Genomic DNA, 57,671 nt, shown 5'->3' with positions numbered 1-57,671 from the left:
CCGATCATTATCTTCGCGACCGCGGCCAGACCGGCCGGCTGAAATAGGAGCGTCCATGTCTTACGATCAGAAGCGCGTCGTCGACGCCATCAGGGCCTTCGAGGCCGGCGAAATCGTCGTCGTCATGGACGACAATGACCGCGAAAACGAGGGCGACCTGATCGTTGCCGCCGTGCACACCACGCCGGAGAAGATGGCTTTCATCGTGCGTCACACCTCCGGCATCGTCTGTGCGCCGATGCCGAAGGAAGAGGCCAAGCGCCTCAACCTCAACGCCATGGTGGCCGAGAACGATTCTGCCCATACGACCGCCTTCACCGTCTCAGTCGACTTCAAGCACGGCACGACGACCGGCATCTCGGCCGACGACCGGACGCTGACGGTGCGCAACCTCGCCAATCCGAATGTTGGCGCCGCCGATTTCGTCCGCCCCGGCCACATCTTCCCGCTGGTGTCGCGCGAAGGCGGCGTGCTGATGCGCTCCGGCCATACCGAAGCGGCCGTCGATCTCTGCCGGCTCGCCGGCCTGCCGCCGATCGGCGTCATCTCCGAACTCGTCAATGACGACGGCACCGTCACCCGCGGTCCGCAGGTGGTCGAATTCGCCGAAAAGCACGGGCTGAAGCTCGTCTCCGTCGCCGATCTCATCGCCTATCGCCAGCGCAAGGAAACGCTGATCGAACAGGGGGCGAGCTTCGATATCGACACGCCGTTCGGCAAGGCAAAAGCCCACACCTATGCCCTGCCCTGGGATCCGATGCAGCATCTGGCCGTCGTCTTCGGCGACATCCGCGACGGCGTCGATATCCCGGTGCGCCTGCATCCGGAAAACGTCGCCGAGGATCTCTTCGGCAGGAATAGCCCGGTCGATTTCTACATGCAGAAGATTGCCGAGGAAGGCCGCGGCGTCATCGTCTATCTGCGCGAGGGCTCCGTCGGCGTCGGCCACACCGACAACGGCCGCAAGGCCCGCAGCCAGGGCCGCGAAGCCCATGCCGAAGCCCAGTCGCGCGAGAGCGAATGGCTGGAAATCGGCCTCGGCGCACAAATCCTCAAGGACCTCGGCGTCAGCTCGATCAAGCTCTTGACCAGCCGCGAGCGGCACTATGTCGGCCTGGAAGGTTTCGGCATCAAGATCAGCAAGACGGAGATCTGCTGAGCACTATTCCCTTCTCCCCAGCGGGGTCCGAAGGACGCTGCCGCCGGGCGGATAAAAAGGAATGAGGCGCCGTCGCGAACCTCTTCTCCCCAGCGGGGAGAAGTGCCGGAGCGATAGCGAGGCGATGAGGGGGTGAGCGGCGAAGCCGCGAATGCACGGAGCGTAAGCGAAGGGCAACAATGAGTGGTGTGCCGCGTAGCCCCCTCATCCGACCCTTCGGGCCACCTTCTCCCCGCTGGGGAGAAGGGACTACCCTCTCCACCCCTCCAGAAGCACCACCTTCTCCACTCCCGCAAACCGCGCCACCCGATCCAGCTCGGCCTCCAGCCTCTCCAGCCGCCCGGCCGAAGGTTTCACACCCGGTTCCAGCCAGAGCCGCCTGACGTCGAGCGTCGATTTCTTCCGGTCCGCCTTCATGTCGATGCGGCCGATCAGCCGGTCGCCTTCGAGCAGCGGGAAGACGTAATAGCCATATTCGCGCTTCGCCTCGGGCACGAACACCTCGATACGGTAGAAGAAGCCGAACAGGCGTTCGGTGCGGTTGCGGTCGCGGATCATCGGGTCGAAGGGGCTGAGCACGCGGATACGCGGCGGCGCGCCGGGATAGCTGTCGAGCGTCGAGAGGAAATCGGCAAAGGCCCAGGATGGCCGCGGCTTGGCGCCGAGCGCCGGCTCGATCAGCACTTCGGTCAGTTCGTCGCGATGGGCCGATACCCATGCCTTGGCCTCATCGGGAGAGACCAGGTTCCAAAAGGCTGCGATTTCGCCGTGAGTGGCAAACCCGAGGCGGGTAAGCGCGCTGCGGCAGGCCCAGTCGACAAAGTCTTCGCGGCTCACCTCAGCCTCGCGGAATTCGGCCGGGATGACGCGCTCGGTGAGATCATAGATCTTCTGGAAATTCGAGCGGCCGGCGATGGCCAGCTTGCCGATGTGCCAGAAATATTCGAGCGCCGTCTTGTTCGGATGCCAGTTCCACCAACCACCGGAGACGTGACCATCGGCCTTGACGTCGCGCGCCAGCATCGCGCCATCGCGCCGCACGCGCTCATAGGTCTCCTCGAAGGCCGCCTCGAAGCCCCCCCCGCGCCACTTGCGCCAGCGCTCGATCAAGACCTTCTCCTGGTGGCGGAACTTGTGCTTCCAATAGACGAAGAAGGCGCTCGGCAGGATGGAGGCATCGTGAGTCCAGTGCTCGAACAGCGCACGTTCCTTTTCGAGCAGCGCTTTCAGATGCTCACGCCGATAGGTTTGGTTGCGGGAAAACAGAATCTGATGATGCGCCCGCTCCACCGTCTGAATGCTGTCGACCTGGACGAAGCCGAGATCGTGGATCAGCTGCAGCAGGCCTGCCTTGGTCAAGGCGCGGTTCGGCGGCGCGCTCAACCCCTGCTTGGCGAGGAAGACACGGCGGGCATCGGGATTGGAAAGCAGATTCGTCATGGTCGCATCATAATCCGGAAAATCTTCCTAGCCACCCGATTATCCGCCCAAATGTCGACATCGCGATTTGCGCTTTCATCATCCTTGCTTCCCCGTATAGAAGCACTGCTGTCGGGTTGGCGCCAATGGCTGCCCCTCACCCTAACCCTCTCCCCGTAAACGGGGGCGAGGGGACGTGCCCTGCGAGAGGCCTGCGGGGAACCGAGAGGGCGCGGCATGGTCCCTTCCGCCCCGTTTACGGGGAGAAGGTGCCGGCAGGCGGATGAGGGGCCGGCATCGGCAACCCCTCCGGTAGAAAATGCGAGGGAGTTGGTTTGGATATTCGTTTCGAAAGTGCAGGGGTGAATTTCGGCGCGCGGGTGGCGCTGGAGCCGCTGACGCTCGGCATCAGCGGCAAACGCGTCGGCGTCATCGGGCTCAACGGCTCGGGCAAGACCACCTTTGCGCGGCTGATCAACGGGCTGACGAAGCCGACCACCGGCCGCGTCATCGTCAACGGCCGCGACATGGCCGACGAGAAGACCGCTGCGGCCGATGTCGGCTTCATCTTCCAGTCGCCGCAGAACCAGATCATCCTGCCGATCGTCAAGGACGACATCGCCTTCGGGTTGAAGCGGCGCGGCTTCAGCAAGACGGAAATCGAGGCGAGGGTCGCGGGCGTGCTTGCCCGCTTCGGCGCCGAGGCGCTCGCCGATCGGCGGGCGCACGAGCTTTCCGGCGGCGAGCTGCAGCTGGCCGCCCTTTGTTCGGTGCTGGCGACCGGCCCTGGCATTCTCATCCTCGACGAGCCGACCAACCAGCTCGACCTGAAGAACCGGGCGCTGGTGGAAAGGATCATCGCCGGACTGCCCGAGAGCGCCATCGTCATCACCCACGACCTCGAGCTGATCGCCGGTTTCGAGCGGGTGCTTGTGTTTCACGAAGGGCGGCTTGCCGCCGATGCGCCGGCGGCCGAGGCGGTCGCGCGCTACCGGGAGATCGCCGCCTGATGCAGACGCTCTATGTCGAAGGCAACAGCCCGATGCACCGGCTCTCGCCGCGGGTGAAGCTGTTGTCGCTGACGGCCTTCGCCATCCTGCTGTTCATCACCGATAATCTCCTGCTGCTCTCGGGCGCCGTGCTGGTGACGGCGGTTCTCTACGGCACGATCGGGCTGCCGCCTGGCGATGCGTTGCGGCGGCTGCGGCCGATCTTCGTGACAATTGCCGTCGTCGCCCTCTTCAACTTCGTCTTCAATCCCTGGCAGGCGGCGCTCGTGCCCCTGCTGCGGCTGACGGCGCTGATGTTGCTCGCCGCCGCCGTGACGGCGACGACGTCGATTACCGAATTCATCGACGAGGTGACGGCGCTTGCCCGGCCGCTCGAACGCACCGGCCGGGTGCAGGCAGACGATATCGGGCTGGCTCTCGGGTTGGTGCTGCGTTTCGTGCCTGACATCGTCGATCGTTACCGGGCAATCCGCGAGGCGCATCGGGCGCGTGGGCTGAAGGTCAGGCCGACGAGCCTGCTTGCGCCGCTGATCATCCTGACGCTCAAGGATGCGGATAATGTCGCTGCCGCGATTGACGCGCGCGGCATTCGGCGGCATGGGAGTTAAGGATCTATTAATTCGGAGTTCATGATGAGCACCCGCGACCTCGTTCTTGCCGCCCTCTTTGCCGCGATCATCGTGGCGCTCGGCCTGTTGCCGCCGATTTCGCTCGGCTTCATTCCGGTGCCGATCACCGCCCAGTCGCTCGGCGTCATGATGGCAGGCGTCGTGCTCGGCGCCCGGCGCGGCGCGATTGCCGTGCTGATCGTCCTGCTCTTGGTCGCAATCGGCCTGCCGGTGCTCTCCGGCGGTCGCGGCGGCCTTGCGATCTTCGCTTCGCCGACGGCCGGCTTCCTCGTCGGCTGGATCTTCGGCGCCTTCGTCACCGGCTATCTGAGCGAGCGGCTGGTCGACGACAAGCAGTCCGGCCTGGTGCAGACGGTGAGCTTCTTCCTCGCCGCCATGATCGGCGGCGTCGTCGTCCTCTATGCTTTCGGCATCACCTATCTCGCGACCGCAGCCGGCATGGGCTTCCCGAAAGCCTTCCTCGGCTCGATGGCCTTCATTCCTGGCGACGTGATCAAGGCCTTCGTCGCCGCCCTCCTCGGCCGCGCCGTCATGGTCGGCTATCCCCTGCTGCCGGCGCGCGCCTGAGCGCCTCGAGCTGAAATAACATGCGATGGCCGTCTTCACCCGAAGGCGGCCATTTGCGTTGCGGCACGCTGGGACCGCTCGCCTGCGGCGCAAGCGCTGCGTCTTCATGCTGATTGGGTGAGGAAGGAAGCCTTGCTGGGAGCGAGGCGCGGCCTGGAACGCAGGCAACAAAAAACCGCCTTGAGGCGGTCGGGCATTCTATCGATTACAGTTTGATCTAGTCTCCTCCACCTCCGTCGCCGCCGCCGTCACAGCCGCCGTCTCCCGAGACGTCGAACCAGCCTCCTCCGCCACCGGAGCTTTTTGACCTGAACTTGCCACTTCCAACGAGCAGGGCAAATATCAGGGCGCCGTACGCAATGATGAAGGCATTCGATAAAAATGTGATCAATCAGTCTCCTTTCGTTCGCTTCAGGAAAGCTTGTTTCCTGATAAAAACTATAGGCTATTTTTCGATTTCCGCAATAGCTTCAATATGAAGCTTTTATGACATCCAGGTCCGGCCTGAACAAGCGGCTGACACGTGGCACCATTTGCGGGGTGAGTCCCTTCACCGCATCAGCAGCGACACCAGGCCGACCCGGGAATTGACGCCGAGCTTCGAATAGATGTTTCTGAGGTGTGTCCTGACCGTCTCGTAGCTGATGTCGTCGGCGACCGCCACTTCTCTCGGCGACTGGCCCGATGCGATGCTCGAGGCGATCCGGATTTCGGTGGCGGTCAGCTTATAAAGCTGCATCAGCAAATCGCGCCGCTCGTTGAGCGGCGTCGCCACGATCGGCTCGACAATCACCCCCACGGTCGGCCCTTCCAGAAACTCTGTGAACGCATCGGAGTGCAGCCGGACAAGGGTGATGCGATAGTTATCCTGTTCCCTGCCCTTGACGATCGCCGAGTGCGGTTGGGTCTGCACGCCGTTTCTGGAAGTCAGGAATTCAAGCACCGCCGCTGATTTCGCGCATTCAAGCGCGAGGGTGCCGTCGGCGGCGATCCGCACAGGCAAGCCGGCGGCCAACAAGGCCTCTGCGCTTTTGTTCCAACGACGGGCTTTCCGTTGCTCCGTGACATAAATCAATCCGATGCCGATGCTGTCGAACAGAGCCTGCGTTGCCTGCTCGTGCGGCGCGAAGAGATCGCGCTTGCGGATGAAGTCGAAGGCTCTCTTCAGATGCGGAGCGAGCTGCGTGTAGAGCTTGGCCGCCTCGCTATTGAGATCGGGGTCGGCGGAAGTTGTGCAGGCCGAAAGGATGAAGGTGCGGTTTTCCTCGCGAATGATCGAGACGCCGACGCTCGTCTCGCATCCGGTCTGCCGCTTCAGCCAGTCATTGTAAAACTCCGATTTGACCAGCTCCTCGCGCGGAACGATCTCGTCGCCACACAAGCCCTGGCCGACGGGCACGAGATCCAATCTCGGAATCCAGGGATTGACCGAGGCGAAGTGACTCATGAACTGATCAATCTCGGACTGCGAAAACCCCGACATGAAGGGAACATGGGCGACGGACGAGGTCAGGTCGTGATAGTGAAGCGCCGCCTTGCCGCCCGGCGACGTCTGCGCAAGGCGGTCCAGGAAATCCTGCCAACTGCACTCTCCGAACAGACTTCCATAAATCATATCCGTCAGAAGAGATGAGACGTCAGTCGATTGAATCATGTGTGATTTTCAACGTGAGCGAATGAAAGCATCTTCGAATATTGAATAGTGTTGTCTTCGCAAATGCAATGGAATTCGAACATTAACGACAGCTTATCTATTCCGTACAGCAATGAATACTACAACCTCAGCATGTTATTCCTTCACGCGCATTATATCTTGCGGTTGACGCCTTCCGCGCCAGGGGGAGTTGGAACTCGGAATGCCTTCCCCACGACGCGAATGCGAAAGCGATCCGCTTACCGGCCCGTCGTCAAACCAGTCCCGGCACGACGAACACCAGCCAGGCGACGATCGGGCCGATGATGGCGATCAGCGCGCTGTAGATCAGCAGCTGCCGCAGCACCTGCTCGCGCCAGTCGCCCGGCGCATTGGCGACAACGAGCGCACCATTGGTGGAGAAAGGGCTGGTGTCGACGATCGTCGTCGAGATGGCGATCGCCGCGACCACGCCGACGGCGCTGACGTGCCCCTGCAGGAGGAAGGGAACGGCGAGCGGGATGATGGCGCCGAGCAGCGCGGTCGAGGAGGCGAAGGCCGAGACGATGGCGCCGGTAAAGCAAAGCAGGAGCGCCACCAGCAGCGGCATGCCGAGACTGGATATGCCGTTCGCCACGTAGTCGACTGTCCCGGCCTTCTCCATGACGCCTACATATGTGATAATGCCGGCAATCAGCAGCACGGTCGACCAGCTGACCTTGTCGATTGCCGCCTTCTGGGTCTTCGGTGACAAGAGCGCCAGGGCGACGGCCACGGTCATGGCGACGAGACCGACGTTAAACTTGAAGACCAGGGCGCCGATGCCGAGCGCCGTCAGGCCGATCAGGGTGGTAATTCTCTCGTTGTTCAGGCGCAGCCCCGTCGCAGTATCGGCCGCCGTGCCGTAGGCATGTTCGCGGATCGGTTTTGCCGGCGTGCCGCCGTGACCTCTGATCGATGCCGATACGCCCTCTGGATGCAGTTCGGGCAAGGGGCCAAGCGATTCGGGGTCCTGTTTCATCACCTTTGCGCCGCCGAAAATGAAAAAGACCAGCACCGCGATCGCCAGATTGAAGAAGAAGCTGGAGAGAAACAGCGAGGTCGGCGCGAAAGGCAGGCCGGCCTTGGCAACGATCTGATTGGTGATCCCGCCATAGATGCTGATCGGCGAAAAGCCGCCCGCCTGCGCGCCGTGGATCACCATCAGGCCCATCATGACCGGGTGAATGCGATACTGCACGGCAAAGCTCAAGGCGACGGGTGCGAGAATGGCGACCGCGGCGGGACCAAGGGCACCGAAACCGGTTATGACGGCGGCGACGAGAAACATCACCCAGGGAATCAAGCCGATCCGCCCGCGCACCAAGCGGACGGCGCATTCGACGAGCCAGTCGATCGTGCCGTTGATTTGCGCTATGGCGAAGAGGTAGGTGACGGCGACGAGCGTCAGGAACAGATCGCTCGGAAAACCGGCGAATATATCGTTGGTTTTCATGCCGATAACGAGGGAGCCGAGCACGAAGGCGCCGGCAAAGGCGAGCGCGCCCATGTTGATCGGCTGGATCGTCGCAATGATGAACATGGCGACCAGCAGGCCTATGGCCAGTATTTCAATACCCATGATTCCCCTCCCTCCGGCGCCTCCAGCGCCGTAGCTGTTGTGTTCAAGATCGATGCGGGATGCCGACGCGCCCTCCTCCCAGAGGGCAGGCACCTTACGTTCTGGTGTAAAGATCGGCGTATTGCTGCCGCAGGATATTCTTCTGAACCTTGCCCATCGTGTTGCGCGGCAGGTCCTCGGCGAAGATGATACGCTTGGGTTGTTTGTAGCGGGCGAGACGGTCCTGGAGGGCGCTGACGATGGCCCTTTCATCGAGGACGGCGCCGGCCTTGCATACAACAACGGCGGTGACGCCCTCTCCGAAATCGGGATGCGGCACGCCGATGACGGCGCTCTCGACCACACCGTCGATCTGGTCGATCTCGCTCTCGACCTCCTTCGGATAGATGTTGTATCCGCCCGAAATCACCAGATCCTTGCCGCGGCCGACGATGCTGATATAGCCGTCCTGGTCAATCTTGCCGAGGTCGCCGCTGATGAAGAACCCGTCGGCGGTGAATTCGGCCGCGGTTTTCTCCGGCATGCGCCAATAGCCCTTGAAGACGTTCGGCCCCTTGATCTCGATCATACCGGTTTCTTCAGGCGGCAGCACCTGCCCGCTGGCGGGATCGGTGACGCGCACCGTCACCCCGGGCAGCGGGAAGCCGACCGTCCCGGCAATGCGTTTGCCCTCATAGGGGTTCGACGTGTTCATATTGGTTTCCGTCATGCCGTAGCGCTCGAGAATGGCGTGACCGGTGCGGGCCTGGAACTCGGTATGGGTTTCGGCAAGCAGCGGCGCCGAACCGGAAATGAACAAGCGCATGTTGGCGACCGCCGCTCTGTCGAGGCGCGGACTTTGCAGGAGACGCACGTAGAAGGTCGGCACACCCATCAGCATGGTTGCCTCAGGCATCAGCGAAATGACTTCGTCGGCATCGAATTTCGACAGCAGGAACATCGAGGCGCCGGCGAGCAGCGTGACATTCGTCGCGACAAACAGCCCGTGCGTGTGGAAGATCGGCAAGGCATGGATCAGCCGGTCGCCTGACGTGACGCGCCAATAATCCCGCAAGGTCAGGGCGTTCGAGAGCAGGTTTCCATGGGTGAGCATCGCCCCCTTGGAGCGTCCCGTCGTTCCCGAGGTGTAGAGGATCGCAGCCAGATCATCGGCGGCGCGCGAGGCATCGACAAAATCGGCCGGTTCGTCGCGGGCGAGATCCAGCAACGAGCCGCTGCCATCGGCATCGAGCGTTTCGACGATCGCGCCATGATTCCCAGCGATGGTCTCCACGCCTTGGCGAGCGGCCGACGCGACGACCACCAGACGCGGCTCGGCGTCGCCGATAAAATAGTCGAGCTCGGCCAGCGTATAAGCGGTGTTGAGCGGCAGGTAGACCACGCCCGTTCGAAGGCAGGCGAGATAGAGGATCAATGCCTCTGCACTTTTTTCGACTTGCACCGCCACCCGGTCGCCGGGGCGAATGCCGAGCGTGTCCATCGCGCTGGCAATGCGGCCGGAAAGGGCGAAGGCATCCTCGTAAGTCCATGTGCGCCCGCTGCCGAGCCGAATGAACGCTGCGTCGCCGGGCGCGGCAGCCCGCATGGCATCGAAAAGATGGTTGCTCATTTTCGCCCTCCTCCAAGCGTGGAATTCATCAGTTGCACGAATGCTCGAGAACCTTGCTGGCCATTGCCGCCACGGCGGCTTTCGTCTTTCTGGCTGAGCAGGCTTTTGACGGCCGGCGAGGCGATCACTTCGCCGCGCTGCGCCAGCGCTTCATGATTGGCCACGATGTCATCGAGCTTGTAGAGGTAGTTGACCATCAGGCCGTGTGCCTGCTGCATTGCCTTGGGCGAGCGGTCGCCGAGAAAATTCACGCGTTCAAGCCGAGCGCCGTTGCCGAGATGGAAGCGGGCGACGGGATCGACAGGACGGCCCTCCGGCGTCCGTTCGGTGAGGAAGTAGCGCGCCGCAAGCGGCAGCAACAAGCGCTCCATTTCGGCCGCGCCTTTCTCGCTGTCGGGCCAGTTCGGATCGTGGAGCAAGGCCAGTGTTTTGCGGGCGGCTTCAGACAGGACGCTGTCGGCACCCGCGGCGCCTGCCTTGGCAAGCCAGCGAGCAAAGCCGGGGACGGGCGACAGCGTGACGAAGTTCTTCAGGCCAGGCAGGTCTTTGCGCAGATCTTCCACAACCTGCTTGATTAGGAAATTGCCGAAGGAGATCCCGCGCAGGCCGTCCTGGCAATTGGAGATCGAATAGAAGACGGCAGTCGTCGCCTCGTCGGCATTTATCTGCTCCCTCCCCTCGTCGAGTACATCGGCGATCGCCTTCGGCACGGATCGGGTGAGCGCCACCTCGACGAACACCAGCGGCTCGTCGGCCAATCGGGGGTGGAAGAAGGCAAAGCATCGACGGTCGGCCGGCGCCAAGCGACGGCGCAACTCCTCCCAGCTGGCGATCTCGTGCACGGCCTCGTATTTGATGATCTTTTCGAGGATGTTTGCCGGCGTTGACCAGTCGATGGGCCGCAGCGTCAGAAAGCCGCGATTAAACCAGGAGCCGAACAGATGCGTGAAATCGGCATCCAGCGCGCGGTAGGCTTCGGATCGATCTTCGGAAGCAAGCAGCTGTTGACGCATGCGGACGAGCTTGGCCGTCCCGTTTGGCGCGTGGTTCAATCGGCGTAGGAGCTCCTGTCGCCGGGGCTCGGCTGCCTGGTGGAGCGCAATCACGGCGGTCGAACTCTTGTCGGTGCGGTAGCGTTCAATCGCCTGGTCGAGCTTGCTCACATCAGGCCCGAACCTTTCGTGAAGCATCTGGAGGAATGCCTGGGCGCCGTCGCTGTCGAGCGCTTCCCAGCGATCGAGAATCTCGGCCGCAAGCGCCATGCCGGATGCTTCACCGCGGCTTGAAAGCAGCATTTCACAGAGCGTATGGAGATCGGCTTTGGCGGCGGCCTGCGTGTTGCGGGGGCCGGAAAACAGAAGCTGGCGGCCGTGATCCGTTATGCTTTGCAGCATGTCGGTGAAGAAAGAAGCCTCGGGCATGCCATTCTCCTCTCTTCCGACGAACCCGTTAATGCAGCACTGGACATCGCTTCCCATCGCAGCGCTTCGTCGGTAGTATGTAGATTGTCATCTTTCGTACACGACGTCAACATTCGTGTATACAAGAATGGCGCTTATGTATGAAGGATGCGAGATAGATGTCCGAGAATGTCGGCCGGTGGCTTCGGGATGAGATTGAAAATGCGATACTTTCCTACGAATTCGCGCCTGGCGAGCGGCTTGATGAAACGGTGCTTGCCAATCGGTTCGGCGTATCGCGAACGCCGGTGCGCGAGGCGCTGATGCAGCTTGACGCGATCGGACTGATTGAAATCCGTCCGCGCCGGGGTGCGATCGTGATCGATCCGGGGCCGCACCGCATCTACGAGATGTTCGAGGTTATGGCGGAACTCGAGGGCCTGGCGGGGTCGCTTGCAGCACGCCGGCTGGACAAGGCTTCCCGCGAAGCAATCACCGCCACCCACAGCCGCTGCGAGCAATCGGCCGGCGCCGGCGACAGCGATGCCTATTATTATGACAATGAGGAATTCCATAAGGCCATCTACGCGGCCAGCCGAAGCGATTTCCTGCAGGAGCAATGCGTGCAATTGCATCGGCGCCTGCGCCCCTACCGCCGTCTTCAGCTGCGCGTGCGCAATCGCCTGTCGACGTCCTTCTCGGAACATTGCGCCATCGTCGATGCGATCTTTGCCGGAAACGGAGACGAAGCCCGCCGCCTGCTGCGAACACATGTGGGCATTCAAGGTGAGAGGTTCAGCGATCTGGTGGCAATCATGGCGTCGAGATGACGAGAGGCCCAAATTTCAGCCGGCGTAAAGCCGAGCCGCATCGAGGAGATCAAGGAAACCATCTGCGTAAAAACCGCAAGCACCGGGCTCTTACTCTTGAGGTTCATCTCCACGATGCGGGGAAACGAAAGTGTTTTTCTTATTGGGCCAGGCCGAGAGAAGTGGTTTCCAGAAATCCCGCAGCGCCAGAAGCAGCGCGGCTCTTTGTGTTCCATACATGAACGTCACGACGTCGTCGGCGTCCCACCGACCGGTCTCTCGCTCGTCCTTCATCGCTACCTGCCGCAACGCCCCTAATCCAAAAACCCATACAGCCAGTCGCGCGTTTCCTCCGGCAGCGAAGCCGGCAGCTGATCGTCTTTGGCGCGGGCCTGCCAGATGATTTCGACCTCGGCGGCGCGCTCCTCTCCCGTGTCGATCGAAACGAGGAAACCGATGGAGTGCGTGCCGATCTTGTCGATGGCGGCGGTGAAGATCACCGGCTCATCATGATGCAACGGGCGATGCAGCATGCAGGAGATCTTGCTGGCGCTATAGACCGGTTCATCGTCCACGTCGGGCCGCGCCGACCAGAAGCTCGCTATGACGGATTCAGCATAAGAAATATAGGAGGCTAGAAACATCTGGCCGTTCATATCGACATCACGAAACGGCACGCGTATTTCCGCCACCCCCGGGCGCTTCGACTGACTCATCAACAATACTGCCTTACACCATTCCCCCACATCGACATTACTGCATAATTGCTTGAATCGGAACTGCTTTTTAAGGACGAAATCTGCGATGGCTCAAGGTGTCGCCGCCGCCTTTCAAGTCGAGCAGAACACGCGACGTCGATGGGGCGATCTCCCTCGGGGCAAAAGCGGCGAAAGAAGGCTCGGCACTTCCCCAAGGCTGCAGCAGCGCTGCAGCGGCGCTTGTTGAAATCATCAGGCGATGCCCCATCTGCTGTGGAACATGACATAAGCGATCGATAGAGTGTCTCCATGAGCACCCGTCTTTACGAACACCCGATTTTCCTGGAGCATGTGACGCCCTCCGGCCACCCCGAGCGGTCCGACAGGATCCGCGCCATCAATGTCGCGCTGGAACATCCGAATTTCGAGCGGCTGGAGCGCCGTCAGGCGCCTCAGGCGAGCGAGGATGCCGTGCTGCTCGCCCATCCGGAAGAGCATCTGACGGCCGTCATGCGGGAAATCCCCGAGGAGGAAGATCGGATCAACCAGCTCGAAGCCGACACCTATGCCAGCGTCAAAAGCCTGCAGGCGGCGCTGACCGGCATCGGCGGGGCGATGGCGGCTGTCGATGACGTCTTTTCCGGCCAGGCCGACAATGTCTTTGTCGCCGCCCGCCCGCCTGGACATCATGCCGAGAAGATGACGGCAATGGGCTTCTGCTTCTTCAACAATGCGGCGATCGCCGCCCGCCATGCGCAGAAGAGGCATGGCGCCGAACGCGTCGCCATCGTCGACTGGGACGTGCACCACGGCAACGGCACCCAGGACATCTTCTGGGACGATGCCTCGGTGCTGTTCTGCTCGACGCATCAGATGCCGCTCTATCCCGGCACCGGCGCCAAGGAGGAGAAGGGCAAGCACAATACCATCGTCAATGCGCCGCTTTCGCCGAATGTCGGCAGCGACCATTTCCGCGAAGCGTTCAAATCGCGCGTGCTGCCGGCGCTCGACGATTTCCGGCCGGATCTGATCATCATCTCCGCCGGCTTCGACGCGCATCACCGCGATCCCCTGGCGCAGATTAACCTGACGGGCGAGGATTTCGACTGGGCAACCGGGCGCGTTCTCGAACTGGCGGACCGGCACGCGAAGAACCGGGTCGTCAGCCTGCTCGAAGGCGGCTATGATCTCGAGGGCCTCGCCGAATCGGCGGGCATGCATATTCTCAGAATGATGAAGGGTTGAGAATGACTGACAGCGCCAAGCCGGAAGTGTCCGGCCTTTCCTTCGAAAAGGCGGTCGCCGAACTCGAAAGCATCGTCGCCCGGCTGGAACGCGGCGACGTGGCGCTGGATGAATCCATCGAGATCTATGAGCGCGGCGAAGCGCTGAAGAAACATTGCGAGACGCTGCTTTCCGCGGCCGAAAACCGCATCGAGAAGATCAGGCTCGACCGCGCTGGCAAGCCGCAGGGCGTCGAGCCGCTTGATGGCGCCTGAGCGTAGCGAACGCTGCATTTGAAGACGCTTGGCGATCGGCTTTCGGTCGATCTATGATCCCTTCCGGAGCCACGAGGGGACAGACAATGACGGACAGATTGAAGGGCAAGGTCGCCATCATCTCGGGCGGCGCGACGGGCATGGGCGGCGCCGCCTCGAAGCTGTTTGCGGCCGAGGGCGCCCGCGTGGCGATCATCGACCGCAATGGCCAGGCTGCCGCCGAGACCGTGAAACAGATCCGTGATGCCGGCGGCGAGGCCGACTGCTGGACCGCCGATGTCTCGGACGAAACAGCCGTCAATGCTGCCGTGGCCGGCGTCGAGGAACGCTATGGCGCGGTAACCGTGCTCTTCAATCATGCCGGCACCATCGTCATCAAGCCTTTCCTGGAGACGACGCTTCAGGAATGGGACTGGCTGCACGCAGTCAATGTGCGCTCGATGTTCCTGATGACCAAGGCGGTGCTGCCGAAGATGATTGCCGCCGGCGGCGGATCGATCGTCTGCACTTCGTCGATCTCGGCGGTCGCCGCCACCCCGATGGAAGTGCTCTACGACACCACCAAGGGCGCGGTGCACATGTTTGCCCGCGCCATCGCCGTCGAGTTCCGCGACCGAAACATTCGCTGCAACGCCGTCTGCCCCGGTTTCATCCGCACGCCGCACGGGCTGCGCGAGGTCGCCGACCTGCAGGCGCTCGGCGTCGATGTTTCGGATGCCGCGATCGCCGCGCAGCAGGGACGGATCGGCGAACCGGAAGACGTGGCGCGGGCCGCCCTTTATCTCGCCAGCGATGAATCGAGCTTCGTCAATGGCGCTCATCTCTTCGTCGATAACGGCTTCACCGCGATCTGACATCCTGGAGCCTCTTCGGCACATCCTGTTGGACGCGCGGTGCTGCAGGGACTATCTGTGGTCGACGTCCCTGCAAGCGGAGATCCCTCATGTCCTTCTTTCCCGGTAAAGATCCCCTGCCCGGCGATGCCTTCGCCTGTGATGCGATCGAGAACCTGATCATTCCGCGCAGCAGCGATATCGGCGGCTTCCAGGTGCGGCGCGCGCTGCCGACGCGGCAGCGGCGGCTCGTCGGGCCCTTCATCTTCTTCGACCGCATGGGACCGGCGATCCTGAAGCCCAATGAGGCGCTCGACGTTAAGCCGCATCCGCATATCGGCCTGTCGACCGTTACCTACCTCTTCGACGGCGAGATCCGCCATCGCGACAGCCTCGGCACCGAAAAGGTCATTCGTCCCGGCGATATCAACCTGATGACGGCGGGCCGCGGCATCGTGCATTCCGAGCGCACACCGGACAATCTGCGCGGCCACCCGCTGCTGATGTCGGGACTGCAGACCTGGCTGGCACTTCCCGACGACAAGGAGGAGATCGATCCCTCCTTTGCCCATACGGAAAAAGCGGACATGCCGCTGATCGAGGCGAGCGGCGTGCGCGGGCGCGTCGTCATCGGCTCGTTTGAAGGCATGACGTCGCCGGTCGGCACGTTCTCCGACACGCTCTATGTCGATCTCGACCTGCAGCCGGGCGTCCGCTTTCCCTTCGGCGCCGGCCATGAGGAGCGCGCCGTCTACGTGCTGTCGGGCGAGGTGGTCATCGCAGGCGATCGCTTCGCCGCCGATCAGTTGCTGGTCTTCCGGCCCGGCGATCCTATCACGCTGGAAGCCGGCGCCGACGGCTGCCATCTGATGCTCTTCGGCGGCGCGGCACTGACTTCGAAGCGCTATATCTGGTGGAATTTCGTCTCCTCGTCGAAGGAGCGGATCGAAAAGGCCAAGGAGGAATGGCGCACCGGCCGCTTCGATATCGTGCCGGGCGACGAAGAGGAATTCGTGCCTCTGCCGGAAGGGTGACGGCGCCACCGCGCCGCCGGCAACCTCTCCCGGAATTTCATCCCTTCGCGAAATAGCGCGTCAGTGCTCCCTTCGTGCGGTTGACGTAGCCGTCCTGCCAGCTGTCGTCGACGTTGAGAAAGCCCGACCAGCCCTTCTTGCCCTGACGCTTCAGCTCCGCCTCGACCGCTCGGAAGCGATAGTGGTCGTAGACATCGAGGATATGGACGGCATAGGCTTCGGCAAGCGCGCGGTCGCCTTTGACGATCAGCATGTTCTCGTCATTTGCGTAGGAGGCCTTGAAACCCAGATTATGGCTGCCGAGGACGACCACGCACTCGTCCGAGAGGGGATCGACGACCAGCACCTTGTCGTGAATGATGGCGCCGACCTTTTTTGCGGTCAGCTCTTCCGCCCCGAAATCAGCCAGGAGCTGACGGTCGTCGATGCGCGAGGCGCGGACGATCGAGACATTGGCCTCGTCGAACGTGTGGGGCGAGACAGCGTCGATGTCGTCGTCCTCGTCGTCGGGATCGTTCTTCTTGCCGGCGACATAATTGGGCATGGCCTGCGGGCTGGAAACGGCGCCGGTGACGATCAGCTTCTGATCTTTGAGGCCGATGTCGATCGCCTCGCCGACGATGCAATCCCTGCCGGACTGGCCGGGATAGAAGGCCAGAAACAGCACGGCATGCTCGGCGCGTCGCATTAACCGGTAGACCTCGCGAAGGTCGGGCGGTGTCTCCTTGCCCTTTCTTCGGCTCTGCATGTTTGGCGAAAACCACGCTTCGACGGAAGCGCCGTTGGCGGTGGGCACAATGGACGGCATCTCGTTCGAGCGGCGGAACGCCTTGCTCTGCTGGTTGTCGGGCATGCCGTCGTCGAATTCAACGGGCGCTTCCAGCGTCGCATTGTCTTCCAGCATCCGATCCCAATAGGAGATATAGGCGGCTGCGACCGCGTCGTTCCTGACGATCAAGGCATTGTTGGATTGGCCGGCAAGGCCGGTGGCCGTCCAGTTGGTGCTGCCGGTGAAGACGCTGCGATCGGCGCCGCCGGGCGGGATGTGGACGACGAACTTGTTGTGGCCGATCTGGCTGGAATTGTTGAACATCCGGTGGTGAATCTCGACGCCGGCCGCGATCAGCGCCTCCCGCGCCTCACGATTGCGCACATCCCAATCGTCTCCGACCTTTCCGGTATTGGCAAGGATGATGCGCAGCTTGTCCTTGTTGGCAAGGAGCAGCTCCAGCAATTCCTTGTCCTCCAGCTCGTAGAGGGCGACGAGGAAACGGCCGGGCGCGTTCATGAAATCCCTGAGCATCGGAATGACATCGCCGGCAAGATATTTGCGGATGCCGTTCGACGGCGTGGAAATCATCTCGATCAACTCGTTCGGTTGTTTCACGCCGTCCTCCAGGAGGACGTTTCGCAGCCACTGGGCGGCGAGGATGCCGTTGGTGAAGGTGGAGTCGAACTGGCCCCGCTTGCGCGTCACATGCACCGGATTGGAGGCGACGGCCGGCCCGAGATAACCGAGCGGCCGCGGCGGTCCCTCATAGGCCTTGACCGCGATTTTCTCGAAGGTTCCGTCAAGCTTCTTGATCGGCCTGCCATTCTCATCCCGCTTGTTGATCTCGACGATCTCAGGCGTCGGATCGGGCGCTGCCGGCATGCCGGGCTTCAGGTCGCCGAGCGGGCGGATCTCGTAACGCACACGAACCTCGTCGGGCCGCCGTCTCATCTCGTTGCGCCGTTTGCGCAGCGTCAGATCGCGCCAGGACAGCTTCTGCACCGGCCAGAGCGAGGTGGTCTGCGGCAGCCAATGCGGATTGCGCTGCCCCTTGAAGGCGACCCAGGCGGCGCAGGTCACCCGGTCCTCGCTGCCATCGGGCCTCGTCGACACGTTTCCTTGCTCATCGAGATAGACGCGGACGACTTCGAACCCAAGGCATCCGTCGATCTTGGCGTCTATGTCCCAGGCCACATAGGCGACCTCGTTGTTGACATAGGCATGCGCTGCAACAATCGTTCCCATGACCTGCTCCCCCAGCCAGAGCGACCACATTGCTACCATTCCGTGTCATATTCAAGCGGCTCGCCAGCTGTCCGCGCGCCGATCGCCTCGGCAAAACAGGCGAATGCAACTCACAGAAATAGAAAGTGATATCTTCCGAAACCGCTCACACTTTTTTCCGCCATGCTCTAAGGTGAAAACCTTCGGTTCCTGAAATGCACTTGTTTTGCCCCGATCTAATCGAATAAAGCGGAACAAGGAAAAGCAAGAAAGAGCGCCCGCCCGTGACACAACTGCCGAAGACCCCCCTGCTCGACCAGGTCATCTACCCCGCCGACCTGCGCAAGCTCGAGGATCGCGACCTGCCGCAGCTCGCCCGCGAAGTCCGGGACGAAATGATCGACGCGGTGTCGCGCACCGGCGGTCATCTCGGCGCCGGCCTCGGCGTGGTCGAGCTGACGATCGCCATCCACAGCGTCTTCGACACGCCAAACGACCGGCTGATCTTCGATGTCGGCCATCAATGTTATCCGCACAAGATCCTCACCGGGCGGCGCGACCGGATCCGCACGCTGCGCCAGGAAAATGGGCTGTCCGGTTTCACCCGGCGGGCCGAAAGCGAATATGACCCCTTCGGGGCGGCGCATTCCTCGACGTCGATCTCTGCCGGCCTCGGCATGGCGATTGCAGCTGATCTCGACAAGGCAGACCGCCGCGTCATCGCCGTCATCGGCGACGGGGCGATGTCGGCCGGCATGGCCTATGAGGCGCTGAACAATGCCGGCGCCCTCGACGCCCGCCTCATCGTCATCCTCAACGACAACGACATGTCGATCGCGCCGCCGACCGGGGCGATGAGCGCCTATCTCGCCCGCCTCGCCTCCGGCCGCACCTATATGGGCTTCCGCGATTTCGGCAAGAAACTGACGGCCTATCTCGGCAAGAACATCGACCGGGCGATCACCCGCGCCGTCGAACATGCGCGCGGTTACGTCACCGGCGGCACGATGTTCGAGGAGATGGGCTTCTATCATATCGGGCCGATCGACGGGCATTCCTTCGAGCACCTGCTGCCGGTGCTGCGCAACGTGCGCGACAATGGACGCGGCCCGGTGCTGATCCATGTCGTCACCCAGAAGGGCAAGGGTTATCCGCCGGCGGAAGCGGCGGCCGACAAATATCATGGCGTCAACAAGTTCGACGTCATCACCGGCGCGCAGGCGCGGGTCAAGCCGAATGCGCCGAGCTATACGAGCGTCTTTGCCGAAGCGCTGGTGCAGGAAGCCGCTCTCGACGACAAGATCGTCGGCATCACCGCCGCCATGCCGAATGGTACCGGCCTCGACAAGCTCGCCGAAGCCTTTCCGTCCCGCTGCTTCGATGTCGGCATCGCCGAGCAGCATGCGGTGACCTTCGCCGCCGGCCTTGCGGCCGAAGGTTACAAGCCCTTTGCGGCGCTCTACTCCACCTTCCTGCAGCGCGCCTATGACCAGGTCGTGCACGACGTGGCGATCCAGGGTCTGCCGGTGCGTTTCCCGATCGACCGCGCCGGCTTCGTCGGCGCCGACGGGCCGACCCATGCCGGCTCCTTCGATACCGCCTTCCTCGCGACCCTGCCCGGCTTCGTGGTGATGGCGGCGGCCGACGAGGCCGAACTGAAACACATGGTGCGCACGGCGGCCGCCTATGATGCCGGCCCGATCTCCTTCCGCTATCCGCGCGGCGAAGGTGTCGGCGTCGACCTGCCGGCGCGCGGCGAAATCCTGCAGATCGGCAAGGGCCGCATCGTCAAGGAAGGCACCAAGGTGGCGCTGCTCTCCTTCGGCACCCGGCTTGCCGACTGTCTGCTTGCCGCCGAGGACCTCGATGCCGCCGGTCTTTCGACGACGGTCGCCGATGCCCGCTTCGCCAAGCCCCTCGACCGCGAACTGATCCGCCAGCTCGCCCGTCACCACGAGATGCTGATCACCGTCGAGGAAGGCTCGGTCGGCGGCTTCGGCAGCCAGGTGATGCAGTATCTTTCGAGCGAGGGCCTGCTCGACAACGGGCTGAAGATCCGTTCGCTCGTCATGCCCGACATCTGGATGGAACAGGCCAAGCCCGAAGCGATGAACGCCCATGCCGGGCTGGATCGCGCCGGGATCGTTTCGACGGTGTTCCGGGCGCTGGGACGCGGGGTTGCCGTTGGAGTGGCGGGGTAAGTGATCGGCTGAGGGTGTGCCTTGTAGCCCCTCATCCGCCTGCCGGCACCTTCTCCCCGAGGGGAGAAGAGATTTGCGGGGACGTCTCGATTCCCCCTTCTCCCCAGCGGGGAGAAGGTGCCCGTAGGGCGGATGAGGGGGCCACACGGCAGGTCCTCTCAATAAAAAAGGCGGCGCATTGCTGCACCGCCCCTTTCATTCAACATCCCTTCCGCTCAGAACTCCGTCCAGTCCTCCTGGACCGCAACCGCCGCACTTACCTCTCTGCCGCCGAAGGCCTTGGTGACCTTGCTGGCGAGCGCGCGGGCCGGTGAGGCGACGGGGCGGGAGGCCGGCGTTGCGGCTGCCGTCCTCTGGGCCGGAGCGGCAAGCTCGGTTCCGAGCTTGAACTGGCGCAGCAGTTCGTCCAGCGCGCTGGCTTCCTGGGCAAGCGCATGGCTTGCGGCGGTCTGCTGCTCGACCATCGCCGCATTCTGTTGCGTGCCCTGATCCATGTTGTTGACGGCGGTGTTGATCTCCTGCAGGCCGATCGACTGTTCACGCGTCGCGGTGACGATCGCGTTGACGTTGCGGTTGATCTCCTGCACCTCGGCAACGATCGCTTCCAGTGCCTTGCCCGTTTCGCCGACCAGCGTGACGCCGGTCTGGACATGGGTGCCGGAATTGGTGATCAGGTCCTTGATTTCCTTGGCCGCCTTGGCGGAACGCTGGGCGAGCTCGCGCACCTCCTGGGCGACGACGGCAAAGCCCTTGCCCGCCTCACCGGCGCGCGCCGCCTCGACGCCTGCATTCAGCGCCAAGAGGTTGGTCTGGAAGGCGATATCGTCGATGACGCCGATGATGTTGGAGATTTCGCCCGAGGACTTCTCGATCTGCTGCATGGCGGAGACCGCCTTGCGGACGACATCGCCGGATTTCTCGGCGCCGAGACGGGTGCGCTCGACGAGATTGCCGACATCTTCGGCGCGCTTGGCGCTGTCGCGGACGGTGGTCGTCACCTGCTCGAGCGCTGCGGCGGTCTCTTCGACGGCGGCAGCCTGCTGCTCGGTGCGGTGAGCAAGGTCATCTGCCGCTGAGCGGATCTCACCGGCGCCGGCATTGATCGCCGAGGCGTTGCGGCCGACTGACTGGAGGGCGGCCTGCAGCTTTTCGACGGCATTGTTGAAGTCGTTGCGCAGGCTGTCATATTGCGGTGCGAACGGTGTCTGGAGGCGGGCGGCGACGTCGCCGATGGCAAGGCCGGCGAGACCACCGGCCAGGGCGTCGACGGCATGGCGGAGCTCGCCTTCCTCGCGCGCCTTCTGCTCATCGCTTGCCTGGCGCTGGCGCTCGGCGTCATCCCGCATACGGTCGGTTTCACCGGCAAGGCGCAGCTTCTCGATCGCCGCCTGCTTGAAGACCAGCACCGACTGGGCCATGCGACCGATTTCGTCGCCGCGTTCGACAGCCGGAACCTCGATATCGTTCTGACCGCTGGCGAGGCGATCCATGGCCGCGGTCATGCCGACCACCGGGCGGACGATCGTGCGCGACATCAGCCAGGCCAGAACGGCGGCGGCAAGCGAGGCGACGATGCCGCCTGCAAGCAGCGTCATCTTCAGATCGCTGTTGGCATCGGCCCGGACCGCGGCGAGCGCATTCGACTTTTCGCGGGCGGTGGCCTTGATCTTGGCGGACGCCTGGCGGAACCCGTCGAGCTGACCCTTGGTGGCGTTGACGCCGATCTTGACGACCTCTTCGATCGGCATGTCGGTCTCCTTGCGCGCCTTGGTCTGCGGCTCGGCAAGTTCATGGAAATAAAGGTCGGCGGCCCTCTGCATGCCGTCGATCATCTCGATGAGCTGCGGCTCGCCTGATGCCGTCTGCTTGGCGGCGGCAATCGCCTTCAGCATGCGCTCGCGATTGGCGAAGACATCGCCATAGGTGCTGTCGCTGCGGAAGAGGATGAAGCCGCGCAGGTTGACCGCCTGCTCGAGCATTGCCTGCAGCGCGTCGTCGATCTGGTTGACGAGCAGCTCGGATTTTTCCTGCTCGGCGGAAGCGACCGCCGATGCCGTCGCCTTGGAATAGACGAAAGCCGAAACGGACATGAAGATGAGAATGAGGGCTGCGAACGTGGCCGCAAGCTTCCCGTTCAAGGATATGTTTTTAGCGGACATCGGTGAATTTCTCCTGGCGACAGTCGACGCGGCGAGAGACGGCCGCGCAAAAGGCGCAACCGCAGAGACTGGAATCGGAAACATGATCGGCGGAAGACGCCTGCGCCCTCATGGCACGAAGCGGTCCGGACGAACCGCTGCAATCGTGCCGAACCTATGCGGGCAGGCTTTAAATTTGCTTAAATCGTGCATCTGACGAATTGCCTGCAACAACCGCGCCGGAACAAAATGCTTGCAAGCGGCGGCTTTGCCGGTCATTCACAGCCGATGTCGGATCAAAACAGCCAGCGCCTCGATCAGCTTCTCGTCTCCCGCGGCCTCTTTTCCAGCCGCTCGCGGGCGCGCGACGCCGTGCAGCGCGGCACCGTCCGGATCGGCGGCCAAGTGGTAACCAAGGCCGGCGCGCTCTTCGGCGACGATGCCGCTATCGAGATCGACGATCCGGCACAGGATTACGTCTCGCGCGCCGCGTTGAAGCTCGCCGCCGCCCTCGACCATTTCCGGCTCGATCCGGCCGGCCACCACTGTCTAGATATCGGCGCGTCCACAGGCGGCTTCACCGAGGTGTTGCTGCAGCGCGGTGCCGCGCATGTCACCGCGATCGATGTCGGCCATGGGCAGATGCACCCGCGCATTTCGGGCGATCCGCGAGTGACGAACAAGGAAGGCCTCAACGCCCGCAACCTGACGGCAGAGGATATCGGCGATCCCGCCACCTTCATCGTCTCCGACGTCTCCTTCATCTCGCTGAAGCTGGCGCTTGCTCCGGCCCTTGATCTGGCCGGGCCGGGTGCGGTCGCCGTGCTGCTCGTCAAGCCGCAATTCGAGGCCGGGCGCGAGGCGATCGGCAAGGGCGGGCTCCTCAAGGACCCCGCATCCGCTCCCGCCGTCGCCTCCGAACTGCAGCGCTGGTTCACCGAGGATAGGGGCTGGAAGAGCCTCGGCCTCATCCCTTCCCCGATTGCCGGCGGCGACGGCAATCAGGAATTCCTTCTGGCAGGATTAAAACCGTGAGCACCGAAACCGTCACGATCGAGAAACTCGGCGCCCAGGGCGACGGCATCGCCGGCGGCGCCGGCGGGGCCGTCTACGTACCCTTTTCCCTGCCCGGCGAAACGGTGGCGATTGCGCGCGTCAAAAGCCACGGCACGATCATGTCGATCGCAACACCTTCGCCCGACCGGCAGGAGCCGCCCTGCCGGCATTTCGGCCCTGACGGCGTCAACGGAACCTGCGGCGGCTGCACGCTGCAGCATCTGGCGGATGCCCCCTACCGCGCCTTCAAGCGCCAGCTAGTCGTCGACGCGCTGAGATCGAAGGGGCTGACAGCGGAAGTCGGCGAGATCGTTCCGGCTCGGCCGGGCGAGCGCCGGCGCGTCGTGTTTGCGGCGCGCAAGACCGAAAAGGACATGCTGATCGGCTTCAACCAAGCCGAAAGCCATCATATCGTCGCCATCGAGGAATGTCCGATCTCCTCGGCCGGGATCGTCACGCGGCTGCCGGCGATCAAGGCGATCGCCGCTTCGCTCGCGACCAGCGCCGAACCCTTCCGGATCGCGGTGCTCGAAACTCTTTCCGGCCTCGATGTCGCCGCCGACGAGGTGAAGAAACTGTCGGACGCGCAGCGGCGCAAAGCGATCGAGACGGTGCTCGGCCTGCGCGGCATCGCCCGCGTTACGGTGAACGGCGAAATCCTGGTCGAGCCGTCGAAGCCGCTCATCGATTTCGGCGGCGTGTCCGTGTCACCGCCGGCTGGCGGCTTCGCCCAGGCGACCAAGCCGGCGGAAGAGGCGATGGCGGAGCTGGTGCTTGCCCATGCCGGCAAGGCCAAGCGGATCGCCGATCTCTTTGCCGGCGCCGGCACGTTTTCGCTGCGGCTGGCGCAGATCGGCCGCGTCCATGCTGTCGAAGCCGAGGCCAAGGCGCTCGCGGCCCTCGATCAGGCCGCCCGCAAAACGCAAGGCCTGAAGCCTGTCACGGTCGAAAAGCGCGATCTTTTCCGTCGTCCGCTGATGACGCAGGAGTTCAAGCCCTATGACATGGTCGTCTTCGATCCGCCGCGGGCCGGCGCGGAGTTCCAATGCAAGGAGCTTGCCCGCTCGGCGGTCAAGAAAATCGCGGCCGTCAGCTGCAATCCGCTGACACTGGCGCGCGATCTGGCGATCCTTGTCGAGGGCGGCTACCGCATCACCGGCGTCACGCCGATCGACCAGTTCCTCTGGACTTCGCATGTCGAGGTGGTGGCGACGTTGGAGAAGTAACCGGCGCCATTCGGCAATCGCAAATGCCCGCGGCGAGCGCGGGCATCTCCGAAGATAGCCTTCTCAAGCGGCGCGGCGGACAGCCAACGCTTCCTGAGCGCCGAGTTTGAACTGCGCCAGAAGCCGCATCAGTTTCGCGGCCTCCTGGGCAAGACCATGGCTGGCGGCCGTCTGTTCCTCGACCATGGCTGCATTTTGCTGGGTGCCCTGATCCATTGTGTTGACGGCAGCGTTGATCTCGGCGAGGCCCGTCGACTGTTCACGCGTGGCGATCACAATGGCCTCGACGTGGCGGCTGATTTCCTGCACCTGCGCAACAATCGATTGCAGCGCCTTGCCGGTATCGCCGACGAGTGTGACGCCTGAACGAACCTGAGCATTCGAAGTCGTGATCAGACCTTCGATTTCCTTGGCGGCCTGGGCCGAACGCTGGGCCAGTTCGCGCACTTCCTGGGCAACGACGGCAAAACCCTTGCCGGCTTCACCAGCGCGTGCGGCTTCGACGCCGGCGTTGAGCGCCAGCAGGTTTGTCTGGAAGGCAATATCATCGATAACGCCGATGATGCTTGAGATCTTCTCCGAGGACTGTTGGATGCCGGTCATGGCATCGACGGCCTTGCTGACGATCTCGCCCGAATGTTCGGCGTCGTTGCGTGTGCAGCCAACCAGGCTGCCGGCCTCTTCGGCGCGGCGAGCAGTATCCTTGACGGTCGTGGTGATCTCTTCCAGAGCGGCAGCCGTTTCCTCGACGGAGGCCGCTTGCTGTTCGGTGCGGCGGGCAAGGCCGTCCGCAGCGGTACGGATTTCCGTCGCTCCAGCGTCGATTGCATGGGCATTGCTGCCGACGGCCAGGAGGGCAGCGTCCAGCTTGGCGACAGACGTGTTGTAGTCGCTGCGAAGGCGATCGAGGTGAGAGGCAAAGGGTGTTTCGATGCGATGGGCAAGATTGCCTTCGGAAAGTGCTCCAAGCGCGCCGGCAAGCGCATCGACGGCATTGCGGATCTCCGCCGCTTCGCGTGTTTTCTGCGCTTCGCGTTCCCGGCGCTCGCGCTCCGTCAGCGAACGGCCCTGCTCGGCTTCGTCTTCCAAGCGCTCCCGGTCGACAGCATTCGCCTTGAACACGGCAACGGCCTCCGCCATCGAGCCGATCTGATCACGGCGCTCCTCGCCTGGAATGGCGGCGGAAAGATCACCGGCGGCAAGCTTCTGCATGGCAGCGGTCATCGCCGTGATCGGACGGATGACGAAGCCGTGCAACAGCCATGCCATGGCGGCAATCATGATGCCGACGGCAAGGAGCGTGGCGACAAGGGCTGCGATGCGGAACTGGTTGAGCGTGGCGAAGGCTTTGTCGCTGTCGACCACGAAGCCGAGATACCACTTTACAGTCGGAAGACCCTCGACCGGCACGAAGGACACCAGCACCGGTTTGCCGGCAAATTCGGTTTCGGTAAGGCTGCCGCCGATCGTCGGCGTGATCGTCGGGAAGGCATCGGCCAGCGTCTTCGTTACCAGCTTCGCATCGGGGTGGATGAGAATTTGGCCGCTGTTATTAACGAGGAAAGCCTCGCCCTGCCCGCCAAGATTGATCTCCTTGATCATCTTGACCATGGTTTCCAGCGAGAAATCGCTGGCAGCAACGCCGGCAAGCTTGCCATCGCGGGAAACCGGAACGGCAGAGCTGATGATGAGATTGCCGCTGGATGCGTCAGTATAGGGTTCGGTCAGCACGGGGGCGTTTGCCTTGACGGCATCCTGATACCAGGGACGCTTGCGCGGATCGTAATCCGCCGGCAGCGGCAGGTCCGGCCACGACGTGAAGACGCCCTGCTCATCGCCGAGGTAGGTGCTGACAAACTGGGTGGCAAGCACGTTGTTCTGCAGAACCTTGCGAACACCGTCACGATCGACTGCCTTGCCAACAGCATCGCCGACCATGGCGGTCAAGATGACGCGCCCGTTCATCCAGTTGGCGAGGCTGTGGGCGGCCTGCTCACCCGAGGATTTGATATTCGCTTCGATCGAAGCGGTGGTCACGCTACGCTGAACGTGATCGATGTAATAGGAAAAGGCGGCGAAAGCAGCTAGGACTACGACAGACGCTGCAACCAGGATGCGCGTCATCAAATTGGTCTTCTTTGTCACGCCATGCACTCCTTCAAATAGATTCGGGGGCGCAACGGTAAAGCACGCTGCCAAGTGGGCGGCGGCACCGTTGGATGAATTTGAACAAGGGGGTCAAGCACATCATGCGCCCGGACGGCCGAGGGAATCCGTCGCGCTCTAGTTATTTAGCTTATACTTAAAAGGAGCTTAAGATCTCAGCAAAAACCATGAGATTATAGGGGCTCAACGTCGCATAAAAGCTTCGAAAGCGGCCCGCGCCTCTGCACTTTTCAGCCGGGCTGAGAAATGGCGAGCCTCGTCATCGATACGGGCGATAATTTCCTGCTGCGGGCCGCGGAGGAGTTCACGGGCGATGCGCAGCGCCTCGGGCGGCTTGGCGGCAAGCTTTGCGGCGACCGCCAGCGTCTGGCTTTCAACTGCTTCCGGCGTCGTCACCTTCCAGATAAGTCCGGCTTGCCGCGCCTCCTCGGCGCTGAAGGCCTCTCCGGCAGCGAGCATGGCAAAAGCCCGCTGGTGTCCCATAATGCGCGGAGCAATCAGGCTGGACGCCGCTTCCGGCACCAGCGCCAGATCGACGAAGGGCGTGCGGAATTGGCTGCGGTCGGAAGCAATCGTCAAGTCGCAATGTAAGTTGAGGGTCGTGCCGATGCCGATCGCCAGGCCGTCTATCCCGGAGACCAGCGGTTTTTCCGATCTGACGAGCGCATAGAGGAAATCGATCAGTTCCTCTCCCATGCTGCCGCTCGTGGCGGCGGCCAGAAAATCGCCTATGTCGTTGCCGGCGGAAAAGCTGCCTTCGGTGCCGAGGAACACGGTCGCCCTGATATTCGCGTCCGTATTGGCGTTATTCAGCGCATCGGCCATGGTGCGGTACATCGCCCGCGTAAAAGCATTCTTCTTTTCCGGCCGGTTGAAGCGGATGAGCTGGACGCCTTGATGGGCGGAAGGCTGCTCGACGACGATGTGATCGGTCATGTGGTTTCCTCAGGCAAGCAGGATGCGAGCGGCGGCGAGGCTTGCGGCGCCGTTGACCACCCGGTCGCGAAGGGCCGCGGCCTCGGCCAGTAGGTTTTCGGCGGCGAAGCGGCAGAGCGAGATGCGGCCCTCGCCTCTGCCATCCGCGCTCTCGGCGAGCGCACCCTTGGCGAGATAACAGCCGGTGAGCACGAGACCGAACAGGCGCTGATAGGGCGTGGCGCCGGAGAGCGCGTCAGCGGCCCTCTCCTCTGCCTGCGCCTTCAGGAGCCAGGCGGTCGCTTGTTCCAGATCGACGATGGCGACATCGAGCCTTGCGGCCGTCTCACCGAAGCCACCGAGATTCGAACGGCGCACACTCTCGACGATCTGCTTGAGCTCGGCGATGAAACCCTTGACCTGGTCGCCGCCGGAGAGCGGCAGCTTGCGGGTGACGAGGTCGATTGCCTGGATGCCGTTGGTGCCCTCGTAGATCGGCGCGATGCGGGCATCACGCAGATAACGCGCCGCCCCCGTTTCCTCGATGAAGCCCATGCCGCCATGCACCTGAATGCCGAGCGAGGCGACGTCGACGCCGGCATCGGTCGAAAAGGATTTGGCGATCGGCGTCAGCAGCGCGGCGCGCTCCTGCCAATGGCGGCTATCCCCGCCTGCCCGGTGCGACATGTCGATCGCGTGGGCGCAGGCATAAGCGATGGCCCGCGACCCCTGCGTCAGCGCCTTCATGGTCAGCAGCATGCGGGCGACATCGGGATGCTCGACGATCGGGCTCATGCCGGCGCCGGTCCAGCCCGGCGCCCTTCCCTGCGTGCGTTCCCCGGCATAGGCAAGCGCCTTCTGGGTGGCGGCCTCGGCAATCGCCACGCCCTGCATGCCGACGGCCAGGCGGGCATTGTTCATCATCGTGAACATGCAGGCCAGCCCCTTGTTCTCCTCGCCGACCAGCCAGCCCACGGCGCCCTTTTCATCGCCGAACCGGCCGTCGCCATAGATCATCGTGCAGGTCGGCGAGCCGTGGATGCCGAGCTTGTGCTCCAGCGAATGGCAGAAGAGGTCGTTGCGAGGCCCAAGCGAACCGTCGTCGTTGACCAGGAACTTCGGCACGAGGAAGAGCGAGATGCCGCGCGTGCCGGCCGGCGCATCCGGCAGGCGGGCCAGGACGAGATGGATGATGTTGTCGGCCGCGTCGTGTTCGCCCCAGGTGATGAAGATCTTCTGGCCGAAGAGGCGGTAGCTGCCGTCATCGCGGCGTTCGGCGCGGGCCTTGAGGACGCCGAGATCGGAGCCGGCATGCGGCTCCGTCAGGTTCATGGTGCCGCTCCATTCGCCGGACACCATCCTTGCCAGATACTTCTCCTTCAGCGCGGCGCTGCCATGGGTACTGACCGCTTCGATGGCGCCCATCGTCAGCGTCGGCGCGAGCGCGAAGGCCATCGAGCCGGAATTCCACATTTCCAGCGCCGCGACATTCAGCATATGCGGCAGCGCCTGGCCGCCGAAAGCCTCCGGCGCGGTCAGGCCGTTCCAGCCGCCGGCGATCCAATGGCGATAGAGATCGCACCAACCATCCGGCAGCCGGACCTCGCCATTCTCCAGACGAGCGCCCTGGCGGTCGCCGATCTCGGCGAGCGGCGCCACTTCTTCTGTGGCAAAACGTCCCGCCTCGGCCAGGATGGCGTCAATGAGATCTTCGCCGAGGTCTCCGAAAACTCCGTTCGAAATCGCCTCGCCCATGCCGGCTACATGCTTCAGCGTGAAGGCAATTTCTTCGATGGGCGCCTTGTACATGCATTCTCCTCCGTGGGACCGGCTCGCATCCGGCAAAGCCCCTCCGAGGCAAGGGCTAATTGATTTTTACGTAAACGTCAATTTCGATTTCGCGGGCGATCATGCGATATTCGCGCCCGGCATGGCGCTTTCTTCTTGCACCCTTGCGCAATTGACCGTCATGGAGAAACTCTAAAGAAATGACTTCGCCTTCGCAAAGGACCGGCGAACAATGGATACATTGCCCGTCAACATACCCGGTTTCGTCTGGGCCTATCGCTTCTCGCCCGACGAAAAAACCGCGGTGCGATTGAACAACAGTGCGACGGTGGCGGAACTGACCGCCGATGATGGTTTTTACTGGCTGCACCTCAACCTCGTCGATGCCCGCGTACCGGCCCTGTTGGAGACCCTCACCGGGCTGACGGAGGATGCAAAATCGGCGCTCACGACACGTGACACGCATGCGGCGATCACCGTCGACGATCAGATGCTCTACGGTACGCTCGTCGACTGCCAGCGCGATTTCGCCCAGGACACCAACAATCTTGGCTGGCTGCATTTCGCCATGTCCGACCGCTTCATCATCACCACGCGGCTGCAGCCGCTGCGCAGCGTCGAGCGGGCACGGGCGCTGATCGAGAAGAACCCCGGCAAATTTTCGGGGCCGGTCGATCTTTTCGAACTGCTGGTCATCGAGTTCCAGCGCACCCTCATCACGATCGTCATCGAACTCACCGAAGAGCTGAACCAGATCGAAGACATCGTCTACGACAACGCGCCGCGCGACGAGCGCCGGCGGCTGGCGCCGGTCCGGCGGACCGTGGTCCGGCTGCATCGGCACCTTCGCACCGTTCTGGCGCTGATGCGCCGCGCCGCGGCGGCCGACGAAGACGAAATGCCCTTCGGCTTCGACGATGTGGCAAGGCGGCTGACGAGCCGGCTGGAAACGGTCGACCACGATATCTATGCACTGCAGGATCGGGCCCGCCTGCTGCACGAAGAAATCGATTCGAAACAATCCTCCGAGACCAACCGCCATCTCTATCTATTGTCGATCATGACCGCCTTCCTGCTGCCGCCGACGCTGGTGACCGGCTTCTTCGGCATGAACACGGCCAACCTGCCCTTTTCGGTCGGCGACTACGGCACGGAATATGCTTTCATCCTGATCATCGGCTCGATCGCCTTCGCCTGGTGGCTGCTGCGGCGGGTGAATATTCTTTAAACCGCAGCCGAATTGGCCCGTTATCGGCCTGCCAGCACGCTTGCCTAGGTCGAGCCACGTGTCTTGACCCAGGCAAACAGCCTCTGTCCAAGATGGAGAATTGCACTCCTGGCGCGGCCCATTATAGGGCTTGAACGTGTTCTCGTGGTGCGAGAGGACCGGCAGCGGTTGGCGCACTAGGAGACGTGGCTGAACCCATCTGGGACGCGGCCACTGTCAGCATTGCGACGCTCTGACCATCTGATTATGGCCTCGGCGATGGCGGGCAATCTCAGACATCGATGCCCGCGTGATCAGTAGTTTCATGCCGCCACCTCGCCCGGAACGGATCTTGCACGGTTACTAATATGTTCACCGTGTGGAGGTCTAATGTCATGAAGTGGCACACACCTGGAGAATTTTGCCCTCTGATGCTCGTCGTGAACGGGCCGGAAAAATACAAGCTCGTCGCGAGCCTCTGGGAGGCGGCCCAAATGCTGACCGCCTGCTGGCCCCTCGACGATGGGGAGGAATATCTTACAGCTATCATGGTGTGCCGTGATGCGATCCATGGGGATGTTCCGGCTGAGGACGCGCGGGAAGCGCTGATCCGTGCCGCAAAGGAAGCAGGCATTCCGGTAATCACCGTCGTTCACTGAGTTTGTGCGCTGTTCCTTCAATGCCACGGCCCTCCGCTTCGCGCCCCACGTTTGGCCCTTCCCCTCTCCCGTTTGCGGGGAAAGGGGAAGGGTGAGGGGCAGCATTCGGGACCTATCAATAAGGCGAATAGCACTGCTGCCGTGGGCCGTTATAAGGCTGGAAGGTGTTGTCGTATGCGCGGTAGGACCGGTAGCGGTTCGCGCACCAGGCGACGTGGGCCGAACCCATGCGCGGCGCGGGCGCGGCGTAGCGCGGAGCAGCAATGACGGCGCCGGCGCCGAAGGCGGCCAGCGGATACCAGTAGCCGTTATAGCGGCGATAGCCCGGGCGGTAGTAGGAATAGCCGCGATAGCCACCATACCAACCCGGCCGGTAGTAGGCGCCGGGGCGATAGCCGGGCCGGTAATAATCCCGGCGGTACGGCCGATAATAATCGCGGTAATATTGGACATTCTCGACAGCCGAGGTTTTTTCAACCTGCGGCGCGGCCGGCATCTGTATTGCTTGCGACGGCACGAAGCCCGTCAGCACGACAGCGGCGGCCAGTACCGCGGTCGCAATTTTGTTTCTCAGGCCGATCATTTCTTTCTCTCCATTCAGCAGCGATAACCGCTTGGTCCTGCAACGCTTTCGGGAGAAAATGGTTCCAAAAGCGGCCGGAACGGGCCGCTTTTGGAAAGCGGGCTCAATTGGCGCGCTCAGGCGACGGCGGAGATTTTCGCCGTTTCACCCTGCAGGCGGTTCACCATGAAGTTCGAATACCATTCGAGGAACTGCATGACGCCGCCTTCGTGCAGGGCGGAATAAGGACCGGGCTCATAGGCGGGCGAGTGAATGCCGAAGGCATTTTCCTCGACGATCCGGCGGTCCTGGTCGTTGGTCTCGGTCCAGACGTGGGTCAGTTCCTCGAGATTGTAATCCACGCCTTCGACGGCGTCCTTGTGGACGAGCCACTTGGTCGTCACCGCCGTCTCGTTGGCGCTGAGCGGCAGCACCCGGAAGGAGATGGCGTGGTCGCCGAGCAGATGGTTCCACGTCGTCGGGTAGTGGAAGAGCAGCATGGTGCCGATATGGCTGATCGAGATATCGTCGGAAATCCGGCGCTGCACGGCGGGCTTGCCCGACATGGTGTAGCTTTCGGCGTCCTCGATCAGCGGCATGCGGGCGATGCGGAATTGACCGTCCGGCGAAATCTGGAACTTGCTCGGCAGGCCGGCGGCCTCGCAGCGCGCCCAATGGCCGGCGATCTCCGGATCGTCGGCGCCGCCGTCGGTGCCGGTGACGCTCGGGGCTTCGGGATAGGTGCGGCAGAGTTCTGGGTGATTGGCGGCGCAGTGATAGCACTCGCGGTTGTTTTCCCAGACGAGCTTCCAGTTGCCCTTCTCGATGATCGTGCTCTGGAAAGCGACCTTGGTCTCGCCGATCCGGTGCGGCGCCATATAGGGCTCGATCTTGTCGCGCACCGGCTTGAAATCGGGGGCAGCGTCGGCGAGGCAGATGAAGATGTAGCCTGCCACGCTCTCGCAATGGACGGGCTTCAGGTTGAAGCCCGACTTGTCGAAATCGTCGCCCATGTGGCGGGCAAAGGCGAGCTTGCCGTCGAGATCGTAAGTCCACTGATGATAGGGGCAGACGAGGCGCACGGAAGAGCCATGCTCCTTCGTGCAGACGCGCGAGCCGCGATGGCGACAGCTGTTGTGGAAGGCGCGGATGACATTGTCGCGGCCGCGGACGATGACGACGGGATAGCTGCCGATCTGCACGGTGAAATAGGCGCCCGGCTTCGGCAGTTCGCAATCATGGCCGATGAACAGCCAGTCGCGGTAGTAGATCATCTCCATGTCGAGCTTGAAGTAATCCTCGTCGGTGTAGAACGGCTGTTCGAGGCTGAAACCCTCGCGGCGGTTCTTGAGCTGACGTAAAACGTTGCTGCGAATATCCATCTTCATGTCCTCGTGCACCCGGCTGCCGCCTTCAAGCCGAAGGCTATGGAAGCGCGCCTGCTTCCTTCTCCTGCGGGAGAATTGTTCATGACGCCATTTAATCACCTGGCATTCCTGCCGCTTAGTTGTAATGCGACATCGGCTTCGAAATTGACGACAGGACGCGCCGGGGCTTCAAGATGCCCTCCCCGTCGATCCGATCGTCCGACTCTGCGGGCAATTATCGCCATTTGCGACATTGCGTAAAGACCGGATCGGCAAAGAGAGCGGCTCTCCGATATCGACGATTGTCGCATTTACGACATCGCCGGCTTCCACCTGATGCGCCGGCCGCTTCTTAACATCGCATTAAGCATACGATCTTATCCTGCTTTCGACCTCAGACCGACGAAGCGCTAAACCATGGCCAGACTCCGCTATTTCGACGCGAAAGAAGTAATCCGGCCGCAGGAGCGGCCACTGGTCGCCGCGCATTCCGAATTCCTGCGCACCGGCCGCATCCCCCGCGACCGGCGCCACTGGCTGGCTGAGGAAAGGCGCTACCTCACCCATGACGAGGTCGCCGCAAAGACCGGCCGCAAGCTGCAAGCGGCCGGCGAGAAGACGCATCAGCACATCAACGGCTTCCATCACTCGATCCAGTTTCCGAAGATGATCTTTCACCGGACGCTGGAGGACAGCCCGCATCTGGGTTATTGCCACGTCACCGCAGCCCGCACGAAATTCGCCCGCTACGAAGAGGTGAGCTGGGCCTTCTACATCGCCAACTTCTATTCCGAAATCGGCGACAACGACAACTTCTTCGAACGGATCGACGTCGGCTATTCCCGGATGTATTTCGCCGTCGCGATCAAGCCGGGTGAGGAGTCCTCCGAGAAGATGACGATCGACCGTTCCGTGCGCGGCAATGGGCTGCTCTTTCGCACCCACGATCCGCAGGCGGCGATCCGAAACATCCTGCTGCTCGGGGCCCGCAACGAACAGCTGCGCGAAATCATCCGGCAGCTATAAACGCGATTGATCGTCGGCGACGGAAAGCCTAATGACTGCCGGAACCAGACACGGGCAGCACATGGCACGAATTATCGATATCGGGGCAAACAGGCAGGCGGCGCTCGAAGCGGCCTGTGCCGCTCTTTCCGACGGCTTTGCCATCGCCATGCCGACGGAGACCGTCTACGGCCTTGCGGCCGACGCCACCAATCCGGCGGCCATCACCCGCATCTACGAGACAAAGGGCCGGCCGCGCTTCAACCCGCTGATCTGCCACATGGCCGATCTTGAGATGGCCGAACAGCATGCCGAGTTCGACCCCGTATCGCGGGCGCTCGCCAAAGCCTTCTGGCCCGGCCCGCTGACGCTCGTGCTGCCGCTGAAGGCTGAAAGCCCGATCCACGCGCTGGCGACCGCCGGTCTCGACAGCGTCGGCGTGCGTGTGCCCAAGGGCTTTGCCGGCAGCCTGATCAGTGCCTTCGGGCGGCCGCTCGCAGCGCCGAGCGCCAATACGTCAGGCGCCATCAGCGCAACGAGTGCGGCTCATGTCGAGGCCGATCTCGGCGCGAGAATCCCGTTGATCCTCGATGCGGGGCCGAGCGCCGTCGGTGTCGAATCGACCATCATCAAGGCCGAGGGCGACCGGCTGCGGCTGCTTCGCCCCGGCGGACTGGCGGCACGCGAGATCGAGCGTGTCGCGGGCAAGCCGCTGCTGCGCGCAAAAAAGGCATCGGCGGCGATCGAGGCGCCGGGCATGCTCGCCTCGCATTATGCACCGGGCGCCAGCGTGCGCCTCAACGCGACGGCGGTGGAACCCGGCGAAGCGCTGATCGCCTTCGGCAGCGCGGCGGTCGAAGGTGCGCGCGCGGCGCGCATCGTCCTCGACCTCAGCCCGCGTGGTGACCTGGCGGAGGCCGCTGCCAATCTTTTCGACTATATGAAGCGGGCCGATGCCAGCGGCGCTGCGAGCATCGCCTTCTCGCCCATTCCGGACGACGGCCTCGGCGAAGCAATCAACGACCGCCTGCAAAGGGCCGCCGCGCCCCGCGACTGACAGAGCTGATAGAAGCGATTAGGATCGACCTGATGAGCAGCCCCGGCATTTCCACCGATCTTCTCGACCGTTTCGCCGCAATCGTCGGCGATAAATATGCGCTTCGCGGCGAAGCCGATCTGGCGCCGCATCTGATCGAAAACCGCGGGCTCTATCATGGCACTTCCCCTCTGCTGCTGAAGCCCGGTTCGGTCGAAGAGGTCTCGGATATCATGAAGCTTGCGACGGAGACCGGAACGGCGATCGTGCCGCAGACCGGCAATACCGGCCTCGTCGGCGGCCAGACGCCGCGCACCGGCCAGGCCGACATCATCCTGTCGCTCGAACGCATGACGAGAATCCGTGACGTCGACCCAGTGGCGAACGTGCTGGTCGCCGATGGCGGCGCCATCCTCGCCGATGTGCAGAAGGCGGCCGAGGCGCATGGGCGGCTCTTTCCGCTGTCGCTCGGCTCCGAGGGCTCCTGCCGCATCGGCGGCAATCTCTCCACCAATGCCGGCGGCACGGCCGTGCTCGCCTATGGCAATATGCGCCAGCTGTGCCTCGGGCTCGAAGTGGTGCTGCCGACCGGCGAAATCTGGGATGGCCTGCGCCGCCTGAAGAAGGACAATACCGGTTATGACCTGCGCGACCTCTTCATAGGCGCGGAGGGCACGCTCGGCATCATCACCGGCGCGGTGCTGAAGCTGTTTCCCCAGCCGCTCGGCCATCAGGTCGCGTTTGCCGGCCTGCGCTCGGTCGAGGATGCGCTCGCCCTCTTCAATCTCGCCGCCAGCCTCTGCGGCACCTCGCTCACCGGTTTCGAGCTGATGCCCCGCTTCGGCGTCGAGATCACCACGCGCCATATCGACGGCGTGCGCGACCCGCTGGAAGCGGCTTATCCCTGGTATGTGCTGATCGACATCTCGACGTCGGATTCGGCCGAGACGGCGGAGCGGATGATGAATGGTGTGCTCGAGCAGGGCTTCGAGGCCGGGCTGGTGCTGGACGCCGCGATCGCCGCCTCCGTCGCCCAGCAGAAGGCGATCTGGCACATGCGCGAGAGCATGTCGGATGCGCAGAAGCCGGAAGGCGGTTCGATCAAGCACGACGTGTCCGTGCCGGTGTCGAAGATCCCGCATTTCATGGCCGAGGCAGAGAAAGCTGTGATGGCGGCGATGCCGGGCGCCCGCATTTGCGCCTTCGGCCATATGGGCGACGGCAACATTCACTACAATATTTCCCAGCCGATCGGCGCCGACAAGGCCGCGTTCATCGCCCGCTGGCGCGAAATGAACCATATCGTCCATGGGCTGGTGCTCGCCCATGGCGGCTCGATCTCGGCCGAGCACGGCATCGGCCAGCTGAAGCGCGACGAACTGACGGCGATCCGGCCGGCGATCGAAATCGAACTGATGCGCCGCATCAAGCGCGCCTTCGACCCCGCCAATATCATGAACCCGGGAAAGGTCGTCAGCCTCGACGTTTGAGGGCGGCGGTCGGGGTTGGCGCGCTTGAAAGGCGCCTTCCTCTCCTCCCTCATTCCTGTGCTCGTCACAGGAATCCAGTGCGCCCAAGTCCTTGGGCGCGGAAGACTTCCTTCAAAGCCGCATGAGTCATTCAACGCGCGGACGCGCGGTGGCTGGATTCCTGTGACGAGCACAGGAATGAGGGTGAAGAAATGGCAGCATCTCAAACCTACGGCGCCGTAGCGGCGTGCTGGATTAGCCGCTGGTCTTAAACCTGCCGGATTAGCCGCCGCCGGTCAGGATCTGCAGCGCCGGCGATTGCTGGGTGCTGTTCTGGACGTCGTACATCGCGGTGAAGCGCCGCAGCAGCTTGTCGACCTTTTTCGGATCCTGGAGATCCTCGAGCTTGACGAAGCGATTGATGAGATCGGCCTGCTTGGCGACGTCCATGCCCGAGATCTGTGACGGCAGGCTGTAAGCTGTCGTGATGACCTGATAGAGCGCCCTGTCGCCAAGGATGCCGTAGATCGAGGTGATGCTGGAGGCCTTGCGGCTGAAATAGAGCGCCAGACGGACGCCGTCGTTGCTTTCGCCCTGCTGGGTTTCCAGCGTTTGCTGCAGGTAGAGCTGCTCTGTGTGGTCCTCGGCCGCCTTGTTCTGGATGGTGCCGATCTTGGCGCGGGTCAGATTGCCGTCCTTGTCGAAATTGAAGGCGGCGACGATATCCTTGAAACGCGCATCGGCCTTGGTGTTCAGATAGCTCTTCTTGTCGTCGGGGTCGGAGGTGAAGATCTTCTTCAGCGTCGCCTTGTCGTAATCCTTCGGGTCGAGGTTGTTCGCCTTCAGCACCAGATCGGTGAGGCGGCTGTCGTCGAGGAAATCGTCGAGCGACTTCACCTTCGCTATGCCCTTGGCGAAATAATCGACTTCCGCCGTCGCATCCTTCGCCGCCTTGTCCTTCACCGGGCCGTCCTTCAAGAGCATGGTGACATGCGCCTTGTAGTCGGTGGCGTATTTGGCCATGGTCGCTTCGGGAAGCGCCTGGAAGGGCGCCGCCGCCTTGCCGTCGGGACCGAAGTTGAAGGCGCGGGCAAGATTGGTGATGCGTTCGTCCTTGAGCGAGGCGATATAGCCATTCGGGTCGTAGGCATCACTCGTCAGGATCTTGCGCATCATCGAGCGCGGCAGTTCCTGGTCCGTCAGTCCGAAGGCCTGCAGCGCCACATGATAGGGGTCCGGCAGATCGTCGTTGCTCTTGCTGAAATCGGCCGCGGAATTGGTCCGCAGAAAGTCATTGACGCTGTCGATCGCCGAGAAATCGAGCAGGCTGGTGCTGTCGGCCATCATTTTCTTGTAGTTGGACACGACATCATCAATCGCCTCGTCACGCTCGTCGTCGTAACGCGCCATGTAATTGTCATTGGTGGCCTGCGCCTGTTCGGCGGTCTGGACCGAACTGATGGCGGGAAGCGAGCCATCGGCGGCGAAGTTGAAATCGGCGTTGAGATCGGCGTAGCCGGCGGCGGCAGCGGCCGTCGCATCGGTGAGGATGCTCCTCAGATCGGTATTCGAGATCGTGGAGGGCAGATTGTAGGTGCTCTTCAGGAAATTGGTGATGGCGGGATCGGCAAGCAGATCATCGACATTGGCGATCGTCGCCATGCGGGAGGAGTAGTCGTTTGTGCGCGCCGAGGCGGCGATTTTCGTGTTGGTGATCTGGCTGGCGGTCTGGGCAGCCATGCCATCCTCCAGCGATCCGTCAGCCTTGAAATTGAAGGCGGCGGCGACGTCCGCATAGGTGCCGGTTCCGCTCTGATCGGTCAGGATGTTGCGAAGATCGGTGTCGCTGACCGTCGGCGGGATGCCATAGGCATTGCGCACGAAGTTGTTGAGCCTGTTGTCCGCCAGCAATTGATCGACGTTCGAGATTCCGGCGATGGTCGATTGATAATAGACTGCCGCACTGTCGGCCTTGTTGGCGGTGTTGGCGCTTTGCGCGGCGGTCTGCGTGGCGTACAGGGTGGCGACGGAACCGTCCGCCTTGAAATTGAAGAGATCGTGAACGTCGCCATAGCCTTGGGCGCTGGCCGCCGCGGGATCGACCAGGAAAGTCCTCAGCGTCGCGTCGGAGATGCTGTCGGCGATCTGCATGCTGTTTCGGAGATAGCTGACCGCAACCGGATCGGACATGATGTCGTCGACATTGGTGACACTGCCGATCATGGCGTTGAAGTGGGCTGCATTTGCCGCCGAGTTGTCGGTGGTCGATTTGCGCTGTGCGTCCGTCTGGATCACCGAACCGTTGATCGAGCCATCCGCCTGGAAATTGAAATCGGCATTGAGATCGGCATGGCCTTGCGCGGCGGCATAGGCCGGGTCGGTCAGGATGCTCTTCAGCTCGGCATTGCTGAAACTGGTGCCGAGGCCGTAGGCATCCTTGATGTAGCGCGCCAGCACGCTGTCGGCGAGCAGATCGTCGACATTGGTGATGCTGCTCGATTGCGAGGTCACGATATAGTAGTTGCCGGTGTTTGACGCGGCCGACTGCAGCTTGTTCGCCTGATCGATCGTCTGGACGCGCCCTGTGGTAGAGGTCGAGCCGTCCGCCTTGAAATTGAAGGCGTTGTAGACGTTGGTAAAGCCCATCAGCTGGGCGTAGCCTGGATCGGTCAGCACCTGGCGCAGCGCTGCCGAGGTGAAGTCGGCGCCCATGCTGTAGGCCGTCTTGATATAAGAGGTCAGGCGGGCGTCGGCGACGAGATCGTCGACATTGGTGATCGTGCCGATCTTGGCGGTGTAATAGGCCTGGTTGTAGTCGGCAGCGGTCTTGCTGACATAGTAGACATCAGAACCAACCGAATTGTCGATGATGACGGATTGGGAATTCAGCGTGTAGGTCTCGATGACCGAGGCCTTCTGCGTCGCCGTCTGCGCCGTGCCGTTAACGGTGCCGTCGGCATTGAAGCTGAACTGGGCGGCAAGCGCCTTGTACTTGTCGCCGCCCTGCGTGTTGACGACGCTTGTCGGGTCGCTGAGATCGCTTGTGAGCACCTGGCGCAGAAAGTCCTTCGACGCAAAGGTGGGATCGATCTTGAAGGTCTTCAGCACATAGGTGCGCAGCCGGGTGTTGTTGACCAGGTCGTCGACGGTCTGCACGCTGTCGATATTGTTGCTGTAATAGGTGCTCTCGACGCTCGCCGCCTTGTCGGCATCGATGAAGGACTGCTTGTAGAGGCCGATGAGGTCATCCTCCTGCGCGTCCGTCTGCACGTCCTTCTCGGGCGCATTGAAATTGAAGGCGGCGGCGAATTCGCGGTAGCGCGTGTCGGAAAGCTTGTTGGCGTAGCTGTCGGGATCGGTCAGATCGCTTTCCAGCACCTTCTTCATGAAGGCCTTGGCATAGGTCATGTCCTCGAGGCCATAGGCCTTCATCGCGTAGCTATAGAGCTTGTAGTCCCCGAGGAAATCGTCGACGTCTTTGACCTTGTTGATGTTGTCCGCGTAGTACTGGGCGTCCTTCTTGACCGTCGCCTGCGACGCAACCTTGTTCAGGCTCGACGTCATATCCTTCGACAGGATCGTGTAAGCGAGGGAAGCCGTGATCATGAATAGCGCCCTTTTCGGCAAAATCTCTAAAAGAACGACGAACTGCTGGTGGGCCCATTTTGCCACGCAAAGCTTACCTGAGACTTACCTTTAGCTTGCGTCATTTCAGGGCAGCATACCGTTCACCTTCCGGAAACCCTGCCGGATTCGGTTTTGATAACCATCAGGGGAGGCAAAGTTTTCTTAACCGCAATTTTTAAGCTGTACGGAAGGGCAGCCGCCTATTGTCGGCCATAGAGGACGAAAAGTCCCGAGGAGAAGACCGCAAACCGGCTCTCAGGTAAGACAAGGGTAGAATGAAATGAACAATCCCGTTTTGAAGCCCGCTTGGGCTGGCACGACGCTGCGTCTCGATCCGTCCCGCTTCCCGCAGCAGGTCAGCTACGCCATCCATGATTGTTCGGATGACGTCAGCATCACCATAGACGAACGCGGCGCAGTCCTGCGTAAAGTCCTTCCCTCCAGCGGCCTGCCGCTCTCGATTGCCCTGCCGAAGCGCGTCTTCAAGGGTGTCGCCGCCCGCGCCATCGACCACGGCGACGGCGAGGTGACCGTCACGCTCGAACTTCACCACGCCGATCCCGAGCTCTGCATTCCGCTGCTCGTCGCTCATGATCTCAGCGACATTGCCGCCGACTGGCGCAGCTGGTCCGAGGCTTTCCGCATTCCGATGCTGATGGTCGAGGCCGACGGCGTCGCGCGCCCGCTCGAAGATCATATCGGGGCGCTGCGTACCAGCGATCTCAAGCCGCGCCGCCGCCATTCCTACTTCGCCAATCGCCGTCCGCGCTTCCTCGTGCGCCGCACCACCGGCCAGCTCGGCGTCGCCATGAAGATCGAGGGCAAGGAAATCATCGCCCGCAACTGACCGAAATCGCAACAACCGCGTTTCGGCAGGACGAATTCCGAATCTCTCAGACCCGGCGCTCGCGCCGGGTTTGGCTTTTCCTGCGCCGTTTCATTCAGGGAATGGCAAAGAGCAGCGAGAGGAAGAGGCCGGAGAAGATCGTCAACCCGACGCGGTTGTTCGACTGGAACAGCACCAGGCATTGGGCGGCATCGTGGATATCGAGCCGGACGATCTGCCAGGCGAACATGCCGGCCGCACCGAATAGGGCGAGAAAGGCGACGAGATTGGCGCCGGCGAGCACGAAAGCCGCAAACATCAGTATCAGCGTCAGCCCATAAAGGCCGATCAGCCATGTCCTGGTTTTGTCGCCGAAGAGGCGCGCGGTCGAGCGGACGCCGATCAGCGCGTCGTCCTCCTTGTCCTGATGGGCATAGATCGTGTCATAACCGATCGTCCAGGCAACCGAGGCCGCGTAGAGCAGGACGGCGGCGAGGGAAAGTCCGCCCAAAATGCCGGCCCAGCCCATCAGCGCACCCCAGGAAAAAGCCAGGCCGAGATAGAATTGCGGCCAGTCGGTGAAGCGTTTGGCGTAGGGATAAAGCGCCACGATGCCAAGCGAGAGCAGGCCGAGGAAGACGGTGAACCAGTTGAACTGCAGCAGCACGAAGAGACCGACCAGCGCCTGCAGGCCGATGAAGATCTTCGCATGGGCGCGCGTGACCCGGCCGGAGGGGAGCGGACGCGACCGCGTGCGCGCCACCTGCGTGTCGATCTCGTGGTCGACGAGATCATTATAGGTGCAGCCGGCGCCGCGCATGGCGACCGCGCCGATGAAATAGAGAAAAAGGTGGGACACCAGCAGGCTGCCGGAATAGAGCCCTTCATCGATCGCCACATTGGCGGCGAGCGTCGCCGACCAGAAACACGGCCACATCAACAGCTGCCAGCCGATGGGCCGATCCCAGCGCGCAAGCTGCGCATAGGGCCAGAGCCATGGCGGCAGGATCCGGTAGACCCAGTTATCGGAGGGCGCGTCGGAGACGCGATCGTTAAAATGCTCACTGTCCTGCATGCCGCTCATCTAGCGACCGGTTGGCGATCCGGTCAAGCAGCGATCGCCGCGGCAACGTCCTTTGGCCCCCGGCGACGACGCGCGGCGGTGACGCTCACTCCAGCGAAAAATTGAACCTGTAGGTCGCCGAGACGCCGATCAGAACCTGGTTCTTCGAGCCGCGCTCGCGCACCAGGCTGCTGTCGGCCGCCGGACCGGCAAGCCGCTTATATTCGAGGAAGGAGCTTGCCGACAGATTTTCCGTCGCTTTCCAGGTCAGGGCAGCGCCTGCACCGTAGGACTGGATGCCCGACGACGGCTTATAGGGATCAAGACCGCTTGCCGCCGCGTGCTTGCCGCTGACGCCGTAATAGGCGTCGTAATAGCCTGCGGTGGCGAATGTCGCGCGCGGACCGCCGGACAGCTGCAGGTCTGGGGCGATATCGGTGAAGGCATCGACGGCGAGATCGGCGACGACGCCGTCATGGGAGCGAATGCCCTGACGGACTTCGGCGCGGGCGCGCAGGAAGTCGGTCGGATAGACCTCGACGAACCCGCCGGCTTCCGCCCCCCATTTGACCTTCCTCAAGCCCTTCAGGTCGTTGCTGTCGCCCTCATCGCGCGACGGGACGAATTTGCCGACGACGCCGGCGCGCAAGGCGCCCTTGTCGATGAGGGCGAAGGACGGATTGTCGTTGCGCGAGGAAAACCGCGGCCCGGCACCCTGGCGGCCGACCGAGATCAGAGGGCTGAACTTGAATTCGTTGTGCGACGAACCCTCGAATTTCGGCGCGGAGAAGCCGGCGACGCCGACGCTCAGATACCAGTCGCCGGACCAGAAGTGCTGGCCGCTTTCCTGCGCGACCGCCGAACCAAAAGATGAAAGGGCAACAAGCAAAGCAATCGATACGACTGATCGATAAGACACGTCCGCACTCCAGAACACGCAAAAACACAGCCGCGGAGGGCGGCGGCCGCCAGACTTATCCGGATGTCGTTACCCCAATGTTAACCACGCGAAACATAGGGGCGCTAAATGAAAGCCGCACGGCTGATGGTATCTGCTGTCTGCTATCGAATTCCGTAAAACCAGTCAGCGGCTCTATCTCTGATTCCACTGGCGGATGACCGGTTCGGTCAGGTCGTGCTCGTAGCCGAGCACGCTGATGCTTGTGGTATCGAGTGAGAAAAACACGCCGCCTTGCGGCGGCAGACCGAGCCAGCGGGCGGCCAAGACCCGCAGGAAATGCGAGCTGGAGAAGATCAGGATGGTGGATGCCGCCTGGCGCAGCGCCTGGATGACGGCGTCGGCACGGGCGCCGACATCGGCCGCCGTTTCGCCGTTCGGGCAGCCGTCGCGAAAGAGCTGCCAGCCGGGACGGGCGGCCAGGATTTCCTTGGTGGTGATGCCTTCATAAGCCCCGTAGTCCCATTCGGCGAGATCGTCGCGGATCACCGCCCCCGCCCCGAATCCGGCCAGCGCGCAGGTGTTGCGGGCCCTTGCGGACGGGCTCGACCAGACCGCGGAGAAGGAAGGGCCGGAAAGCCGTTCTGTCAGCTTGCGAGCGGCGGCTTCGCCGTTCGCGGTCAAGGGAATATCGCTGCGTCCGGTGTGACGTCCGGAACGGCTCCATTCGGTTTCGCCGTGGCGAACCAGGTAGATCTCGGGAAACGCACTGCTCATCCGCACTCCCTTTCGTCCAGACGCCGCGGCGAGATCAGAATGTCACCTTCTCCAACGGAGCGCGCCTCGCCTCGAATTCCTTCAGCTTCGCTTCTGTCTCCGCGATGTAGTTGCGGTTGTCGGGAACGGTGAACTGGTTCTTGGCGATCTGGATCTGCAGGATGAACAGCTCATCCCAGCGGAAGCCCATTTCGGAACCGGCCAGATAAAATTCCCACATGCGGAAGAACTGCTCGTCGTAAAGCGCCACCGCTTCGGCCTTGCGCGCGACGAAACGTTCGCGCCAATGGCGCAGCGTATAGGCGTAATGCATCGGCAGGATTTCGACATCCCTGACCAGCAGCCCGGCCTTTTCGAGCGGCGCCACGACCTCGCCGACCGAGGGAATGTAGCCGCCGGGGAAGATATACTTCTCGATGAAGGCGTTGGTGGCGAAACTCGGCTTCGGGCGGCCGATCGAATGCAGCACCATGACGCCGTCGTCGTCGAGCAGTTCGGCCACCTTGCGGAAGAAATTGCCGTAGTTGCCGATGCCGACATGCTCGAACATGCCGACAGAGACGATGCGGTCGAACTTCCGGCCGTTCATGCTGCGATAGTCCTGCAGCTCGAAACGCACGCGGTTGGAAAGGCCGCGTTTTTCGGCGCGAGCCCGGGAGACCTTCAGCTGCTCCTGGCTGAGCGTGATGCCGGTGAACTCGGCTCCCTCGGTCGCCTCCGTCAGATACATGCCCATGCCGCCCCAGCCGGAGCCGATTTCCAGGATCCGCTGGTTGGGCGCAAGCAGAAGCTTGGCGGCGATGTGACGTTTCTTGGCGAGTTGCGCCTCATCGAGACCGATGCCCGGGGGATCGAAATAAGCGCAGGAATATTGCCAGTCTTCGTCCAGGAAAAGATCGAAGAGCTTGGCCGAGAGATCGTAATGGTGGGCGACATTGTGCCTGTTGCGATTGACCGGCACGCGGCTTTTCAGCTGCTGCCAGGCAATCCGGCCGACGAGCAGCGCCGCCATCTTGAAATCGAAGATCTCGTTGGTGGTGTTCTGTTTCACCAGCGACAGGAAATCGTAGATGTTGCCCTGCTCGAGAATGAACCGGCCCTGCATGTACATTTCGCCGAGCTTCATGGTCGGGTCGCGCCGGATGGCGTCCTCGGCCTCCTGGTCGGCAAGGCGGACGACAACGGTTTCACCGGTGCCGTCGCCGACCATGTGAGTCTCGCCATTGGCAAGGGTAAGTTTCAACGAACCCTTGCGAATGATTTGCTGGACGATCGATAAGAAAGCCGACGCCATGGACGCCTCGCAAATGTGACAGGATGGTCACATCAACTTAATAGCTCTCTTTCGCCTTACAAGCGCCGGATTTAGCACTCTTGCAATAACGCTGCCAAACTGTTGCATTTTTGCCAATATCCTGGCTAAGCCCTTATTTTCGCTTCATGGCTTCGGCGAGTGCAGCGCCGAAGGCGCCCTGGCTCTCCGGTTTGGCAGTCGCCGGCCGGAGCTCGTTCTGCGGCCGGGACCCCTGGTTGCCGCGAGAATCACCTCGCGGCGAAGGTGCAGCAGAACCGTCATCGCGCTTCATCGAGAGAGCGATGCGCTTGCGCTTGGCGTCGACTTCGACGACCCGCACCTTGACGACATCACCCGCCTTGACGACCTCGTGCGGATCCTTGACGAAGCGATCGGCAAGCTGGGAGACATGCACCAGGCCGTCCTGGTGCACGCCGATATCGACGAAGGCGCCGAAAGCGGCGACATTGGTGACCGTGCCTTCCAGCATCATACCGGGCTTCAGGTCGGAAATCTCGTTGACGCCCTCGGCAAAGGTCGCGGTCTTGAAGCTCGGGCGCGGGTCGCGGCCGGGCTTTTCCAATTCCGCGATGATGTCTTTCACCGTCGGCAAACCAAATTTCTCGTCGATGAATTGACGCGGATCGATCGATTTCAGGACGGCGCTGTCGCCCATCAGCGCGCGCAGGTCGCGGCCGCAGGCGGCGACGATCTTCTTGGCGACGCCATAAGCCTCCGGGTGGACCGAGGATGCGTCGAGCGGCTCCTTGCCGTTCGGAATGCGCAGGAAGCCGGCGCATTGCTCGAAGGTGCGGCCGCCGAGTCTTGCGACCTTCAGCAGATCGCGCCGCGTCTCGAAACGGCCCTCGCTGTCGCGGTGGCGGACGATGGCCTCGGCGATGGACGGGCCGAGGCCGGAGACACGGGAAAGCAATGGCGCCGAGGCAGTGTTCAAATCGACGCCAACGGCGTTCACCGCGTCTTCGACCACCGCATCGAGCGAACGCGACAGCTTCTGCTGGTCTACATCGTGCTGATACTGGCCGACGCCGATCGACTTCGGCTCGATCTTGACCAGTTCGGCCAGCGGATCCTGCAGGCGCCGAGCGATGGAGACGGCGCCGCGCAGCGACACGTCGAGATCGGGAAACTCAGCCGCGCCGGTTGCCGAGGCGGAATAGACCGAGGCGCCCGCTTCCGAGACGATGACCTTGGTCGGCCTCGGCGCCGGCAGCTCGGCCAGCATGTCGGCCACCAGCTTTTCCGTTTCGCGGCTGCCGGTGCCGTTGCCGATCGAGATCAGCTCGACATTGTGCTTGCGGATCAGCGAGGCGAGTTCGATCTGGGCGCCGCGCACGTCGTTGCGCGGCTGGAAGGGATAGACAGTCGAGGTCGCCACCACCTTGCCGGTGCCGTCGACGACAGCGACCTTGACGCCGGTGCGAATGCCGGGATCAAGACCCATGGTCGCGCGCGAACCGGCGGGTGCGGCCAAAAGCAGATCCTTGAGATTGCGGGCGAAAACATGGATCGCCTCTTCTTCGGCCCTTTCGCGCAACTCGCGCATCAGGTCGAGCGACAGCGACATGGAGAGCTTCACCCGCCAGGTCCAGCTGGCGACCTCCATCAGCCAGCGGTCGCCGGGACGGCTGGCGCCGATCTCGTAGGCGGCGGCGATCATGCGCTCGACCGGCTTGTTCGGCGAGGCCGTCTCGGCGTCCGCCTCGATCGTCAGCGTCAAGACCTCCTCGTTCCAGCCGCGCAGCATGGCAAGCGCCCGGTGGCCGGGCGCGGTCGCCCAGCGTTCGGAATGGTCGAAATAATCGGAAAACTTCTCGCCCGCCGCCTGCTTGCCGTCGACGACTTTGGCCTTCAGCAGGGCTGCCTGGCGCATGTGGGCGCGCAACTTGCCGAGCAGATCGGCATTTTCGGCAATGCCTTCCGCGACGATGTCGCGCGCACCCTCGAGCGCCATCTTCACATCGGGTACATCAGCCGTGATGAAGCCTTCGGCTAAGACCGCCGGTTCCCGGCTGCGCTCGGCCAGAATCGCCTCGGCGAGCGGCCCGAGGCCGCGTTCGCGGGCGATTTCGGCCCGCGTGCGCCGCTTCGGCTTATAGGGCAGATAGAGATCCTCGAGCTCGGCCTTGGTTGCGGCGCCCGCGACCTTGGCCATCAGCTCCTCGGTCATCTTGCCCTGGCCGGTGATCGATTCGACGATCGTATCACGCCGGGCTTCGAGCTCGCGCAGATAGACCAGCCGCTCGGCGAGATCGCGCAGCTGCGTGTCATCGAGCCCGCCCGTCACTTCCTTGCGGTAACGGGCGATGAAGGGCACGGTGGCGCCCTCGTCGAGCAGTTCGATGGCGGCCTTGGCCTGGTCGGGCCGGGCGTTGATTTCGGCGGAGATGCGGGCTGCGAGAAAACGAAGGTCTGCGGCCATGGGATTCCCTATGTCGACGAAAGTTGCGGGACCATAGCGGCGAAAAGCGGCAAGGCAATGCCCGACTGTGGTTTCCACAGCGGAAGTTATCGGATTGGGGGATCAGCGGCGAGCGTTGTGCCGTGTAGCCCCCTCATCTGCCTGCCGGCATCTTCTCCCCGAGGGATATGCCGCACTGTTTTCATCCATCACAAACGGCAGTGGCAAGAAGAGGCGGCCGCCGCACCTCCCCTTCTACCCATCGGGGGTCCGAAGGACGGGCGAGACCGGCGGCTCGCCCCGGTCGGTGCCCGGCAGGGCGGATGAGGGGGCCACACGGCACAACGCCTACCGGTCGCCCACCCCCATCGCCCTCTTCCGTTTTTGCGGTTGTGCAGATGCGGCATTCTTTGATAGCAGAAGCAACGTTTTTGGATCGCCCTGCCCGCGGGCGCAAGGAAAAGAGTGACATGCCAAACCTGCTTCTCGAACTTCGCTCCGAAGAGATTCCGGCCCGCATGCAGCGCAAGGCTGCCGGCGACCTGAGGAAGCTCGTCACCGATGCGCTTGTCGAAGCGGGTCTGTCCTACGAGGGCGCACGCGAATACTGGACGCCACGGCGGCTGGCGCTCGACATCCACGGCCTGACGGCGCGTTCGGCCGACGTGCGCGAGGAGCGCAAGGGGCCGCGCACCGACGCCAACGAGAAGGCGATCGAAGGCTTCCTGCGCGGCGCCGGCCTGTCGTCGGTCTCCGAGGCGCAGGTGGTCAGCGATCCGAAGAAGGGCGATTTTTACGTCGCGGTCATCTCAAAGCCCGGCCGCGCGGCAGAAGAGATCGTCGCCGAGGTGATGCCCGGCATCATCCGCGATTTTCCCTGGCCGAAATCCATGCGCTGGGGCAAAGCTTCCTCCAAGCCCGGCGCGATGCGCTGGGTGCGGCCGCTGCAGTCGATCGTCTGCACCTTCGGCCCCGAGCATGACGAGACGGTCGTCATTCCGTTCGAGATCGACGGCATCACCGCCTCCAACGTCACCTACGGCCATCGTTTCCATGCGCCCGAGGCAATCACCGTCCGCCGCTTCGACGACTACGTCGCAAGTCTCGAAAGGGCGAAGGTCATCCTCGATGCCGAGCGGCGCAAGGACGTCATCCTGCATGACGCCCGCGACATCGCCTTCGCCAACGGCCTCGAACTGGTCGAGGACGAAGGCCTGCTGGAGGAAGTTTCCGGCCTGGTCGAATGGCCGCAGGTGCTGATGGGCAGCTTCGAGGAGGATTATCTTTCCATCCCCTCCGAGATCATCCGGCTGACGATCAAGACCAACCAGAAATGCTTCGTCACCCGCAAGCAGGGCGAAGAGACGCTCTCGAACAAATTCATCCTGGTCTCCAATATCCAGGCGAGCGACGGCGGCAAGGAAATCGTTCACGGCAACGGCAAGGTCGTGCGCGCCCGTCTTTCCGACGCGCTGCATTTCTGGAAGCGCGACCAGGGCGACATGCCGGATCTCGCGACTCTGGAAACATCTGCCGCAAAATTCGGCCTCGATCTGAAGAAGCCACTCGACCAGCGCATGGCCAAGCTCGATGCGCTTGACGTAACCTTCCATGCCAAGCTCGGCACGCAGGGCGCCCGCGTCGCCCGCATCCGGGCGCTGGCGAAGGAACTGGCGGCAATCACCGGCGCCGACGCGGCTCTCGTCGATCGCGCCGCCGTGCTCGCCAAGGCGGATCTTCGCACGGAGGCCGTCGGCGAATTCCCGGAACTGCAGGGCTTGATGGGCCGCAGATACGCGGCGCTGCAGGGCGAAAACGCCTCCGTTGCCGCAGCGGTCGAGGATCATTACAAGCCGCAGGGCCCGTCGGACCGCGTGCCGGAGGACAAGGTGGCGATTACGCTCGCTCTTGCCGACAAGCTCGACACGCTGACCGGCTTCTGGGCGATCGATGAAAAGCCGACCGGTTCGAAGGATCCGTTCGCGTTACGGCGTGCGGCCCTGGGCGTCGTCAGGATCCTGCTGGAGCGCAGGGTCCGCCTGCCTTTGCTGGCGACGACCGAAGACGGCGATCTGCTCTCCTTCTTCCACGATCGCCTCAAGGTCTATCTGCGCGACCAAGGCGCCCGCCACGATCTCATCGACGCCGTGCTAACGCCCGAGGCCGACGACCTTCTGATGGTCGCGCGCCGGGTCGAGGCGCTGACGGCCTTCATCACCTCGGAGGACGGCAAGAACCTGCTCGCCGGCACCAAGCGCGCCACGCAGCTGCTGGCCGCCGAGGAAAAGAAGGGCACGGTCATCGCCGACGGCGTTTCGCAGGCGCTCTTCAAGCTCGATGCAGAGAAGGAGCTGTTCGCCGCGATATCAAGCGCATCCAAGGATGCGGCGGATGCCGTTGCCGCGGAGGATTTCCGCTCGGCGATGGAAGCGCTCTCCAAGCTGCGCGGCCCTGTCGACCGCTTCTTCGAAGACGTGCTCGTCAACGACGAGGACGCCGCCATCCGCGCCAACCGCCTCGCCCTGCTGCGCCTGATCCGCGAGGCGACGGGAACGGTTGCGGATTTCTCGAAGATTTCGGGGTGATATTGCCAGCACGAACGAGGCGCTTGCCATTTGCGAGGCCGGCGAGAACGGAAAGGTCGCGGCATACCCTCTTCTCCCCAGCGGGGAGAAGGTGCCGGCAGGCGGATGAGGGGGCCACTCGGCACATCTTTCCCTTAAAATCTATTCCGGCGCGCCGACGATAACCCGGCGCCCCCTATGCCTTTGAGCGCGGTCGGAGCTCGCATGGGCACTGTAGGAGAGACCCGCGTCGCTGGCCCCTCATCCGCCCTACGGGCACCTTCTCCCGCTGAGGAGATGAGGGAGTCGAAACGTATACCCCCTGGAAAGCCCACCCACCCCAACACTGGCATTGCCGCCACCACCGCGCTATTCAAGCAGCCATGCAAAGCAAGATCCTCGTCAGCGCCTGCCTCATGGGGCACGCCGTCCGCTATGACGGGCGGGCGAAGCCGTTGCTTCATCCGGCGATCGAGAGATGGCGGGCCGAGGGCCGGCTGGTGACGATCTGTCCGGAGATGTCGGCGGGCATGCCCGTGCCGCGGCCGCCGGCGGAGATCGCCGATGCGGCAGCCGGCGAGGAGGTGCTGGCCGGCACGGCGCGGGTCGTGGAATTGACTGGCGGCGACGTGACTGAAGAGTTCCTGCAGGCGGCGGAAAATGCCGTGGCGCTCGCAAGGCAGACCGGCTGCCGCTATGCGCTGCTCATCGACGGCAGCCCGTCCTGCGGGTCCGGGTTCATCTATGACGGGACTTTTTCCGGCCGCCGGCAGCCCGGCAGCGGCGTCACGGCGGCGGCGCTGAAAGCGGCGGGCATCGAAGTGTTTTCCGATCGGGAGATCGAGCGGCTGATCGAGCGCATCGCATCATAGGGCTTCAAATGGCACGGCCGCCGGAAACCCGACGGCCGCTAAGATTTTGGTGCTGAAAATCCTGTTTGTCGCCGCGCCGCTCAGGCAGCGCGTCGACCCTGATGCATGGCCGCAGCAGTCCCGGCATTGCCGACGCGGAAGCCGCGGATGAGGTCGATCAGCTCGTCGGTGTCGCTCGCCAGCGTTTCGGCCGATGCCGTGGTCTCCTCGGCCATGGCGGCGTTTTGCTGGGTGGCGGCGTCGAGCTGGTTCATCGACGAGGAGATCGAACGCAGCGTCGTGTCCTGTTCGGAGGCGCTGTGGGCGATCTTGGCAACGATCTCGTTGGCGGCCTTGATCTGGTCGGAGATGCGCTTCAGCGCCTCGCCCGCCTCGCCGACCAGGCGGACGCCATGATCGACCTGGCTGGAGGAACGGGCGATCTGGTCCTTGATCTCCTTGGCCGCGGCGGCGGAACGCTGGGCGAGTTCGCGCACCTCCTGGGCGACGACCGCAAAGCCCTTGCCGGATTCACCCGCACGGGCCGCCTCGACGCCGGCATTCAGCGCCAGAAGGTTGGTCTGGAAGGCGATCTCGTCGATGACGCCGATGATTTTTGATATCTCCGAGGACGATTTCTCGATGCCGCTCATCGCCTCGATCGCTTGGCCGACGATCGCATCGCTATGGGTGGCCTCGGTGCTGACGGCATGCACGCGCTTGCTGGCTTCGTGCGCGCCATCGGCCGTCTGGCGGACGGCGACGGTCAGTTCGTCGAGAGCGGCGGATGTTTCTTCCAGGCTGGCGGCCTGGCGCTCGGTGCGCTGCGACAGTTCGTTGGAGGCGCGGCGGATTTCTTCCTTGCTGGTGCCGATATCGCTGCCCTTGGCGCTGACCTTGGCCATGGCGGCCTCGAGATGCGACAGCGCTTCATTGAAATTGTCGCGCAGGGCGGCATATTTCTGGCCGAGATCGGCGCAGCGGACGGTGAGATCGCCGCGGGCGATCAGTTCGAGCGCCTGGCCGATCGTCGCCACGACGCGCGCCTGGAGCGCCGCCTCGTCCTGCTGCTGGCGCAGATTGTTTTCGCGCTCGCTTTCCAGCGCCAGCTGCTGGGCCGCCTCGCGATCCGACATCTGATGGCGCTCGCGGATCTTTTCCTGCAGCGACAGCGTCGCCTTGGCCATCATGCCGACCTCATTGTTCATGCCGATATGCGGGATCGCAATCGATACGTCCTCCTCGGCGACAGCCTTCAAGGCGGCATGGACGTTGTTCAGAGGTCCCGATATGCCGCGGATGACGACATAGGCGGCACCCATGGCGAGGAAAAACAGGACGATGCTGCCGGAGAGGGCGGTCAGGATGGTGCTGTTTATCTGCGCATCGAGATCGTCCATATAGACGCCGGTGACGACGACGACCTTCCAGGGCTCAAAGGCCTGACCATAGGCCGTCTTGCGGTAATCGCCGGCCGGCTGGCCCGGCTTGCTGGTGGAATGAAATTCGACGAGACCGCCGCCCTGCTGCCCGAGCTTGACCAGCTCTTCACGGTAGAGCTTGCCCTTGCTGTCCGGCTGACCTTTCAGGTTCTGCCCGACCTTCGCGGCATCGTAGTGGAACAGCATCTGGACGTCATAGCTATAGCCGAAGAAATAGCCGTCGGGATCGTATTTCATCCCGTTGACGGTGGTATAGGCCTGCTTCTGCGCATCCTCGAGCGTCATCTCGCCCGCGGTCACCTTGGCCTGGTATAGCTTTAGAACGGAAACGGCCGACTGAACCTCGGCGCGGAGCATGTCATAACGCTCCTTGTAGATCGCATCGACCGAGGAGCGGATCTGCAGGGAGGTGGCGATCGCAAAGGCCACCATCAGGCCGATGACCAGCAGGATAAGCTGCTTCGATATCTTCAAATTTTTCATGTCGCCTCGCAACGGGGAATGGGGGCTGCATTCCGGTGCGGTCTTCTACCGCTTGTGCGAGCGCGCCGAACAAGACGACGCGTCTACCGCTGCTCAAATAACATGCTGCGACCGGCGAATGAGAATTGAAGCTTAGTCGATAAGAAAGCTTTAATTTTACTCAAAGCAAAACGAATTTCCCTAAAATTCAGGGGTCGGGACCGAAGCGCAAGGCTTGAATTTCATCCGTTGGTCGAAAATCACCGTTTTCGAACTTCGGGCCGCCGGTGCCTCGAAGCAGGAATGCACCCCCGCTTCTCTTCGGAGGTGCATTCGCTCCACCGCGGTGGAACCCCAACGATCGACACCTTGATCGGGCAGGGGCAGGGAACTTCAGGCGGTTCGGTTTTGCCGAAGCGCAGGCTCGAGCCTGGTCTGGACTAGAAGCGCAGTTCAAATTCGGAAACGTTTAGCGTCGCCGGCTGCTGCGCCACGCCTGCGGCCACCGGCCTCGCATCGGCGCCGATGACGGCCGCGGTCGTCGCATTCATATCAATGCCGTCGGCGGGCGGCGCCGGCGGCGCGACGGCAACCATCGCTTCCGGGGTCGCTTTGCTGACAAAGAGGACGGGTGAGCCGCCCATCCAGGCATCGGTGCGATAGATCTTCTTTTCACCGCCGACATCGCGGACCTCGGTCGCCTGGACGGCGCCCGGCTTGAGTTCCGGCACCGTATAATCTTTCTTGGTCAGCGCGGCCTGCAACGGCGGGCAGGTGTCGCAGCTTTCGGTGATGATGCTGCCTTCGGCGCGCGGCGCGGCCTTGCCGATCACCTCAATCGAGGAGGCCATTGCAGAACCCGCCATCAGCAGGATTGCCGCACCGAGGAAAATCTGACGCATGAACACTGCTCCGTCTCGCTATCAGAGCGATATAACGCAGCTTTGTTTCCATCCCGTCAGAGGAAAGGGTAAAAATTTAACGAAGGCGTCGGTTTGAACCGTATTTCAGGCTCTTTCGCGCTCGATCGCCCGCCAGCCGATGTCGCGGCGGCAGAAGCCGTTCTCCCACCTGACCTTGTCCAGCAGCGCATAGGCGCGGGCGCTTGCCTCGCCGACCGTGCCGCCGGTCGCGGTGACGTTCAACACGCGGCCGCCGGTCGCAACCAGCATGCCGTCCTTCAGAGCCGTGCCGGCGTGAAACACTTTCTCCCCTTCACCGGCATCCGGCAGGGCAAGGATCGGTGTGTTCTTCGCATAGGCGCCGGGATAACCCTTCGAGGCCATGACGACAGTCAGTGCCGGATCGTCGTTCCATTCGGCCTTCACCTGATCGAGCGTGCCATTGGCGGTGGCGAGCAGCAGCGGCAGCAGATCGCTTTTCAGCCGCAGCATCAGCACCTGGCACTCGGGATCGCCAAAGCGGACATTGTATTCGATGAGTTCCGGCCCCTTTGCGGTGATCATCAGCCCGGCAAAAAACACGCCGGAGAAGGGATGGCCGCTCTCGGCCATGCCGCGGATCGTCGGCTCGATGATCTCCTTCATGGTGCGCTCGACCATCTCGGCCGTCATGACAGGCGCCGGCGAATAGGCGCCCATGCCGCCGGTATTGACGCCGGTATCGCCCTCGCCCACCCGCTTGTGGTCCTGGGCTGTTGCTAGCGGCAGCGCATGTTTTCCATCGCAGAGGCAGAAGAAGCTCGCCTCCTCGCCGTCGAGATAGGCTTCGACGACGACTTCGGCGCCGGCTGCTCCAAAGGCGCCCTCGAAGCAGTCATCAACCGCGGCCAGCGCCTCGTCGAGCGTCATCGCCACGGTCACACCCTTGCCGGCGGCCAGGCCGTCGGCCTTGACGACGATCGGCGCGCCCTGGGCGCGAATATAGGCTTTCGCCTTCGGCGCATTGTTGAAGCGCTGATAGGCGCCTGTCGGAATGCCGTAGCGGGCGCAGATATCCTTGGTGAAGCCCTTGGAGCCTTCGAGCTGGGCGGCGGCAGCCGACGGGCCGAAGACCGCCAGGCCATCGGCGCGCAGGCGGTCGGCGAGGCCGGCGACAAGCGGCGCCTCCGGGCCGACGACGACGAAATCGATCGCCTTCTCCCTGCAGAAGGCGGCCACCGCTTCATGATCCTCGGTATTGACCGGCACGAGGACGGCGTGTTCGCCAATGCCGGGATTGCCGGGCGCGGCGTAGAATTCGCTCATCAACGGCGATTGCGCCAGCTTCCAGGCGAGCGCGTGCTCGCGTCCACCCGATCCGATCAACAGAACCTTCATGCGCCACCCTTTCCTTTTGCCCCTGGCGGTTAAGGGGCAAGGGCCGAAAGGTCAAGCGGGAAAGCTTACCAGCCCCCGCCTCCCCGCCTCCGCCACCTCCACCGGAAGAGCCACCGCCAGAAAAACCGGAGGACGAGCTCGAGGGCGGCGGCGAGGGTATCGTCGAGGCAATGGTCGAGGCCATCGACGAGGAGAAGCCGCCGACGCGGTCGGAGAAGCTGCCGCTGTTGAAATCGCCGGAATACCAGGCGGGCGCATAGGCGGCGGCACCGGCGGCGGCTGCCGCAAGCCAGGTCTCGAAGGTGCGTGTCCAGGGCTTTTCGACGCCGAGCGCCACCGCGTAGGGCAGCAGCGTCTCGAAATGCTGCGGCGACATTTCAGGCGCGCCCGCCATGTTCATGCGGTCCTTCTCGGCCAGCGTCAGATACTGGCGCAGGCCGTCGATGCCGTCCATCATTCTGGCGCCGAGCGGGGTCGGCGCGCCCATGATGAAGAAATAGAGGATGTTGAGCAGCACGATGCCGCCGATAGCAAAGAGCATCGGCGTCTCGTGAAGTTCGACCAGCGACGAGGCGAGCGTCAGGACAATGATGGAAAGAATGCTGATGCCGACAAAAACGCCGATCGCTGCGGCGATGACGGCGATGATCTTGCCGAACAGCGAGGCGCCCCGATGCAGCGACTTGACCAGGCCGGCCACGAAGACGGCGACGAAGACCGAGATGGCAATCGGAATCAGCATCAGCGCGATCGTGTCGGGTTCCAGCGACCCAAAGACGAACAGCGCCACCAGGGCGGCCGCGCTGAGCGCGATGCCGCCTGAGGTGTAACCCAGGTTGGAATTGTAATATTTGCCGCGATGCTCCTTCTCGATCGCCGAACGGAAGGCCTGGCCGACGGATTTCACCCGCTCGCCGTTCGCCCTGTCGATCCTCAGCATCGCGCCGGCGCTGCCGGCGACCTTCAGCAATTCGGCTTCGCCGGCCTGGAATTTTTGCCTGTCGAGCGGCTTGCCGGTGCCGCGAATGACGATCGAATTCTTCAGGTCTTCGAGCTTGACGTAGCCGCGCACCGCAAGATTGAGCGCGGTGGCGGCAAGGGCGGTCCAGCCCCCGCCGGAGAAGCCCTTATTGTCGATATAGTTGACCAGCGCCGGCGAGATGCCGTCAGGCGCATCCCAACGTGGCACGACGACGCCGCGGGCCGGATCGCGGCCGACTTTCAGCCAGGATCTGAGGTAATAGGCGAAGACCAGGGCCAGCCCGCCGAAGCCGATGAAATAATTGCGGTTATCCTTCAGCCACCAGGTGCTTTCCATGTCCGCGCTCGGCGGATCGATCGCCCCTTTCGGCATGCGGATCGCGAAGGTCAGGCCTTCGCTCGGGCCGAGCGGCGCGGTGGTGGAAAAGACCAGGCCCGTCGGGATCTCACCGACGCGGGCGCTCTTTCCCGTCGCGCCCTGCGGACCGGTAAAAAAGATCGTCTCCGTCGCGGTGACACCAGGCGGCAGCTTCACGGTCGCCGTGGCCGAACGGATCGGAAAGATCCAGCCATTGCCGGTGACGTTCCAGTAGAGTTCGTCGTGATCGTCGAAATAGCGAATCTGGCGGTTGGTCCTGTAGGTAAAGACGTAGCGATGACGGCCCGGCGTCACCGTCACCTCGGCCGAGCCGGCATAGATGCGGATGCCCCCCGCTATCTGTTCCGTGTGCCAGGGCTCATCCTTGCCATTGCGCTTCACCGAGACGACACCGAAATCGACGCTGCGGCGACGGCCGGCGGCATCGGTGAAATAGAGCGGGAAGTCCCGAAAGATGCCGTGGTTGATCCGGTTGCCCTCGGCATTGACGGTGATCGTTTCCGTCACCGACATCGCGCCGCTCTTTTCCAGCGCGATGTCGGAGGCGAAGCTGTCGACGACCTCGGCGGCAAAGGCCGCCCGGGCGGCGGCTATCAGGAACAGCGCCAGGCAAAAACCGAAAAACCGACGCCCCATCCTCTGTCTCCCCGTCGGCAGCCGCGACTGCGTTTTCCGTCAATCCTTGTCCCGATAGGTGACGCCAAGCGCGGCAAGCGTCCGCCAATAGGCGGGGAAGGTCTTACCGACGCAATCGGGATCGAGAATGGTGATGCCATCGATCTTCAGCCCGGCAAGCGCAAAGCTCATGGCGATGCGGTGATCGGCAAAGGTGTCGATCTCGGCCGGCAGCGTCTGACCGGCGAGAGCAGGATCGGCATGGACGATCAGATCGTCCCCCTCCTCGACAGCCAGGCCTTCGCGGATGGTGTTAAGCCCCGTGGACAGGGCGCGGATGCGGTCGCATTCCTTGACGCGCAGATTGGCGATGCCGACGAAGCGGACCGGCGTCTCGTTGAAGGCGGCAAGCACGGCGATCGTCGGAATGGCATCCTGCATCTGCGAGCCATCGATCTCAGCCGGCAGATGCGGGAACTG

Annotated in this window: 45 protein-coding genes and 1 pseudogene (2 of these 46 only partly in view); 21 read left to right on the top strand and 25 right to left on the bottom strand. The window is 62.8% G+C overall.

From position 1 onward, the window contains the following. Positions 1-47, top strand: the 3' portion of a protein-coding gene (gene aroC, locus J0663_RS13370; RefSeq protein WP_207240797.1) for a chorismate synthase. Its footprint begins 1,051 nt before the window's first position; 47 of the gene's 1,098 nt are visible here — the last part of the coding sequence; its start codon lies beyond the left edge, outside the window; it ends in the stop codon at positions 45-47. 8 nt (positions 48-55) lie between these two features. Next, positions 56-1,159, top strand: coding sequence for a 3,4-dihydroxy-2-butanone-4-phosphate synthase (gene ribB / locus J0663_RS13365; protein ID WP_207240796.1), 1,104 nt, complete (start codon positions 56-58; stop codon positions 1,157-1,159). A gap of 249 nt (positions 1,160-1,408) precedes the next feature. Here the strand turns inward: ribB and J0663_RS13360 are convergent, their stop codons facing one another. Then, entirely contained in the window at positions 1,409-2,599 is a 1,191-nt protein-coding gene (locus J0663_RS13360; protein WP_207240795.1) for a winged helix-turn-helix domain-containing protein, read from the bottom strand. A gap of 314 nt (positions 2,600-2,913) precedes the next feature. Here J0663_RS13360 and J0663_RS13355 point away from each other — a divergent pair, with 314 nt between their 5' ends. The 3 genes from J0663_RS13355 to J0663_RS13345 are packed head-to-tail and all read left to right on the top strand — an operon-like array spanning position 2,914 to position 4,784. Beyond that, the gene (locus tag J0663_RS13355; protein WP_207240794.1) at positions 2,914-3,588 is read left to right on the top strand and encodes an energy-coupling factor ABC transporter ATP-binding protein; all 675 of its coding nucleotides are present in this window, start codon (positions 2,914-2,916) and stop codon (positions 3,586-3,588) included. Then, a complete protein-coding gene (locus tag J0663_RS13350; protein ID WP_207240793.1) occupies positions 3,588-4,196 on the top strand; it encodes an energy-coupling factor transporter transmembrane component T family protein in 609 nt (202 codons plus the stop codon). Before J0663_RS13355 ends, J0663_RS13350 begins: the two co-directional genes overlap by 1 nt. A gap of 24 nt (positions 4,197-4,220) precedes the next feature. Then, complete coding sequence (locus tag J0663_RS13345; protein WP_207240792.1) at positions 4,221-4,784, top strand: biotin transporter BioY; 564 nt, start codon at positions 4,221-4,223, stop codon at positions 4,782-4,784. 550 nt (positions 4,785-5,334) lie between these two features. On the opposite strand, the gene J0663_RS13340 is transcribed toward J0663_RS13345, so the two are convergent. The 4 genes from J0663_RS13340 to J0663_RS13325 form a co-directional block, all read right to left on the bottom strand. After that, positions 5,335-6,438, bottom strand: a complete 1,104-nt coding sequence (locus J0663_RS13340) for a helix-turn-helix transcriptional regulator (RefSeq protein WP_207240791.1) — start codon at positions 6,436-6,438, stop codon at positions 5,335-5,337. A gap of 253 nt (positions 6,439-6,691) precedes the next feature. Then, on the bottom strand, positions 6,692-8,038 hold the full coding sequence (locus J0663_RS13335; RefSeq protein WP_207240790.1) for an SLC13 family permease: 1,347 nt from the start codon (positions 8,036-8,038) through the stop codon (positions 6,692-6,694). A 94-nt stretch (positions 8,039-8,132) separates the two neighbouring features. Then, complete coding sequence (locus J0663_RS13330) at positions 8,133-9,647, bottom strand: malonate--CoA ligase (RefSeq protein WP_207240789.1); 1,515 nt, start codon at positions 9,645-9,647, stop codon at positions 8,133-8,135. Beyond that, positions 9,644-11,068: a malonyl-CoA decarboxylase gene (locus tag J0663_RS13325; protein WP_207240788.1), complete on the bottom strand. Its 1,425-nt coding sequence runs from the start codon at positions 11,066-11,068 to the stop codon at positions 9,644-9,646. The genes J0663_RS13330 and J0663_RS13325 overlap by 4 nt, the downstream gene beginning before the upstream one ends. A gap of 158 nt (positions 11,069-11,226) precedes the next feature. Here J0663_RS13325 and J0663_RS13320 point away from each other — a divergent pair, with 158 nt between their 5' ends. Further along, a complete protein-coding gene (locus J0663_RS13320) occupies positions 11,227-11,877 on the top strand; it encodes a GntR family transcriptional regulator (protein WP_207240787.1) in 651 nt (216 codons plus the stop codon). Positions 11,878-12,170: 293 nt separating this feature from the next. On the opposite strand, the gene J0663_RS13315 is transcribed toward J0663_RS13320, so the two are convergent. Next, positions 12,171-12,572, bottom strand: coding sequence for an acyl-CoA thioesterase (locus J0663_RS13315; protein WP_207240786.1), 402 nt, complete (start codon positions 12,570-12,572; stop codon positions 12,171-12,173). A 291-nt stretch (positions 12,573-12,863) separates the two neighbouring features. Here J0663_RS13315 and J0663_RS13310 point away from each other — a divergent pair, with 291 nt between their 5' ends. The 4 genes from J0663_RS13310 to J0663_RS13295 all read left to right on the top strand — a co-directional run bounded on the left by J0663_RS13310 (position 12,864) and on the right by J0663_RS13295 (position 15,920). Next, positions 12,864-13,799, top strand: a complete 936-nt coding sequence (locus J0663_RS13310) for a histone deacetylase family protein (protein WP_207240785.1) — start codon at positions 12,864-12,866, stop codon at positions 13,797-13,799. Positions 13,800-13,801: 2 nt separating this feature from the next. Continuing rightward, positions 13,802-14,053: an exodeoxyribonuclease VII small subunit gene (locus J0663_RS13305; protein WP_003545921.1), complete on the top strand. Its 252-nt coding sequence runs from the start codon at positions 13,802-13,804 to the stop codon at positions 14,051-14,053. 86 nt (positions 14,054-14,139) lie between these two features. Beyond that, positions 14,140-14,907, top strand: a complete 768-nt coding sequence (locus J0663_RS13300; protein ID WP_207240784.1) for an SDR family NAD(P)-dependent oxidoreductase — start codon at positions 14,140-14,142, stop codon at positions 14,905-14,907. Between the two features lie 89 nt (positions 14,908-14,996). Then, a complete protein-coding gene (locus J0663_RS13295) occupies positions 14,997-15,920 on the top strand; it encodes a pirin family protein (protein WP_207240783.1) in 924 nt (307 codons plus the stop codon). A 37-nt stretch (positions 15,921-15,957) separates the two neighbouring features. On the opposite strand, the gene J0663_RS13290 is transcribed toward J0663_RS13295, so the two are convergent. After that, positions 15,958-17,937 carry a phospholipase D-like domain-containing protein gene (locus tag J0663_RS13290; RefSeq protein ID WP_207240782.1) on the bottom strand — a complete coding sequence of 660 codons (1,980 nt, stop codon included), beginning with the start codon at positions 17,935-17,937 and terminating at the stop codon, positions 15,958-15,960. Positions 17,938-18,200: 263 nt separating this feature from the next. On the opposite strand from J0663_RS13290, the gene dxs reads away from it, so the two are divergent. Next, positions 18,201-20,117 (top strand): 1-deoxy-D-xylulose-5-phosphate synthase, encoded by a 1,917-nt coding sequence (gene dxs / locus J0663_RS13285; RefSeq protein ID WP_207240781.1) that lies wholly within the window; start codon positions 18,201-18,203, stop codon positions 20,115-20,117. Positions 20,118-20,332: 215 nt separating this feature from the next. On the opposite strand, the gene J0663_RS13280 is transcribed toward dxs, so the two are convergent. Beyond that, positions 20,333-22,276 (bottom strand): methyl-accepting chemotaxis protein, encoded by a 1,944-nt coding sequence (locus J0663_RS13280; protein WP_207240780.1) that lies wholly within the window; start codon positions 22,274-22,276, stop codon positions 20,333-20,335. A 108-nt stretch (positions 22,277-22,384) separates the two neighbouring features. Further along, on the bottom strand, positions 22,385-22,534 hold the full coding sequence (locus J0663_RS13275) for a hypothetical protein (protein WP_207240779.1): 150 nt from the start codon (positions 22,532-22,534) through the stop codon (positions 22,385-22,387). 9 nt (positions 22,535-22,543) lie between these two features. Here J0663_RS13275 and J0663_RS13270 point away from each other — a divergent pair, with 9 nt between their 5' ends. After that, positions 22,544-23,290: a TlyA family RNA methyltransferase gene (locus J0663_RS13270; RefSeq protein WP_207240778.1), complete on the top strand. Its 747-nt coding sequence runs from the start codon at positions 22,544-22,546 to the stop codon at positions 23,288-23,290. Continuing rightward, positions 23,287-24,537 carry a class I SAM-dependent RNA methyltransferase gene (locus tag J0663_RS13265; RefSeq protein ID WP_207240777.1) on the top strand — a complete coding sequence of 417 codons (1,251 nt, stop codon included), beginning with the start codon at positions 23,287-23,289 and terminating at the stop codon, positions 24,535-24,537. Before J0663_RS13270 ends, J0663_RS13265 begins: the two co-directional genes overlap by 4 nt. A gap of 63 nt (positions 24,538-24,600) precedes the next feature. Here J0663_RS13265 and mcpU read toward each other — a convergent pair whose 3' ends face one another. The 3 genes from mcpU to J0663_RS13250 all read right to left on the bottom strand — a co-directional run bounded on the left by mcpU (position 24,601) and on the right by J0663_RS13250 (position 29,427). After that, on the bottom strand, positions 24,601-26,682 hold the full coding sequence (gene mcpU / locus J0663_RS13260; protein WP_207240776.1) for a methyl-accepting chemotaxis protein McpU: 2,082 nt from the start codon (positions 26,680-26,682) through the stop codon (positions 24,601-24,603). A gap of 204 nt (positions 26,683-26,886) precedes the next feature. Next, positions 26,887-27,639: a crotonase/enoyl-CoA hydratase family protein gene (locus J0663_RS13255; protein WP_207240775.1), complete on the bottom strand. Its 753-nt coding sequence runs from the start codon at positions 27,637-27,639 to the stop codon at positions 26,887-26,889. Positions 27,640-27,648: 9 nt separating this feature from the next. Beyond that, the gene (locus J0663_RS13250; RefSeq protein WP_207240774.1) at positions 27,649-29,427 is read right to left on the bottom strand and encodes an acyl-CoA dehydrogenase family protein; all 1,779 of its coding nucleotides are present in this window, start codon (positions 29,425-29,427) and stop codon (positions 27,649-27,651) included. Positions 29,428-29,638: 211 nt separating this feature from the next. On the opposite strand from J0663_RS13250, the gene J0663_RS13245 reads away from it, so the two are divergent. Both J0663_RS13245 and J0663_RS13240 read left to right on the top strand, forming a co-directional pair. Further along, positions 29,639-30,634 carry a transporter gene (locus J0663_RS13245; RefSeq protein ID WP_207240773.1) on the top strand — a complete coding sequence of 332 codons (996 nt, stop codon included), beginning with the start codon at positions 29,639-29,641 and terminating at the stop codon, positions 30,632-30,634. 374 nt (positions 30,635-31,008) lie between these two features. After that, positions 31,009-31,272, top strand: coding sequence for a DUF982 domain-containing protein (locus J0663_RS13240; protein WP_168300710.1), 264 nt, complete (start codon positions 31,009-31,011; stop codon positions 31,270-31,272). A 115-nt stretch (positions 31,273-31,387) separates the two neighbouring features. On the opposite strand, the gene J0663_RS13235 is transcribed toward J0663_RS13240, so the two are convergent. Together J0663_RS13235 and J0663_RS13230 are read right to left on the bottom strand one after the other, a co-directional pair. Beyond that, complete coding sequence (locus tag J0663_RS13235; protein ID WP_168300709.1) at positions 31,388-31,855, bottom strand: BA14K family protein; 468 nt, start codon at positions 31,853-31,855, stop codon at positions 31,388-31,390. 116 nt (positions 31,856-31,971) lie between these two features. Then, positions 31,972-33,216 carry an aromatic ring-hydroxylating oxygenase subunit alpha gene (locus J0663_RS13230; RefSeq protein WP_207240772.1) on the bottom strand — a complete coding sequence of 415 codons (1,245 nt, stop codon included), beginning with the start codon at positions 33,214-33,216 and terminating at the stop codon, positions 31,972-31,974. A gap of 402 nt (positions 33,217-33,618) precedes the next feature. Here J0663_RS13230 and J0663_RS13225 point away from each other — a divergent pair, with 402 nt between their 5' ends. The 3 genes from J0663_RS13225 (at position 33,619) to J0663_RS13215 (ending at position 36,732) form a co-directional block, all read left to right on the top strand. Then, a complete protein-coding gene (locus J0663_RS13225; RefSeq protein WP_085777171.1) occupies positions 33,619-34,227 on the top strand; it encodes a DUF6656 family protein in 609 nt (202 codons plus the stop codon). Between the two features lie 61 nt (positions 34,228-34,288). Then, the gene (locus J0663_RS13220; RefSeq protein ID WP_207240771.1) at positions 34,289-35,263 is read left to right on the top strand and encodes an L-threonylcarbamoyladenylate synthase; all 975 of its coding nucleotides are present in this window, start codon (positions 34,289-34,291) and stop codon (positions 35,261-35,263) included. Positions 35,264-35,295: 32 nt separating this feature from the next. Then, entirely contained in the window at positions 35,296-36,732 is a 1,437-nt protein-coding gene (locus J0663_RS13215; RefSeq protein ID WP_207240770.1) for an FAD-binding oxidoreductase, read from the top strand. A gap of 261 nt (positions 36,733-36,993) precedes the next feature. Here the strand turns inward: J0663_RS13215 and J0663_RS13210 are convergent, their stop codons facing one another. Next, on the bottom strand, positions 36,994-40,317 hold the full coding sequence (locus tag J0663_RS13210; RefSeq protein ID WP_207240769.1) for a DUF1217 domain-containing protein: 3,324 nt from the start codon (positions 40,315-40,317) through the stop codon (positions 36,994-36,996). Between the two features lie 301 nt (positions 40,318-40,618). Between J0663_RS13210 and J0663_RS13205 the strand changes: the two genes are divergently transcribed. Beyond that, on the top strand, positions 40,619-41,185 hold the full coding sequence (locus J0663_RS13205) for a DUF6101 family protein (RefSeq protein ID WP_207240768.1): 567 nt from the start codon (positions 40,619-40,621) through the stop codon (positions 41,183-41,185). Between the two features lie 94 nt (positions 41,186-41,279). On the opposite strand, the gene ubiA is transcribed toward J0663_RS13205, so the two are convergent. The 5 genes from ubiA to J0663_RS13180 form a co-directional block, all read right to left on the bottom strand. Further along, complete coding sequence (gene ubiA / locus J0663_RS13200; protein ID WP_207240767.1) at positions 41,280-42,239, bottom strand: 4-hydroxybenzoate octaprenyltransferase; 960 nt, start codon at positions 42,237-42,239, stop codon at positions 41,280-41,282. A gap of 94 nt (positions 42,240-42,333) precedes the next feature. Further along, positions 42,334-43,146: a MipA/OmpV family protein gene (locus tag J0663_RS13195; protein WP_207240766.1), complete on the bottom strand. Its 813-nt coding sequence runs from the start codon at positions 43,144-43,146 to the stop codon at positions 42,334-42,336. 174 nt (positions 43,147-43,320) lie between these two features. Beyond that, positions 43,321-43,902, bottom strand: coding sequence for a histidine phosphatase family protein (locus tag J0663_RS13190; protein ID WP_207240765.1), 582 nt, complete (start codon positions 43,900-43,902; stop codon positions 43,321-43,323). A gap of 34 nt (positions 43,903-43,936) precedes the next feature. Beyond that, a complete protein-coding gene (locus J0663_RS13185) occupies positions 43,937-45,196 on the bottom strand; it encodes a cyclopropane fatty acid synthase (RefSeq protein WP_207240764.1) in 1,260 nt (419 codons plus the stop codon). A gap of 133 nt (positions 45,197-45,329) precedes the next feature. Beyond that, a complete protein-coding gene (locus tag J0663_RS13180) occupies positions 45,330-47,639 on the bottom strand; it encodes a Tex family protein (RefSeq protein ID WP_207240763.1) in 2,310 nt (769 codons plus the stop codon). 449 nt (positions 47,640-48,088) lie between these two features. Here J0663_RS13180 and glyS point away from each other — a divergent pair, with 449 nt between their 5' ends. Beyond that, positions 48,089-50,203, top strand: a complete 2,115-nt coding sequence (gene glyS, locus J0663_RS13175; RefSeq protein ID WP_207240762.1) for a glycine--tRNA ligase subunit beta — start codon at positions 48,089-48,091, stop codon at positions 50,201-50,203. Positions 50,204-50,565: 362 nt separating this feature from the next. Continuing rightward, the gene (locus tag J0663_RS13170; protein WP_207240761.1) at positions 50,566-51,054 is read left to right on the top strand and encodes a 2-thiouracil desulfurase family protein; all 489 of its coding nucleotides are present in this window, start codon (positions 50,566-50,568) and stop codon (positions 51,052-51,054) included. Between the two features lie 80 nt (positions 51,055-51,134). Here J0663_RS13170 and J0663_RS13165 read toward each other — a convergent pair whose 3' ends face one another. From J0663_RS13165 to aroA, 5 genes and pseudogenes are all read right to left on the bottom strand, one after another. Further along, positions 51,135-52,958, bottom strand: coding sequence for a methyl-accepting chemotaxis protein (locus J0663_RS13165; RefSeq protein WP_207240760.1), 1,824 nt, complete (start codon positions 52,956-52,958; stop codon positions 51,135-51,137). A 419-nt stretch (positions 52,959-53,377) separates the two neighbouring features. After that, the gene (locus tag J0663_RS13160; protein ID WP_207240759.1) at positions 53,378-53,839 is read right to left on the bottom strand and encodes a plant virulence effector HPE1-like domain-containing protein; all 462 of its coding nucleotides are present in this window, start codon (positions 53,837-53,839) and stop codon (positions 53,378-53,380) included. Positions 53,840-53,944: 105 nt separating this feature from the next. After that, complete coding sequence (purD, locus tag J0663_RS13155) at positions 53,945-55,216, bottom strand: phosphoribosylamine--glycine ligase (RefSeq protein WP_207240758.1); 1,272 nt, start codon at positions 55,214-55,216, stop codon at positions 53,945-53,947. A 65-nt stretch (positions 55,217-55,281) separates the two neighbouring features. After that, positions 55,282-57,212: pseudogene (locus J0663_RS13150) on the bottom strand (DUF2207 domain-containing protein). Between the two features lie 39 nt (positions 57,213-57,251). Continuing rightward, a protein-coding gene (gene aroA / locus J0663_RS13145) for a 3-phosphoshikimate 1-carboxyvinyltransferase (RefSeq protein WP_207240757.1) crosses the window boundary here: on the bottom strand, positions 57,252-57,671 show its 3' portion. Its footprint extends 843 nt past the window's final position; 420 of the gene's 1,263 nt are visible here — the last part of the coding sequence; the start codon falls outside the window, past its right edge; the stop codon is at positions 57,252-57,254.

Source organism: Rhizobium lentis, assembly GCF_017352135.1.
Taxonomy (GTDB): Bacteria; Pseudomonadota; Alphaproteobacteria; order Rhizobiales; family Rhizobiaceae; genus Rhizobium; species Rhizobium lentis.
This window is presented reverse-complemented; position numbering and strand designations above follow the sequence as displayed.

Coding starts and splice junctions, on each gene's coding strand:
- J0663_RS13345 (WP_207240792.1), top strand. CDS start 4,221: ATGAGCACCCGCGACCTCGTTCTTGCCGCCCTCTTTGCCGCGATCATC.
- J0663_RS13270 (WP_207240778.1), top strand. CDS start 22,544: ATGTCGGATCAAAACAGCCAGCGCCTCGATCAGCTTCTCGTCTCCCGC.
- J0663_RS13350 (WP_207240793.1), top strand. CDS start 3,588: ATGCAGACGCTCTATGTCGAAGGCAACAGCCCGATGCACCGGCTCTCG.
- J0663_RS13255 (WP_207240775.1), bottom strand. CDS start 27,639: ATGACCGATCACATCGTCGTCGAGCAGCCTTCCGCCCATCAAGGCGTC.
- J0663_RS13230 (WP_207240772.1), bottom strand. CDS start 33,216: ATGGATATTCGCAGCAACGTTTTACGTCAGCTCAAGAACCGCCGCGAG.
- J0663_RS13280 (WP_207240780.1), bottom strand. CDS start 22,276: ATGTCCGCTAAAAACATATCCTTGAACGGGAAGCTTGCGGCCACGTTC.
- J0663_RS13185 (WP_207240764.1), bottom strand. CDS start 45,196: ATGGCGTCGGCTTTCTTATCGATCGTCCAGCAAATCATTCGCAAGGGT.
- J0663_RS13250 (WP_207240774.1), bottom strand. CDS start 29,427: ATGTACAAGGCGCCCATCGAAGAAATTGCCTTCACGCTGAAGCATGTA.
- J0663_RS13215 (WP_207240770.1), top strand. CDS start 35,296: ATGAGCAGCCCCGGCATTTCCACCGATCTTCTCGACCGTTTCGCCGCA.
- J0663_RS13315 (WP_207240786.1), bottom strand. CDS start 12,572: ATGAGTCAGTCGAAGCGCCCGGGGGTGGCGGAAATACGCGTGCCGTTT.
- J0663_RS13310 (WP_207240785.1), top strand. CDS start 12,864: ATGAGCACCCGTCTTTACGAACACCCGATTTTCCTGGAGCATGTGACG.
- J0663_RS13170 (WP_207240761.1), top strand. CDS start 50,566: ATGCAAAGCAAGATCCTCGTCAGCGCCTGCCTCATGGGGCACGCCGTC.
- J0663_RS13340 (WP_207240791.1), bottom strand. CDS start 6,438: ATGATTCAATCGACTGACGTCTCATCTCTTCTGACGGATATGATTTAT.
- J0663_RS13325 (WP_207240788.1), bottom strand. CDS start 11,068: ATGCCCGAGGCTTCTTTCTTCACCGACATGCTGCAAAGCATAACGGAT.
- J0663_RS13300 (WP_207240784.1), top strand. CDS start 14,140: ATGACGGACAGATTGAAGGGCAAGGTCGCCATCATCTCGGGCGGCGCG.
- J0663_RS13290 (WP_207240782.1), bottom strand. CDS start 17,937: ATGGGAACGATTGTTGCAGCGCATGCCTATGTCAACAACGAGGTCGCC.
- J0663_RS13295 (WP_207240783.1), top strand. CDS start 14,997: ATGTCCTTCTTTCCCGGTAAAGATCCCCTGCCCGGCGATGCCTTCGCC.
- J0663_RS13305 (WP_003545921.1), top strand. CDS start 13,802: ATGACTGACAGCGCCAAGCCGGAAGTGTCCGGCCTTTCCTTCGAAAAG.
- J0663_RS13210 (WP_207240769.1), bottom strand. CDS start 40,317: ATGATCACGGCTTCCCTCGCTTACACGATCCTGTCGAAGGATATGACG.
- J0663_RS13205 (WP_207240768.1), top strand. CDS start 40,619: ATGAACAATCCCGTTTTGAAGCCCGCTTGGGCTGGCACGACGCTGCGT.
- J0663_RS13330 (WP_207240789.1), bottom strand. CDS start 9,647: ATGAGCAACCATCTTTTCGATGCCATGCGGGCTGCCGCGCCCGGCGAC.
- J0663_RS13190 (WP_207240765.1), bottom strand. CDS start 43,902: ATGAGCAGTGCGTTTCCCGAGATCTACCTGGTTCGCCACGGCGAAACC.
- J0663_RS13240 (WP_168300710.1), top strand. CDS start 31,009: ATGAAGTGGCACACACCTGGAGAATTTTGCCCTCTGATGCTCGTCGTG.
- J0663_RS13320 (WP_207240787.1), top strand. CDS start 11,227: ATGTCCGAGAATGTCGGCCGGTGGCTTCGGGATGAGATTGAAAATGCG.
- J0663_RS13225 (WP_085777171.1), top strand. CDS start 33,619: ATGGCCAGACTCCGCTATTTCGACGCGAAAGAAGTAATCCGGCCGCAG.
- J0663_RS13160 (WP_207240759.1), bottom strand. CDS start 53,839: ATGCGTCAGATTTTCCTCGGTGCGGCAATCCTGCTGATGGCGGGTTCT.
- J0663_RS13245 (WP_207240773.1), top strand. CDS start 29,639: ATGGATACATTGCCCGTCAACATACCCGGTTTCGTCTGGGCCTATCGC.
- purD (WP_207240758.1), bottom strand. CDS start 55,216: ATGAAGGTTCTGTTGATCGGATCGGGTGGACGCGAGCACGCGCTCGCC.
- J0663_RS13180 (WP_207240763.1), bottom strand. CDS start 47,639: ATGGCCGCAGACCTTCGTTTTCTCGCAGCCCGCATCTCCGCCGAAATC.
- ubiA (WP_207240767.1), bottom strand. CDS start 42,239: ATGCAGGACAGTGAGCATTTTAACGATCGCGTCTCCGACGCGCCCTCC.
- J0663_RS13235 (WP_168300709.1), bottom strand. CDS start 31,855: ATGATCGGCCTGAGAAACAAAATTGCGACCGCGGTACTGGCCGCCGCT.
- glyS (WP_207240762.1), top strand. CDS start 48,089: ATGCCAAACCTGCTTCTCGAACTTCGCTCCGAAGAGATTCCGGCCCGC.
- J0663_RS13360 (WP_207240795.1), bottom strand. CDS start 2,599: ATGACGAATCTGCTTTCCAATCCCGATGCCCGCCGTGTCTTCCTCGCC.
- J0663_RS13335 (WP_207240790.1), bottom strand. CDS start 8,038: ATGGGTATTGAAATACTGGCCATAGGCCTGCTGGTCGCCATGTTCATC.
- J0663_RS13275 (WP_207240779.1), bottom strand. CDS start 22,534: ATGACCGGCAAAGCCGCCGCTTGCAAGCATTTTGTTCCGGCGCGGTTG.
- J0663_RS13220 (WP_207240771.1), top strand. CDS start 34,289: ATGGCACGAATTATCGATATCGGGGCAAACAGGCAGGCGGCGCTCGAA.
- ribB (WP_207240796.1), top strand. CDS start 56: ATGTCTTACGATCAGAAGCGCGTCGTCGACGCCATCAGGGCCTTCGAG.
- J0663_RS13165 (WP_207240760.1), bottom strand. CDS start 52,958: ATGAAAAATTTGAAGATATCGAAGCAGCTTATCCTGCTGGTCATCGGC.